Consider the following 55,947-nt stretch of genomic DNA (forward strand, 5'->3'; position numbering starts at 1 on the left):
CATGTCGTAGCCGTCCGGGGAGATCACCTTGGTGTCCCGCGCCTGGAGGGCCTCGGCCCGGGCCTGCATTTCGTTGACGGTCGGCTGGATGCCGCCGTTCATGTGCGCCAGGACGTGCACGGCGTCGTTGCCCGAGCTCAGGAACACCCCGCGCCACAGGTCCTCGACCCGGTAGTCCAGGTTCTCCTTGATGCCGACCAGGCTGCTGCCGGGGCCGATGTTCTGGATCTCCTCGTCGGCGACCCGGTGCACCGCGTTGCGGTCGAACTTGGGCAGCACGGTGTCGGCGAAGAGGATCTTCAAGGTGCTCGCCGGGGGCAGCCTGAGGTGCGGGTTGTAGGCCGCCAGCACGTCCCCCGACGTGGCGTCGGAGACTATCCAGGACTGACCGGTGAGGTCCGTCGGCAGGGCCGGCGCCCCCGCCAGCGGATCGACCTGGACCCCGGGCAGCCCCAGCCGCTCACCGCCGATCGCGGTCGGCGGGGGCGGCGCCTGCGGAGCCGCGACCGCCGCGGGCGCGGCGAGCAGGACCGGGAGGGCCGCGGTGACCGCGGCGCACAACTGCGCGAAGGTGTGACGGGGTGTGGGCACCAGCTGACCGTACCCACTGCGGAGCCGGGACGTCCGCCACACCGGACGGCTCCTCCGCAGGAGGGGCCCGCCCTACGCCGATCGGCGGCCCGCGCATACTGGGGAGGCACCCCGCAGCCACCGCACCCCCGCCGAGGACCACCCCATGAAGCTCAGCCGCCGCACCTCCTGGTTCCTGACCGCCTTCGGCGTCTGGTCGATGATCATCTGGACCACCTTCGTCAAGAACCTCTGGAAGGACTCCGGCAACCAGGCCTTCGTGAACGGCGACCACTCCCAGCCCACCGCCTTCTTCTGGGTCCACCTGCTCCTCGCCGTCACCTCCTTCCTCCTCGGCATCGCCGTCGGCACCATCGGCGTCCGCGGCCTCCGCGCCACCCGCCGCACCCCGGCCACGGACTGAAATCCCCGTTGCCGCCGCCCGACGACGACGGAGGCCCCCGTCCGATCGAAGGATCGGACGGGGGCCTCCGTGTTTGCTCAGGCGGGGGTCAGAAGCGGCGGGTGACCAGCGCCCGCTTCACTTCCTGGATCGCCTTGGTGACCTCGATGCCGCGCGGGCAGGCCTCGGAGCAGTTGAAGGTGGTGCGGCAACGCCACACGCCCTCACGGTCGTTGAGGATCTCCAGGCGCTGCTCGGCACCCTCGTCGCGCGAGTCGAAGATGAAGCGGTGCGCGTTGACGATGGCGGCCGGGCCGAAGTACTGGCCGTCGTTCCAGAACACCGGGCAGGACGACGTGCACGCGGCGCACAGGATGCACTTGGTGGTGTCGTCGAAGCGCTCGCGGTCCTCGGCGGACTGCAGGCGCTCGCGGGTCGGGTCGTTCCCCTTGGTGATGAGGAACGGCATGACGTCCTTGTACGCCTGGAAGAACGGGTCCATGTCCACGACCAGGTCCTTGAGGACCGTCAGGCCCTTGATGGCCTCGATCGTGATCGGCTTCTCCGGGTTGACGTCCTTGATCAGGGTCTTGCACGCCAGCCGGTTGCGGCCGTTGATCCGCATGGCGTCGGAGCCGCAGATGCCGTGCGCGCAGGAACGGCGGTAGGTGAGGGTGCCGTCCTGCTCCCACTTGATCTTGTTGAGCGCGTCCAGGACGCGCTCCTTCGGGTCCATGGTCAGCTGGTAGTCGACCCACACCGGGTCCGGGTGCTCCTCCGGGTTGAACCGGCGGATCCGGAAGGTGACGGTGATCAGCTGTACGCCACCGGCCTCGACCGCGTCCAGAGCGGCCGAGTGCTCCACAGTCGGAGTGCTCATCAGTACTTACGCTCCATCGGCTGGTAGCGGGTCGTGACGACCGGCTTGTAGTCGAGGCGGATGGAGGTGCTGCCGTCGGCGGCGACCTCCTGGTACGCCATGGTGTGCTGCATGAACTTCACGTCGTCACGGGTCGGGAAGTCCTCGCGGTAGTGGCCGCCGCGGGACTCCTCACGGGCCAGCGCGGAGACGGCCAGCACCTCGGCCAGGTCGAGCAGGTTGCCCAGCTCGATGGCCTCCAGGAGGTCCGTGTTGTAGCGGAAGCCCTTGTCCTGGATGGAGACGTGCTTGTAGCGCTCCCGCAGGGCGGCGATGTCCTCGACGGCCTGCTTGAGGGTGGCGCCGGTGCGGTAGACCATCGCGTTGGCGTCCATGGTCTCCTGCAGCTCCTTGCGGATCTGCGCCACGGACTCGGTGCCGGTGGACTCGCGGAGCCGGTCGACCATGCCCTGGACCAGCGCCTCCGGGTCGTCCGGGAGCGGGACGAACTCGTTCGCGTTGGCGTAGTCGGCGGCGGCGATGCCCGCGCGACGGCCGAACACGTTGATGTCCAGCAGCGAGTTGGTGCCGAGGCGGTTGGCGCCGTGCACGGACACGCAGGCGACCTCGCCGGCCGCGTACAGGCCCGGGACGACGTCGGTGTTGTTGCGCAGGACCTCACCCTCGACGTTGGTCGGGATGCCGCCCATGGCGTAGTGCGCGGTGGGCTGGATCGGGATCGGGTCCGTGTAGGGCTCGATGCCGAGGTAGGTGCGCGCGAACTCGGTGATGTCCGGGAGCTTGGCGTCCAGCTGCTCCGGCGGCAGGTGGGTCAGGTCCAGGTAGACGTGGTCGCCGTCCGGACCGCAGCCGCGGCCTTCGCGGATCTCGGTGTAGATCGCGCGGGAGCAGACGTCACGGGACGCGAGGTCCTTCATGACGGGGGCGTAGCGCTCCATGAAGCGCTCGCCGTCCTTGTTGCGCAGGATGCCGCCCTCGCCGCGGGCGCCCTCGGTGAGCAGGATGCCCATCCGCCAGATGCCCGTCGGGTGGAACTGGAAGAACTCCATGTCCTCCAGCGGGAGACCGCGGCGGTAGGCCACGGCCTGGCCGTCACCGGTGAGGGTGTGGGCGTTGGAGGAGACCTTGAAGAACTTGCCGGTGCCGCCGGAGGCGAACACGACCGACTTGGCCTGGAAGACGTGGATCTCGCCGGTGGCCAGCTCGTAGGCGACGACGCCGGCCGTCTTGCCCTCGTTGAGCAGCAGGTCGAGGACGTAGTACTCGTTGAAGAACTCGACGCCGTGCTTGACGCAGTTCTGGAACAGCGTCTGGAGGATCATGTGGCCGGTGCGGTCGGCCGCGTAGCACGAGCGGCGGACCGGGGCCTCGCCGTGGTTGCGGGAGTGGCCGCCGAAGCGGCGCTGGTCGATCCGGCCCTGCTCGGTGCGGGAGAAGGGCAGGCCCATCTTCTCCAGGTCGAGGACGGCGTCGATGGCCTCCTTGCACATGATCTCGGCGGCGTCCTGGTCGACCAGGTAGTCACCGCCCTTGACCGTGTCGAAGGTGTGCCACTCCCAGTTGTCCTCCTCGACGTTGGCCAGGGCGGCGCACATGCCGCCCTGGGCCGCGCCGGTGTGGGACCGGGTCGGGTAGAGCTTGGTCAGGACCGCGGTGCGGCTGCGCTGCGTCGACTCGATGGCCGCGCGCATGCCGGCGCCGCCGGCGCCGACGATGACGGTGTCGTACTGGTGAATCTGCATGGGGGGTTAACTCGCCTCTGGCCTCTGCCGATGGTCGATGGTGCTCGCGGCTCAGATGTTGGGGTCGAAGGTGAAGATCACCAGGGTGCCGAGCAGCACGGTGAAGACCGTGGCGGTACCCATGAGCCCCTTGAGCCAGAGCCGGGTCGAGTCCTTCTCGGCGTAGTCGTTGATGACCTGACGCATGCCGTTGGCGCCGTGCAGCATGGCGAGCCAGAGCATCAGGAGGTCCCAGCCCTGCCAGAACGGCGAGGCCCAGCGACCGGCGACGAAGGCGAACCCGATCTTGGAGACGCCACCGTCCAGGATCAGCATGATCAGCAGGTGGCCGAGGATCAGCACGACCAGGACGACACCGGACAGGCGCATGAAGAGCCAGGCCAGCATCTCGAAGTTGGTGCGGGTGCGGCGCGGGGTCTTCCCGGTCCGCTTGCGCGGCGGCTCGATGACGAAGGCGTCGGCGGGGTTGCCGGTGCCGATGCCCTTGCCGGTGTGCGCCTGCTTGGAGGGGACGACGATCGCGTCGGAGTAGTCCGTGGACATCAGTCAGCTCACTTCCCGAACCAGGAGATCAGCGTGTGCTGCAGGATGCCGTAGAAGGAGCCGGCCATCAGGACGACCCAGACCCCGACGACGGTCCACAGCATCTGCTTCTGGTACTTCGGGCCCTTGGACCAGAAGTCCACCGCGACGACGCGCAGGCCGTTGAGCGCGTGGAACAGGATGGCGGCCACCAGGCCGTACTCCATCAGGTTCACGAGCGGAGTCTTGTACGTCTGAATGACGGTGTCGTAGGACTCCGGCGACACTCGCACGAGGGCGGTGTCCAGGACGTGGGCGAACAGGAAGAAGAAGATGAGGACGCCGGTGACTCGATGAGCCACCCAGCTCCACATGCCTTCCCGGCCGCGGTACAGCGTTCCAGCCGGCACGGAAAAACCCTCCGGAAGCGATTGGGGGCTCGGCCGGCTTCGGTGTCGGTCAGCCCGGCCGGGTACGGTCCACCGGCCGCCAGCATCCTATCGACGCCGCGTCGGGAACCGCCTCCGGGGTACCCAGGTGTGATCAATCAGGCACTTCTGGCCTAGTGGGGCGGGAACCGGGGCCACTTCGGTCACACTGGGTGATTGCCCTGGGGCTCAACGGTGACGGGCGGCGATCGGATTCACCCGTGGGGATGAATCGGGTCCGGCCGCACCGCCCCGGCGCGCCGGAGTGGCGCGCCGGGGCGGTGCGGGGGCTCAGCGCGCTCCGGCCTCGGAGTGGGTGGCGACCAGGTGCTCCAGCCTGGTGAGGGCGATCCGCCGGAGTTCGTCCGCCGCGGTCAGCCGCTCCTCGTCCGGGTCGTTGGCCAGCCGGGTGCGGATGGAGGAGAGCACGGCGTCGAGCATCTCCTCCGGGTCGACGCCGTCCAGGCAGACCACGAAGACGTGGCCGAACCGGGCCTCGTAGGCGGCGTGGGCGGCCCGCAGCGCGGTGTGCGCGGCCTGGCTGCCGGGTGCGCGCATGCCGAGCAGCGGCTGCGGCATCCAGCTCTCGTCGGCCAGGGCCTCGGCGAGGTCCGCCGGGCGCAGGTCGTAGGAGGCCTCGCTGGCGGCGGCCAGCAGGGACTCTATGTCGGGGTAGGGGCGGTGGGCGGTGAGCCGCAGGGCCCAGCGGTGGCTGCCGCAGCAGGCCAGCAGGGCCTCCTCGGCGGCGCCGGCGTCCGCTTCGTTGAAGCGGTGCAGGCCGAGGAGGGTCGGGTCGCTGCTGGCGTCGGGCCGCTGTGACGGGATGTCGCTGGCCAGCGGGTCCTCCTCGGAGGGCGGGAAGCGGCTGGTGTGGGTGGTGGAGCAGGTGAAGTATGGGGCTGCGGAGGGGGCGCGCGGCGCCGTTCTGGCAGCCCCTCAAACGTAGTTGAGTGCCCATCAGTTGGGGAGGGCGCGCGCGGAATTCATCCGGACGAGCTATCAAGTTGTGACGTTGACACCTTCGTGTCAGCGCCCTCCCCGTACGGATCTGCTAGCGGCTCAGCCGCAGCGGGTGCCCTCGGCCGGCATGGTGCCGTCGGTCAGGTAGGCGGCCATGGCGAGGTCGGTGCAGGCGCTGCCCTTGCCGAAGGCGCCGTGGCCCTCGCCCACCCGGGTGAGCAGGGTGGCCTTGGCGAAGCCCTTGGCCAGCTTCTCGGCGGAGGAGTACGGGGTGGCCGGGTCCCCGGTGGTGCCGACCACCAGGATCGGGGCGGCGCCCTCGGCGCGGATGGTGTGCGGCTTCTCCTGGGTCTTGAACGGCCAGTAGGCGCAGCCGGGCTCGGCGTAGTCGTCCACCGTGACGCCCTTGGAGAGCAGCGGCGCCTCGGTCCGCAGCCGTTCGACGGCCTGCCGGGCGTGCTCGGGGGTCGGCGCGGGGCGGGCCGCGTCGGCGCAGCTGATCGCGCTGTTGGCCTCGTCCATCGGGCTGTAGTGGCCGTCCTGGTCGCGGCCGTTGTAGTCGTCGGCGAAGGCCATCAGGTAGTCGCCCTTGTCGCGCTTCATCGCCCAGCCGAGGCTGGCCCGCAGGTACTGCCAGGAGGTCTTCTCGTCGCCGTACAGCAGGGAGATGACGCCGGTCCAGGCCATGTCACGGCCGAGCTTGCGGCCGTCCTTGGTGGTCAGCGGATGGTCGTGGAGGCCGTCCAGGAAGTCGGCGGCCTTCTTGGCGGCCTTGGTCCGGTCCGTGCCGAGCGGGCACTCGTCGGGGTGGTTGTCCACGCAGTCGGCGGCGAAGCGCTCGAAGGACTTCTCGAAGCCGACCTGCTGGTCGACGCCGTGGTCCAGGTTGTCCTGGGCCGGGTCGACGGCGCCGTCCAGGACCAGCCGGCCGGTGTTCTGCGGGAACTCCTCGGCGTAGAGGGCGCCGAGGTAGGTGCCGTAGGAGATGCCGAGGTAGTTGAGCCGCTGGTCGCCGACGGCGGCGCGCAGCACGTCCAGGTCGCGCGCGGTGTTGCGGGTGCCGACGAAGGGCAGCAGCCTGCCGGACTTGGCCTGGCAGGCGGCGGCGTGGTCGGTGGACTGCTTGACGTGGGCGGCCTTGCGCTCGGCGGGGTCGTCCGGCGCGTCCTCCTGGTTGGCGGCGTCGAGCTGCTTGTCGTCGTAGCAGACCACGGGGGAGCTGTCGCCGGTGCCGCGCGGGTCGAAGCCGATCACGTCGAAGCGGTCGTGCAGGGTGCCGGCGAAGTCCTTGGCGCCGTACTTGACCATCTCGACGCCGGAGGCGCCGGGGCCGCCGGGGTTGACCATCAGCGAGCCGATCCGCTTGCCCTGGTCGGCCGCCGCGTACTTGACCAGGGCGAGGTCGATCGCGTCGGTGGCGGGGTTCGCGTAGTCGAGCGGGACGTGCAGCTTGCCGCACCGCATGCCGGAGGTGTCGATCTTCGCCTTCTCGGCCTTGGGGTCGGCCGGGCAGTCCGCCCAGGTGATCTGCTGGCCGTAGAAGGCCTTGAGCGCCGGGTCGGCCTCGCCCTTGGGCCTGGCGGTGGGCGTCGGGGTGGCCGTCGGGCTGCCGGCGGCGGGCGCGGTGGTGCCGGAGGCCTTGTCCTGAGCCGTCGTCACGGTGTCGTTGCAGGCGGCGGTGAGCAGCAGGGTGCCGGCCGCCAGGGCGGTCAGCAGCACCCGTGGGCGGGCGGCCCGGAAGATCGTCATCGCACGTGTGTACCACTCGTGTGCGACACGTGTTCGATCGGGGTGTCGTCGGGCCGCCCGCCGGGACGGGGCCGGTCAGCCGCGGTGGACCTTGTGGTTGGCGGCCTGCGCCCGCGGGCGGACCACCAGCAGGTCGATGTTCACGTGCGAGGGCCGGGTGACCGCCCAGGCCACGGTGTCCGCGATGTCCTCCGAGGTCAGCGGCTCGGCCACGCCCGCGTACACGGCGGCGGCCTTCTCCTCGTCGCCGCGGAAGCGGGTGACGGCGAAGCCCTCGGACTTCACCATCCCGGGCGCGATCTCGATCACCCGGATCGGCTCCCCGCACAGCTCCAGCCGCAGCGTCGCCGCGATGGTGTGGGCGGCGTGCTTGGCCGCGACGTACCCGCCGCCGCCCTCGTACGCGGCCAGCGCGGCGGTCGAGGAGAGCACCAGCACGGTGCCGTCACCGGTGGCGCGCAGGGCGGGCAGCAGCGCCTGGGTCACGTGCAGCACCCCGAGCACGTTCACCTCGTACATGGCCCGCCAGTCGGCCGGGTCGCCGTGCTCGACGGTCTCCGCGCCGATCGCGCCGCCCGCGTTGTTCGCCAGGACGTCCACCCGGCCGACCTCGGCCGCGAAGGCGTCCACGGCGGCCCGGTCGGTGACGTCCAGCGTGACCGCCCTGGCCGAGCCGCCCCGCTCGGCGATCTCCTTGGCCAGCGCCTCGATCCGCTCGGTCCGGCGCGCGGTCAGCACCACCTCGAAGCCCTCGGCGGCCAGCCGACGGGCGGTCGCCGCGCCGATTCCGCTGCTGGCACCGGTGACCACGGCCACCTTCTGCTCGGTCATTGCCACTCCCTGGGGCTCATCCGGTCGTTCGTCCGATCATCTCAACCGGGTGCGCGGAGCGAGCGCTCCGGTCCGGCCGTCACCCGGGCGCCGGGCGCACTGCAGGGGGGCGGCCGCCGAACGGGCCTGCTGAGCGGCCGTCAACGGGCCCGGGCGTCAAGCCGGTGGCGGCCGTGACCACCGGCCAGGGTGATCGTTGCACAGGGCAAGCAACCCGGGGAAGGCGGCTGAAACGAGATGTCATACCCACCTGTCCGGCCGGTATGCGCCCATCCGGGGACTGGTTTTCCGGAAGTCGGGCCAAATCCCCCCAACGGGCCTACTCTTGGGGAGATGAACCGTCCTGAGCCCGCTCAGCCGGGCGCCATTCTCGCCGCCGCACGCCCCGCCGCCGAACTGCGCGCCCGGGTCCGGGGGCTGGAGCCCGAGCTGATCGCCTTCCGCCGTGATCTGCACCGGCACCCGGAGCTGGGCCGCCAGGAGTTCCGCACCACCAACCTGCTGCGCGACCGGCTGGTCGCGGCGGGCCTGGCGCCGCGGGTGCTGCCAGGCGGCACCGGGCTGCTGGTCGACCTCGTCCCGGCCGGCACCGCTGCGGGCACCGAGTTCCTGGCCTTCCGCGCCGACATCGACGCGCTGCCGATCGACGACGCCAAGACCGACGTGCCGTACCGCTCGACCGTCCCCGGCCGGGCCCACGCCTGCGGCCACGACGTGCACACCTCGGTGCTGCTCGGCACCGGCCTGGTGCTGGCCGGGGCGCTGCGCTCCGGCGAGCTGCGCCGCCCCGTCCGGCTGGTGTTCCAGCCGGCCGAGGAGGTCATGCCCGGCGGGGCGCTGGACGTCATCAACGCGGGCGGGATGGACGGCGTCGGCCGGATCTACGCGGTGCACTGCGACCCCAAGGTGGAGGTGGGCCGGATCGCCCTGCGGGTCGGCGCGATCACCTCGGCCTGCGACCGCCTGGTGCTGCACCTGGACGGCCCCGGCGGGCACACCGCGCGCCCGCACCTGACCACGGACCTGGTGACCGCGATCGCCCGGATGGCCGCGGACCTGCCGGCCGCCCTGGCCCGCCGGATGGACCCGCGCTGGGGCGTCAGCCTGGTCTGGGGCCGGATCGCCTCCGGCTCCGCGGCCAACGTCATCCCGCAGCACGCCGAACTGGAGGGCACCGTCCGCTGCCTGGAGCTGGACGGCTGGCGCGAGGCGCCGGACCTGCTGCACGAGCTGATCGCCAAGCTCGCCGAGACCTACCGGGCCAAGTGGACCCTGGACTACCACCGCGGGGTGCCGCCGGTGGTCAACGAGGCGGTCTCGGTCGCGCGGCTGGAGGAGACGATGACCGCCCGGTTCGGCGGGGACGGCGCCCAGGTGGTGGAGGGCACCGAACAGAGCCTGGGCGGCGAGGACTTCTCCTGGTACCTGGAGCACGCCCCGGGCGCGCTGGCCCGGCTGGGCGTCCGGGCCCCCGGCGACACCACCGTCCGTGACCTGCACCAGGGCCGCTTCGACGTGGACGAGCGGGCGATCGGCGTGGGTGTGGAGCTGTTCTCGGCGCTGGCCCTGGAGGATGACCGGATCTGACCGTTCCGAGGGGGTTTGTGGTCGACGCGTGCGCAGGTTGTCGAGCTCCGGAGTTTCGGACCGGTTCCGTAGACTGGGCGGACCAAGTCTCGGATTCACCGTCCGCGCACGGGAAAAGGGGCTCGGGGAAGGCCGTCAGACCACGGTTTGATAACAACCCGAATGCTCCGGCAGCCCGTAACCCAACCGTGTTCTACGCGCGTTACGGTGGCGTCCGACCACGCTAATCGGGTGCGTGTGAGAAGGAGAAACTCCCTTGCGCCGTTCAATGAAGCTCGCCGCGGTTGTGCTCTCGGGTTCCCTGGGCATGGCCTCGCTCGCCGCTTGCGGCGCAAAGAGCACTGACACCAACGCCTCCTCCGGGTCTTCCGACGCTCTCAAGGTCGGCATGGCCTACGACATCGGCGGCCGTGGTGACCAGTCCTTCAACGACTCCGCCGCGCGCGGTCTCGACAAGGCCAAGGCCGACCTGGGCGTCTCCGTGACCGAGGCCGAGGCCAAGTCGGGCGAGGCCGAGGCCGACAAGGAGACCCGCCTCAAGAACCTGGTCGACGCCGGTTACAAGACCATCATCGCGGTCGGCTTCGTCTACCAGCCGGCGGTCAACAAGGTCGCCAAGGACAACCCGAACGTCAAGTTCGCGATCATCGACTCGAACGACAAGGACCAGCCGTCCAACGTCACCTCGCTGCTCTTCGCCGAGCAGGAGGGTTCGTACCTCGCCGGCGTCGCCGCCGCGAACAAGTCGAAGGCCCACCACATCGGCTTCATCGGTGGTGTCCAGTCCGAGCTGATCAAGAAGTTCGAGGCCGGTTACAAGGCGGGTGCCAAGTCCGTCGACCCGAACATCCAGGTCGAGACCACCTACCTGACCACGCCTCCGGACTTCACCGGCTTCAACTCGCCCGACAAGGGCAAGGAGGCCGCGCAGGGCCAGCTCGACAAGGGCGCGGACGTCATCTACTCCGCCGCCGGCTCCTCCGGCAACGGCTCCATCGAGGCCGTCGCCAACGCGGGCAAGTGGGCCATCGGCGTCGACTCCGACCAGGCCAACCAGCCGGCCCTGGCGAAGTTCAAGAACAGCATCCTGACCTCGATGGTCAAGAACGTCGACAACGCGGTGTACGCGTACATCGACTCGGTCAAGAAGGGCACGCCGTTCACCGGCATCAAGCTCTTCGACCTCAAGGCCAACGGTGTCTCGCTCGCCACCACCGGCGGCAAGATCGACGACATCCAGGACAAGCTCAAGGCCGCCAGCGACGCCATCACCAGCGGCGCGACCACCATCCCGACCGCGCCGACCTCCTGAGGACGGCGCGTCCCGGACGCGACCTGACGCTGCCGCCTGCCCGGTAGCGCGATGATCGACTCGATCAACGGGAGGGGCCCGGCAGGGTGCGCTCGACGCACCCCCGGGCCCCGTTCCGTCTCCACGTTTCCCCTGTCCCCCCTTGGCCCTCCGAGCGCAACGACGCGCCTCCAGACCACCAGGAGACCGCCATCACCGCATCAGACCCCGTCCCCCTGCGCAAGGACGGAACCCCCAGCGCGGGGACGGCGACCCCGGCCGTCGAACTGCGCGGCATCACCAAGCGCTTCCCCGGTGTCGTGGCCAACCACGACATCAACCTCACCGTCCGTACCGGCACGGTGCACGCCCTCATGGGCGAGAACGGCGCCGGCAAGTCGACGCTGATGAAGATCCTCTACGGCATGCAGAAGCCGGACGAGGGCACCATCGCGATCAACGGCGAGCTGTGCGAGTTCCACACCCCCGGCGACGCCATCGCGCGCGGCATCGGCATGGTGCACCAGCACTTCATGCTGGCCGACAACCTCACCGTGCTGGAGAACGTCGTCCTCGGCGGCGAGAAGCTCCACGGCATCGGCGCCAAGGCGAAGGCGAAGATCAAGGAGATCTCCGACCAGTACGGCCTGGGCGTGCGCCCGGACGCCCTGGTCGAGGACCTCGGCGTCGCCGACCGCCAGCGCGTCGAGATCCTCAAGGTGCTGTACCGCGGCGCCAAGATCCTGATCCTCGACGAGCCCACGGCCGTACTCGTCCCGCAGGAGGTCGACGCGCTGTTCGACAACCTGCGCGAGCTCAAGGCCGAGGGCGTCACCGTCATCTTCATCTCGCACAAGCTGCACGAGGTGCTCGCGGTGGCCGACGCGATCAGCGTCATCCGGCGCGGCACCACGGTCGGCGACGCCGACCCGAAGGCCGTCACCGCCCGCCAGCTGGCCGAGCTGATGGTCGGCGCCGAGCTGCCCTCCCCGGAGAGCCGCGAGTCGACCGTCACCGCCACCGAGATGCTCAAGGTCGAGGGCCTGCGGATCGCCAAGACCGACGCCGAGGGCATCGAGCGTGTCGTCCTGGACGACATCTCGCTGCGCATCCACAAGGGCGAGATCCTCGGCATCGCGGGTGTCGAGGGCAACGGCCAGGCCGAACTGGTCGAGGCCATCATGGGCATGCTGCCGCTGGACGGCGGCACCGTCACCCTGGACGGCAAGGACCTCTCCGGCACCCTCACCCGGGCCCGCCGCGAGGCCGGCATCGGCTACATCCCCGAGGACCGCCACAAGCACGGCCTGCTGCTGGAGGCCCCGCTCTGGGAGAACCGGATCCTCGGCCACGTCACCGAGGAGCCCAACTCCAGCGGGGTGCTGCTCAAGCCGGCCGCCGCCCGCGAGGACACCGCGCGGATCGTCCGGAAGTACGACGTCCGCACCCCCGGCATCGAGGTCACCGCGGCCTCGCTCTCCGGCGGCAACCAGCAGAAGCTGATCATCGGCCGCGAGATGAGCCACCAGCCCAAGCTGCTGATCGCCGCCCACCCGACCCGCGGTGTGGACGTCGGCGCGCAGGCGCAGATCTGGGAGCACATCCGGGTCGCCCAGCGGGAGGGCCTGGCCGTCCTGCTGATCTCGGCCGACCTGGACGAGCTGATCGGCCTCTCCGACACCATCCGGGTCATCTACCGCGGCCGCCTGGTCGCCGACGCCGACCCGGCCACCGTCACCGCCGAGGACCTCGGCACCGCGATGACCGGTGCCGCCGCAGGCCACATCGAGTCCGAGCCGGAGGCCGTCGCCGAGGCGCAGGCCGTCGCCGCCGAGGGCACCGAGGCCGCGGCCGAGCACCCGCACACCGACACCGCCGACGACCCGCAGGCGGGGGAGTAACCCATGACCAGTCCCAACCCCGCCGCCAAGCGCAGCCTGGCGCAGCGGATCAGCGGTGAGCGGATCGTGCTCGCACTGGCGGCGCCGGTGCTCGCGGTCGTGCTCTCCGTCGCGATCTGTTCCGTCCTGCTGGCGACCTCGGGCAAGAACCCGTTCGACGCGTGGAACGTGATGATCACGTACGCCACCAAGTCGGACGGCCAGGTGAACATCCTCAACCGGACCACCACCTACTACCTGGCCGCCGCGGCCGCCGCGTTCGGGTTCCGGATGAACCTGTTCAACATCGGCGTCGAGGGCCAGTACAAGGTCGCCGCGCTGTTCGCGGCCTTCGTCGGCGCCCAGGTCGACCTGCCGGCGATCATCCAGATCCCGCTGCTGCTGGTCACCGCGATGCTGGTCGGCGGCCTGTACGCGAGCATCGCCGGTCTGCTCAAGGTCTACCGCGGTGTCAGCGAGGTCATCTCGACCATCATGCTGAACTCGATCTCGCTCGCGATCGTCGGTCTGCTGCTCGTTCCCGGCATCTTCGCCCCGAAGGTCAGCGGCACCAGCAACTCGATCCAGACCGACCCGGTCTCGCAGTCCAGCCACTTCTTCAGCATCCCCACCGCCGGTGGGAACCTCTGGGGCTTCATCTTCGTCGCCGCCCTGGTCGGTGTGGTCTTCCAGTTCACCCTGACCCGCACCCGCTTCGGCTTCGACCTGCGCGCCACCGGCCGCTCGGAGTCCGCCGCGACCGCGTCCGGCGTGAACGTCAAGCGCATGGTGGTCATCTCGATGGTGGTCTCGGGCGCCATCGCCGGTCTGATCGGCCTGCCCGAGCTGCTGCAGAACTCGTACTACTACGGCCAGAGCTTCCAGCCCGGCCTCGGCTTCCTGGGCATCTCGATCGCCCTGCTCGGCCGGAACAGCCCGATCGGCATCGCCTTCGCGGCCCTGCTGTTCGCCTTCCTGGACGCCACCGGCTCGCAGCTGCCGCTCCAGGGCGGGTTCCCCTTCGAGATCGTCGATGTCATGAAGGGCACCATCGTCATCTGCGTCGTCGTCGCGTACGAGCTGGTGCGCCGCTACGGCTTGAAGCGCCAGCAGCAGAAGGTCGGCGCCCAGCTCGCCGCCCAGGCCGCCGCAGCTAGCAACAAGGAGGTTGCGGCATGAGCCAGAACTTTACGGCCGATTACTGGAAGAGGGTCGTCTTTCCGCTCGGAGAGCCCACGGGCAAGCCTGCGAAGAAGCGCAAGCTGTCCTGGCCCGTGGTGCTCCTGCTGATCGCGGGCGCCCTGGTCCTGTTCGCCGCCGTGGGCATGGCCACCGGCAACCACTCGCTGACCTCCTCCGGTCAGGTCGCCGCGGCGCTCGGCTCCGCCGTGCCGATCGGCATGGCCGGTCTGGGCGGTCTCTGGTCCGAGCGGGCCGGCGTGGTCAACATCGGCCTCGAAGGCATGATGGTCGCCGGCACCTTCTGCGGCGCCTGGGCGGGCTACCTGGTCAACCCGTGGGTCGGTCTGCTGGCCGGCATGCTCGGCGGTGCGCTGGGCGGTCTGCTCCACGCGGTCGTCACCGTCACCTTCGGCGTCGACCACATCGTCTCCGGCGTCGGCATCAACCTGCTGATCCCCGGCATCTGCGCGTACGTCAACCGGATCTACTACAAGGACTACATCTCGGCCGGTGCCGGGGCGAACCAGTCCCCGCCGGCGGACCCGCTGCCGTACATCACCGTCCCGGGGCTGTCCTCCGGTTTGAAGACCATCGAGAACCACCACTGGTTCCTGGTCTCCGACCTCGCCGGCGTGCTCGGCGGTCTGGTCACCAACCTCTCGGTGGTCGTGGTGCTGGCCGCCGTGCTGATCGTGGTCAGCTACTTCCTGCTCTGGCGCACGGTGTTCGGCCTGCGGCTGCGCTCCTGCGGTGAGAACCCGACGGCCGCCGAGTCGCTGGGCGTCAACGTCTACAAGTACAAGTACCTGGCGGTCATCGCCTCGGGCGCCTTCGCGGGCCTCGGCGGTGCGTACCTCTCGCTGGTCGCCGCGCACTTCTACAAGGACGGCCAGACCCTGGGCCGCGGCTTCATCGGCCTCGCGGCGATGATCTTCGGCAACTGGATGCCCGGCGGTCTCGCCATGGGCGCCGGCCTGTTCGGCTTCACCGACAGCCTCCAGCTGCGCGACCCGGAGTCGGTGCACGTGCTGATCCTGGTCGTCTCGATCGCGATGGCGCTGTTCGCCCTGTGGCAGCTGTACCGCCGCAAGTACACCGCGACCGTGGTCTCCTTCGTGGTGGCCGGCGGCCTCGGCGCCTGGTACGCGCTGACCGACGAGGTGCAGCGTCCGCTGATCGTCGCCACCCCGTACCTGATCACCCTGGTGGTGCTCTCGCTGGCCTCGCAGCGCCTGCGGATGCCCAAGGCCGACGGTCAGGTCTACCGCAAGGGCCAGGGCAAGTGACGGCCCCCGCGGTCGACTGGGAGCGGCTGCGCGAGGCGGCGCGCGAGGCCATGGGCCACGCGTACGCCCCGTACAGCAAGTTCCCGGTCGGCGCGGCGGCGCTGGTCGACGACGGTCGGCTGGTCAGCGGCTGCAACGTGGAGAACGCCTCGTACGGGCTAGGGCTGTGCGCCGAGTGCGGGCTGGTGTCCGCGCTGCACGCCTCCGGCGGCGGCCGACTGGTCGCCTTCACCTGCGTCGACGGCGCGGGCGAACTGCTGATGCCGTGCGGGCGCTGCCGCCAGCTGCTGTACGAGCACGGCGGACCGGGACTGCTGGTCGACCTGGCCTCCGGCGTGAAGCCGATGAGCGAGGTCCTGCCCGACGCGTTCGGCCCGGAGCGGCTCTAGCTTCGGCAATTGTTACGCGCGTAGAGTGTCGCGAGTGGGCCGGAACCCGGTCATCTCGCGGCACTCTTCGCATTTCCACGCATCTTCTCGACGCATCTGTACGACGCATCTGAAACCCCTCTTGGAGCACGCATGGACGCCATCTCCGTCATCAGGACCAAGCGCGACCGCGGCGAGCTGAGCGACGCTCAGATCGACTGGGTCATCGACGCCTACACCCGTGGCGAGGTCGCCGACGAGCAGATGTCCGCGCTGGCCATGGCGATCCTGCTGAACGGCATGAAGCCGCACGAGATCAGCCGCTGGACCGAGGCCATGATCCGCTCCGGCGTCCGGATGGACTTCTCCTCGCTGCCGCTGCCCACCAGCGACAAGCACTCCACCGGCGGCGTCGGCGACAAGATCACCCTCCCGCTCGCCCCGCTGGTCGCCGCCTGCGGCGCCGCCGTCCCGCAGCTGTCCGGCCGCGGCCTCGGCCACACCGGCGGCACCCTGGACAAGCTGGAGTCCATCCCCGGCTGGCGCGCCCTGCTCTCCAACGACGAGATGATGGACGTGCTGCGCGACGCCGGCGCGGTCATCTGCGCGGCCGGCGACGGCCTCGCCCCCGCCGACAAGAAGCTGTACGCGCTGCGCGACGTCACCGGCACCGTCGAGGCCATCCCGCTGATCGCCTCCTCGATCATGTCCAAGAAGATCGCCGAGGGCACCGGCGCGCTCGTGCTGGACGTCAAGGTCGGCTCCGGCGCCTTCATGAAGAACCTGGACGACGCCCGCGAGCTCGCCCGCACCATGGTCGGCCTGGGCACCACCGCGGGCGTCAACACCGTCGCCCTGCTCACCGACATGTCCACCCCGCTCGGCCTCACCGCGGGCAACGCGCTGGAGGTCCGCGAGTCCGTCGAGGTGCTGGCCGGCGGCGGCCCGGCCGACGTCGTCGAGCTGACCCTGGCGCTCGCCCGCGAGATGCTCGCCGCGGCCGGCGTGCACGGCAAGGACCCCGCCGACGCGCTGCGCGACGGCTCCGCGATGGACCACTGGCGCCGCATGATCGCCGCCCAGGGCGGCGACGTGGACGCCCCGCTCCCGGTCGCCCGCGAGCAGCACGTCATCCCCGCGCCCGCCTCCGGCGTGCTCACCGAGCTGGACGCCTACGCGATCGGCGTCTGCGCCTGGCGCCTGGGCGCCGGCCGCGCCCGCAAGGAGGACCCGGTGCAGGCCGGCGCCGGCGTCGAGATGCATGCCAAGCCCGGCGACACCGTGGTGGCCGGCCAGCCGCTGCTGACCCTGCACACCGACACCCCCGAGCGCTACGACTACGCCATCGAGGCGCTCGCGGGCGGCATCACGGTCTCCCCGGAGGGCACCGCGTTCACCCCGAACCCGATCGTGCTCGACCGCATCGCGTAGTCATACGATTACTCCATGTGCGGCAGCGTGGCTTACGCTGCCGCACATGGCAGTTGACCGCTTCACGGTCGAGATCGAGCCAGAGGTTCGGGACCGGCTCATCGCGCTTCCTCCGCGGCACTATCGCGGCCGGATCGTCCCGGAAGGAGAGCAGGAGTGAACCACTCTCAGTGGAAGACCCGCCGCACGCGCGAGCTGCTGGGCGAGCAGGTGCAGGAGAGTCCGGAGGCGGCTGCGGAGCAGTTGGAATTCCGCTACTCCTGGGCGTTCGGGCAGGCTCTCTACGACCGTCGCACCGCTCTCGGCCTGTCGCAGGCCGAGGTGGCCCGTCGCGCCAACATGACCGAGGACGAGATCGAGTGCATCGAGGGAGCGGGCATGGTGCCCACGCTCCCGCTGTTGCAGCGGCTGGCAGGCGCGCTGGAGGCCGAGCTCGACATCCACGTCACGCCCGACACCGAGGCCGCCGTCCGCTTCCACGCGCCGGCCGCCTGAGCCACCCGCGAAGGAGCCCGCACACGACGGTGCGGGCTCCTTCGCGTGCTCAGGCGTAGGTCCGCAGGACGCTGGTGTCGAGGGTCCAGGGGCCGACCGTGATCGTGTCGCCGAACTTGAACTTCTCGCGGGAGGTGTAGCCGGGGCCGTCGTGGATGATTCCGGTGCCCTTGCGGGGATCGACCAGGAGGTACAGCGGAATTCCCATGGCCGAGTAGTCGCGGACCTTGCCGTGGTAGTCGTTCTCAGGGTTGGACTTGGAGACGATCTCCACGACCAGAAGGATCTCGTGGGGGAGCAATGCCGGCTTGTCATCGTCCAGATCCGCCTCGGGGAACACCATCAGGTCGGGATTCCGGAGTCGACCGATGCCGATGTCCTCCAAGTCCGCGCCGCCATGGGCGATGTAGCCAGGATGGGTCTGGGGCAGCTGGGCGTTGAGCTGTCGGGCCAGGCGGATGACGGCAAGCTCGTGGCGCTTCACCGGCGACATCATCATGACGATTTCGCCGTCCGCGATCTCGATCTTCCCTATCCCCGGCACCTGCGGCAGCTGATCCGCGATCTCGCGCAGCCGGGCGTACACAGCAGGATCGATGCTCATGTTCCGGAGTGTATCGGCGGCGACTGTCAAGCGTCCGCGACCGCTCGCCTCGTGGCATGCGCCTGGTGGGTGGCGTAGAGGGTGACGGCGGCGGCGAGGGCCATGGCGGTGAGGCCGACGGTGGCGGCGCCGGGCCAGCCGGTGGAGTGGTAGGCGTCGGCGCCGAGGGTGCCGCCGAGGCTGTTGCCCAGGTAGTAGGCGATCAGGTAGAGGGCGGAGGCCTGGGCGCGGCCCTCGGTGGCGGTGCGGCCGACGGCGGCGGAGGCGGTGGCGTGGCCGGCGAAGAAGCCGGCGGTGATCAGTACCAGCCCGAGCAGCGCGCAGACCAGGGAGTCGGCGAGCGAGAGCAGCAGCCCGGCGGCGGTCACGCCGATGGCGACGTAGAGGGTGCCGCGGCGGCCGAGCCGGCCGGAGAGGCGGCCGGCCGCGGCGGAGGTGCCGGTGCCGACCAGGTAGACGACGAAGATCGAGGCGGCGACCGACTCCGGCAGGTGGAAGGGCGCGGCGATCAGCCGGTAGCCGACGGTGTTGTAGACCGCGCCGAACACCGCCATGAACAGCATGCCGAGCGCGTACAGCCGCACCAGCAGCGGGTTGCGCAGGTGCCGGCCGACGGTACGGGCGAGCGCGCGGGCGTCCACCGGGGCCGGGGTGAAGTGCCGGGCGGCGGGGATCAGCAGCCGGAAGGCGAGCGCGGCCAGCAGGGCGAGGGCGGCGGAGGCGGCGAGGCCCCAGCGCCAGCCGAGGGCGGCGGCGGTCCAGCCGGAGACCAGCCGGCCGCCCATGCCGCCGATGCTGTTGCCGGCCACGTACAGGCCCATCGCGGAGGCCAGCGCGCTGGGGTGGACCTCCTCGGCGAGGTAGGCCATGGCGGTGGCGGGGAGCCCGGCGAGGGCGGCGCCCTGGAGGACGCGCAGCGCGACCAGGGTGGTGAGGCCGGGCGCGAGGGGCAGGGCGACGGCGAGGGCGGAGGCCGCGAGGACGGAGGCCGTCATCACCGCGGTGCGGCCGTACCGGTCGGACAGCGCACTGGCCGGGAGCAGCCCGAGGGCGAGGCCGAGGGTGGCGGCGGAGGCCGTCCAGCTGGCCTGGCCGGGGGTGAGGTCGAGGTCGGCCGAGAGGACCGGCAGCAGGCCCTGGGTGGAGTAGAGCAGGACGAAGGTCGCGATCCCGGCGGCGAACAGGGCGAGGTTGGCGCGGCGGAAGCCGGGTCCGCCCGGGCGGTGGCGGTCGTCCCGGTCGAGGGTGTGCGCGGCGGAGGCATCCGGGGTGCCCGCGGATGCCCTGGTATCGGAGGGCTGCATGGCATCGACGCTAGGCCCGGCGCGGCTGATGCGTCCAATGCATGAAGAGTGGATGATCGATGCACTGGCGTATGGGTCGAGGTGGGACGGGGATGGCCGTGGCGGATGTGTCGGACGGAACGGAGCAGCCGTACCGGGCGGCCGAGTTGGGGCCCCGGGAGCCGGCCGTGCTGCTGGCGCCCAGGCTGGCGCGGTTCGCCGCGGTGGCCCGGCTGGAGCACGTGACCCAGGCGGCCGCGCTGCTCGGGGTGCCGCAGCCGACGCTGTCGCGCGCGGTGTCCCGGCTGGAGTCGGAGCTGGGGGTGGAGCTGCTGGCCCGTCAGGGCCGGACGGTCCGGCTGACCAGGGCGGGCCGGCTGCTGCTTGCCTCGGTGGAGCGGGCGCTGGCGGAGCTGGAGCGCGGCGCGGAGGCGGCCCGGGCGGAGGCGGACCCGGCGGCGGGGCGGGTGGCCTTCGGCTTCCTGCACACGATGGGCCCGGACGCCGTCCCGGCGCTGCTGCGCGGCTTCCGGGTGGCGCACCCGCGGGTGCGGTTCCAACTGGTGCAGGACTACGGCACGGCGATGCTGGAGCGGTTGCGGGCGGGCGAGTTGGACCTGTGCCTGGTCGCGCCGCTGCCGGACGACCCGGCCTTCACGGCCCGCCCGCTGGACGAGCAGCGGCTGCACCTGGCCGTCCCGGCGGACCACCGGCTGGCGGGACGGCGGCGGATCCGGCTGGCGGAGGTGGCCGAGGAGACGTTCGTCGGGCTGGAGCAGGGCTACGGGCTGCGCATGATCACGGACGGCTTCTGCGGGCAGGCCGGCTTCGTGCCCCGGCTGGCCTTCGAGGGGGAGGAGACCGAGACCCTGCGGGGGCTGGTGGCGGCCGGGCTGGGGGTGGCGCTGCTGCCGCCGGCGCTGGTGCCGCGGCCCGGGGTGGTGGAGCTGGAGGTGACCGCGCCGCGGACCCGGCGGGCGATCGGGCTGGCCTGGGCGGCGGGGCGGCCGCTGACACCGCCGGTGGCGGCGTTCCGGGACTTCGTGCTGTCCCGGCGGGGGCGGCTGCTGCACCACGACTGAGGTGAGGGGCTCCACGACCGCGGTGGGGGGCGCACCGCGGTGGATTTGGCGGATCCTATGGACCGGGCGGTGGAATTCCGGTCCTGCTTTGGACCATCCGGTGGTGTTCCCGGTGGTGGGTCTACGCGCGTAGGGGCTATATTTCCGCAATGGAGAAGCAGATCCCCGTCACCACCGCGGGCACGGGCCCGCGCATTCCCACCCCCGACCAGATCCGCCGCGCGCCGAAGGTCCTGCTGCACGACCACCTCGACGGCGGACTGCGCCCCGAGACCGTCGTCGAGCTCGCCGCCGCGAACGGCTACGAGGGACTCCCCACCACCGACGCCAAGGAGCTCGGCGAGTGGTTCCGCGAGGCCGCCGACTCCGGCTCGCTGGTCCGCTACCTGGAGACCTTCGCCCACACCTGCGCCGTCATGCAGACCCGCGAGGCCCTGATCAAGGTCGCCGCCGACTGCGCCGAGGACCTGGCCGCCGACGGCGTCGTGTACGCCGAGGTCCGCTACGCCCCCGAGCAGCACCTGGAGGGCGGCCTGAGCCTGGACGAGGTCGTCGAGGCCGTCCAGGAGGGCTTCCGCCTGGGCGAGGCCAACGCCCGTGCGGCCGGCCACCGGATCCGCATCGGCACCCTGATCACCGCGATGCGGCACGCCGCCCGCTCGCAGGAGATCGCCGAACTGGCCAACCGCCACCGGGACTCGGGCGTCGTCGGCTTCGACATCGCGGGCGCGGAGGCGGGCTACCCCCCCACCCGCCACCAGGCCGCCTTCGACTACCTCAAGGGCGAGAACAACCACTTCACCATCCACGCGGGCGAGGCCTTCGGCCTGCCGTCGATCTGGGAGGCCCTGCAGTGCTGCGGCGCCGACCGGCTCGGCCACGGCGTGCGGATCGTCGACGACATCACGCTGAACGAGGACGGCACCGTCGAGCTGGGCCGGCTGGCCGCGTACGTGCGCGACAAGCGCATCCCGCTGGAGATGTGCCCGACCTCCAACCTCCAGACGGCGGCGGCCGCTTCGTACGCCGAGCACCCGATCGGGCTGCTCAGCCGGCTGAAGTTCCGGGTCACCGTGAACACCGACAACCGGCTGATGAGCGGTACCAGCATGAGCCAGGAGTTCGGGCACCTGGTGGACGCCTTCGGCTACACCCTGGGCGACATGGAGTGGTTCACGGTGAACGCGATGAAGTCCGCGTTCCTGCCCTTCGACGAGCGGCTGGCGATGATCAACGACGTGATCAAGCCGGGCTACGCCGAGCTCAAGGCGGAGTGGCTGTTCAGCGTGGGCACCGCCGGCAGCTGAGCCGACGACCCGCCCCTGCGGTCGGATGAACGCGGCTTCCGGGCACGGAAGTTGGCGTTCATCCGACTACTCACTCGAGTGAGTGAACGCCCTTTGGTTCTCACGCGATCCTGTCACTACGGTGTGCCAGTCAATGCTGACAGGCCGTGGCGGCAATCGCCCGTCCGCCGCCCTGCGCGATGTCGGCCACCGACGAGGACTCAAGGGGACGAACCATGAAGCAGGCTCTCAAGGCCGCCGGTACCGCGGCGCTCGGCATCGCCATCGCAGCGGTCGGCGCCGGCACCGCCTCTGCGGCCGGCCAGGCGGCCGGCGGCCTCGGGCTGCCCACCGGCGCGGTGACGAACCCCGCGGTGACCGGTGCGGTCACCGACACCGCGGCCAAGCTGCCCGGCGGCGACAAGGTCGCCGGCACCCTCGGCACTCTGACCCCGAGCGCCGGTCAGGCCGCTCCCGCTCCCGCTCCCGCCGCCGACGCCGCTCCGCTCGCCGGCGTCACCCAGCAGCGTGGCGCCGTCCCGAGCGTCCCCGGCCTGGACAAGACTCCCGTCGGCGGGCTGACCGGCGCACTGCCGCTGCCGGGCCTGACCGGCTGACCCCGGCCGCCGTACGACGACGGGCCGCCCGCCCCCGGAGACCCCGGGAGCGGGCGGCCCGTCGTCGTGCCCGCCGGTACGGCCTCACGGCTCCTGGGGGAGCAGCACCCACAGCGCGAGGTAGACCAGGAACTGCGGGCCGGGCAGCAGGCAGGACAGCAGGAAGATCAGTCGTACGGTCCACGGGGTGAGGCCGAAGCGCTCGGCGATCCCGGCGCAGACGCCGGCGATGACGCGGTTGTGGCGGGGACGGGCGAGGCGCGCACTCATGGGAACTCCTTGGCTGGCTGCCGGTGCCGGGTGGTCCGGCGGGCGTACTTCCATACTCCGCCGCCGGCGGCCCGGAAACCTCCACCCACCAGGCGATCCTCGACCCCGGTCGGTCACCGGGAAGACGTAGACCCGGATCGGGGTCCGCCTCAGGGATGACCCGGAGATGCGGGTACGAAAACCCGTTCGCGAAGGTGTCCGGGCTGAGGGATATGATTCCGCGGTCGCTGATGGTGGGGGGAAAAACCGGCGGCGCCGTCACGGCCTCAAGAGGCCCCTCACGCCTGCGATTTCGCACTCTTCTCGGGCTGTGCCCGAATTCTCCCGTGAGGTCCCCTTGCGCAATCAGCCCCGCAGAATCCTCGCCGTGGCCGCCGCGGCCGCGCTGGCCTCCGGCGCCGCCCTGGCCTCGGCCCCGGCGGCGCTGGCGGCCCCGACAGCCGGTCCGACGGCTCCCGTCTCACCGCCGCAAGGCCTGGCCTCGCCCATCGTGATCACCACGAGCGCATTCCCGACCACGGTCGAGGCGGGCACCTCGGTCGAGTTCACCTCGACCCTCAAGAACACCGCCGACCACCAGCTGGACGTGCAGACCGACTTCGTCGTCACGACGGTCCGCGGCAGCGGCCCCCGGCAGAGCCAGCTCAGGTTGGAGTACCAGCGCCCCGGCGACACCCAGTGGCATGACGCCAAGGTGCAGGGCAACGACGCCGGCGGCGCTTGGGCGCTGGACCAGTTCGCCGCCGAGCTGCACCTGGCGGCCGGCGCCGAGTTCACCTACCGGCTGCGGCTGACCTTCGCCGCCGACGCCGCCCCCGGCCCGGCCTCCGCCGCCCTCAGCGCGGTGGCCTTGGACCCGACCCTGCCCGCCCCGGGGCAACGCCCCACCGTTGCCTGGGGCGGCACCCCGAACTTCACGGTCGTTCCGGTGGGTGGCCCGACCACCCCGGCCCCGGTCGGGCTCCCGGACGTGAAGGTCGAGGGTGTGCCCGCCTCCTTCACGGCCGGTGGCGAGGCCAAGGCGTTCAAGGTGGTCTACAGCAACCACACCGGCAAGGACCTCCAAATCGTCCCGGCGGTCGTCCTCCAGGGCGAGAACGCGTTCCTTCCCGCAGTGGTCAGGCTCGAATTCCAGACCCAGCAGGGCCAGTGGCTGGCCGGCACTCCGTCGCCGCTGGGGGACCTCCCCAGCACCCAGTTGGCTGTGGCGCTGTACACCGGCAACAAGAGCACCGACATCATTCCGCTGCCCGACGGTGAGACCCGTACGGTCAACCTGCGGCTGGCCTGGACCAAGGACGCACCGGTGGGCACCGAGTCGGTGTTCGCCAACGGTTACAGCCTGGCCGGTCCGGGCGGGACCGAGCGGGGGACCTCCAGCCCGAAGGTGGACTTCCGGATCGAGGCCGCCACGGCGGGGTCCGGCGCCCCGGCCCCCACATCCTCGGCCACTGCTGCGCCGAGCACCCGGGCCACTGCCGATCCGTCCAGCGCCGCCGTCCCGGCCGCGCAGGTCACCACCGGCGCGCCGAGCCCCGCGGCCGACACCCCGCAGGCCGCCGCTGCCGCCGCCCCGGCCCCGGCGGTCGTGGAGACCACCCGGCTCGCCTCCACCGGCGGCGGCTCCTCGGCCGCCCCGATGGCGATCACCGGCGCGACCGCGATCGCCCTCGGCATCGGAACCCTGGTCGTCGCCCGCCGCCGACAGCGCGCCGGGAACTGAGCCCCGACAGCACAAGGCCCGTCCGTCCCCGCTCGAAGGCGGGGACGGACGGGCCTTCCGGCGTTCCGGGGCTCAGCCGGCCGGCTGCTGCGGCGGCTGCGGCTGGGCGTACGGGTTGTCCGCCACCGGCTGCGCCGGAGCGCCCGGCTGGTTCGGCACGGCGCCCTGCGGCGCCACCGGCTGGCCCGACTGCCCGGCCTGCGGGGCGTTCGGGTTGAACGCGGCCTGCGGGGCGGCGGCGTTGGGGTTGTACGGCGCCTGCGGGGCGTTGGGGTTGTACGGCGCGTGCGGGGTGTACGGCGTGACCGGCTGCTGCGGCGCGTTCTTGGCGTTGCTGCGTTCGACGACCGCCTTCACCGTGGTGACGATCATGGCGATCGGCAGGATCAGCGCCTGGAAGAAGATCCGGTAGGTCCCGCCCTCGAAGACGAACGCGAGGTAGTAGGCGTAGCCCGCGAACCCGAGGCCAATCACGAGGTTGAGGATCCGCATGCCGACCTTGAGCCCGCGCAGGGGCAGGACGCCGAGGACCACCATGATGGTGCCGCTGAGCGCCAGCAGGACGACGTATCAGGAGAAGCCGGGCTCATTGGTGAAGTCGAGATTGTTCAAGGGATTTCCTGTGGGAGGAGAAAAACGACGGGAACCGTCCGGGGACGACAGCGCACAGTACTGGAGGGGGCCGACAATCGTCGTCGCCTTTTCATCACGGTGTCGTTGCGCTGAGTCGCACTGGTGCCGGAGCGGTAATTGACGAGGTGGGAAATGACTGACTATGAGGTGCTGCGGGTCTTTTGCGGGCCGGACGGGCGGCACGGCAACGCCCTCGGCGTGGTGCGGGACGGCGCCGCCGTGCCGGGGCGGGCGGCGCGGCAGGCCTTCGCCGGTGAACTCGGTTTCAGCGAGACGGTGTTCGTCGACGACCCGGAGCGCGGGGAGATCGACATCTACACCCCGAGCGTGCGGCTGCCCTTCGCCGGCCACCCGTGCGTGGGCGCCGCCTGGCTGCTCGGGGTGGACCGGCTGGTGACCGCCGCGGGGGAGGTGGCGGTGCGGCGCGAGGGTGGGCTGACCCGGATCGAGGCCCGGCCGGAGTGGGCCCCGGGGCGGACCCTGCGGCAGTACGGCTCGGCCGCCGAGGTGGAGGCGCTGGAGGTGCCGCCGCCGGGGGAGTGGGTGTACGCCTGGGCCTGGCAGGACGAGGCGGCCGGTACGGTCCGGGCACGGGCCTTCCCGGGCCGGGGCGACGGGATCGACGAGGACGAGGCGACCGGCGCGGCGGCGTTGCTGCTGGCGGCCCGGCTCGGGCGGGCGGTGACCGTCACCCAGGGCCGGGGTTCGCAGCTGCTGGCCGGTCCGCGGCCGGGCGGGCTGGTCGAGGTCGGCGGTCGGGTCGTGCGGGCGTAGCCGGGTGGTGCGGGCCTAGCCGGGTCGTGCGCGCCTAGCCGGGTGGTGCGCGCCTAGCCGGCGGGCGGGGTGGGTCCCGCGTAGGCGCGCGGACGGGCCGCGGCCGCCATGGTCACCGTCGGGGTGACGGCGGCGGCCACCGGCGGGGCGGCCAGGACGGCGGCCCGCCGGGCCCGTGCCGCCGCCCGGTGGTCCCGCAGCAGGCGGCGCAGACCGGGGACGAGGGCGAGGTGGGCGATCATCACGCCGAGCACGGCGAACAGTATGTGGTCCACGTTGAGCACGTGTCCGGGCGTCCAGGAGGAGAGGAACTCCAGGCCGGTCGCCAGCAGGGCGGACACGCCGGTGGTGCGCAGGAAGGACGGCAGCCAGGGGGCCCGGACCCGGCCGCCGGCCAGCGGCAGCAGGACGCCGAGCGGGGCGAGCAGCAGGAACTCGCCGATCACCTGCCAGGTGGTGGAGGAGCGGAGCGAGGCCAGCGGCGTCAGGTTGGCGTCGTACACCCAGGCCACCGGCAGGGGTCTGAGCACCAGCCAGAGCACCAGCGTCAGGTGGAGGGCCAGGCCCGCCAGTCCGGCGTGCCGGAGGGGACGGTGGACGCCCGCCGCCGGCCTGTTCTCGGTCCGTGCGCCGGAACGCTCGTCGCGTGTCCTGGTGCCATCTCGCTGCACGGGGGGAAGGACGTGGGCCGGTGGCGCGGCGGTTCCACACCGGGCCTGAACATTCCGGGACGCGCCCCCGTTTCCCGTCACACGGGGTCGGACGGGCGCGCCCCAGCCGGAGCAGGCCCTACCGACAGGGCGCCGCCGTCGGCACCGCGCTGAACACGTTGTCGGGCGGCGGCGAGCCCGGCGCCACCGGGGTGGGCGAGGGGCCGACGCTCGTCCTGGCCGCGCCGCGGGCCGGGGTGGCGGCCGGGGCCGGCGGGGTCGGGGTGGCCAGCGCGGTCGGTATGTGCGGGGCGCTCGGGCAGGCCGTCCGGCTGGCGGGCGCGCCGGCGTCGACCGGTACGGCCGTCGGACGGATGCCGCAGCCGGAGGCCAGCGCGAGCAGGAGCAGTACGCCGGCGGCGCGGCGCAGGGTGGAGCGGCGCAGGGAGGTACGGGTGGGGGCGGTCACGTGGCGTCCTTGAGCTCGGCGTCGCCGGCGGGGCCGCGCTCGGCCCCGCCCGCGGACGGCGGCGGTGGCGGGGTCAGCGGCAGCGTCAGGGTGAACACCGCGCCGACCTCCCCGTTCGCCGCCGTGATGGTCCCCCCGTGGATCTGGGCGTTGGCCATCGCGATGGACAGCCCCAGGCCGCTGCCCTCCGAGCGGGCCCGCCCGCGGTCGGCCTTGTAGAAGCGGTCGAAGACGTGCGGCAGCACGTCCTCGGGGATGCCGGGGCCGCTGTCGGAGACCTCGACCACGACCGAGTCCGCGGACTGCCGGACCTTGACCCGCACCGGTGAGCCGCCGTGCTTGAGCGCGTTGCCGATCAGGTTGGCGAAGACCACGTCGAGCCGGCGCGGGTCGACCACGGCCAGGATGCCGCGCGGGGCGTCCAGTTCGACCGCGTCGTACCAGGCCCGGCCGTCGATGCAGGACATGATCAGGTCGGCGACGTCGACCTCGTCGGCGACCAGCTTGGCGGTGCCGGCGTCGAAGCGGGTGACCTCCATCAGGTTCTCGACCAGGTCGGACAGCCGCCTGGTCTCGCTCACCACGAGTCGGACGGCGGGCTCGATCATCGGGTCCAGCGACTCGGCCTCGTCCTCCAGGATGTCGGTCACCGCGGTCATCGCGGTCAGCGGGGTGCGCAGTTCGTGCGACATGTCGGCGACGAACCGTCGGCTCTGCGCCTCGCGCGCGCTCAGCTCCTCGACCTGCTCGTGCAGCGACTCCGCGGCCCGGTTGAAGGTCCGGGCCAGGTCGGCGAGTTCGTCGGAGCCCTCGACCTCCAGCCGGGTGTCCAGGTGGCCCTCGCCGAGCCGCTTGGCGGCCTCCCCGAGCCGCTTGACCGGCCGCAGCACGGTCGAGGAGGCGGCCTGGGCGAGCAGGGCCGAACCGATCAGCGCGAGCAGGGTCGCGATCGCCAGCGACCAGCCCAGGGTGTTGAGGTCGGCCCGTTCGTTCTCCAGCGACTTGAACATGTACGCCGTCGGACCGTTCGGCAGCACCTTGGTGCCGCCGATCACGAACGGGCGGCCCTCCAGGTTCTGCCGCTGCCAGTACAGGTGGTACGGGTACGGGTTGCTCTCGGTGACCTCGCGCGGCTTGGCGACGGTGGACTGCAGCGCTGCCGGGACGTCGGCCAGGGTGAAGTGCGTCGGGGCCGAGGAGGCCGGGCACTCGGGGTGCGCCGGGTCGACCACGACCACGTCGTAGGACAGGCCGGAGCTCGCCACGTTGGCGGCCAGCGTGGCGAGCTCCGGGCAACTGGCGTTCAGCGGAAGGTCGGAGACGTTGCGGCTGAGCGAGACCCGGAAGTCGTTCAGCGCGGTGTCCTGGGCGCGCTTGAGCACCGCGTCGCGGTTCAGCCAGTACGCGATGCCGGAGGCCGAGACGGCGGCGAGCAGCGCGACGGCCGCGAACACCGCGATCAGCCGCACCCGCAGGGAGCGCAGCCGTCGCCACGGACCGGACGAGAACCGCCGGGCAGTCTGCTGATGGTCAGTCACAAGAGCCTGTCGTCGTACGGGAGTTCAGGAAGGTGGGCGGGGGCTCAGGCAGGCGGGTCCAGCCGGTAGCCGACCCCGCGCACGGTGCGGATCAGCGTCGGCGCGGACGGCACGTCCTCGACCTTGGCCCGCAGCCGTTGCACGCAGGCGTCCACCAGGCGGGAGTCGCCGAGGTAGTCGTGCTCCCAGACCAGCCGCAGCAGCTGCTGACGGGAGAGCGCCTGGCCGGGCCGGCGGCTGAGCTCCAGCAGCAGCCGCAGCTCGGTCGGGGTGAGCTGGAGGTCCTGACCGTCCTTGGTGACGGTCATCGCGGCCCGGTCGATCACCACGCTGCCGTAGGCGGAGGAGTCCGAGCTCTCCCGCTCGCCGCGCCGCAGCACGGCGCGGATCCTGGCGTCCAGCACACGCGGCTGGACCGGTTTCACCACGTAGTCGTCCGCGCCGGACTCCAGGCCGACCACCACGTCGATGTCGTCCGAGCGGGCGGTGAGCAGGATGATCGGCAGCTGGTCGGTACGGCGGATCCGACGGCACACCTCGAAGCCGTCGATTCCGGGCAGCATGACGTCCAGCACGATCAGGTCGGGCCGCTGCTCCTTGAAGAGCCTCAGACCGTCCTCGCCGGAGGCGGCGGTGGCCACACGGTGGCCCTGGCGGGTGAGGGCGAGTTCGAGGCCGGTCCGGATGGCGTCGTCGTCCTCGATCAGTAGGAGGAAAGGCACGGCCCCATTTTGGCCCACCGGGAACGCCGAATCACCCCCAGGACCGGTCACCGCCCGTACGGGAACCGGAAGGACGCCCACCGGCGTCCGGAACGGCGGGAGGAGGCACGGGTCGAAAGGCCCGGCCCTGTGACACCCCTGTGACAGTCGGCGGACAGCGCCATCACAACCGGCGGGCAGGATTTTCCATGTCGCCGCAGGACAGCGGGCCGCAAGGGCCGGCTGGAGGGCGGCAACAGGAACCGCTCGTACCGAACCAAGGGGGCGCACGATGAACGCCATGCTTCAGACCCGGACCAACCCGGCTGTCCGCACCGCGCGTTCCTCAGCGACCACCCACCGGACCCGGTACGAGATCAGGACCGACGAGAACTCCGGTGCCGTGACCGTACGGGGGTGCGCACACAGCACCGGTGGAAACCCTGTCGCCCGCCGGGTGAGCGGCGGCGGCAGGACGGGGGAGCTGTACGGGATCGGCCGACTGGGGAGTGCGGTCGACTCCGGCAACACCCTCGCGCTGCGGGGGATCCTCCCCGTCCGCGTCGAGGGCACGGACGCCCGGGGGGGCGACCAGAGGAAGAACGGTCTGCGCACGGTCGGCTCGGGGGAGCCGGCCGGTCGCGGGGCCGCCGGTGCGACGCTGCTGCGGCTGAACCCCGCGCCGGCCCGCACCACCGAGGCGGGACAGGGAGACGCGCAGGGGGAGCACCCGGCCGTCGCGGAGGACCACATCACGGAGTTCACCGCGTACGTGCGCGAGCGCCGCGCCTCCCTGTACGCCACGGCGTACCACCTCACCGGTGACCGCTACGAGGCCGAGGACCTGCTGCAGAGCGCGCTCTTCAGCACCTACCGGGCCTGGGGCCGGATCACCGACAAGGCCGCGGTCGGGGGCTACCTCCGCCGCACCATGACCAACCTGCACATCTCCGCCTGGCGGCGCCGCAAGGTCAACGAGTACCCGACCGAGGAGCTGCCGGAGACGGCCGGCGACACCGACGCGATGGGCGGCACCGAGCTGCGCACCGTGCTCTGGCAGGCGCTGGCGAAGCTGCCGGAGAACCAGCGGACCATGCTGGTGCTGCGGTACTACGAGGGCAAGACCGACCCGGAGATCGCCGACGTGCTGGGGATCAGCGTCGGCACGGTCAAGAGCAGCATCTGGCGCGCGCTGCGCCGGCTGCGCGACGACGAGCACCTGAACAAGTCGGGCGACACCGTCCGGGCGTTCGGCGAGCTGGTCGCCTGACGGCGGTCGGCAAGGAGCAGGGGAGCAGGGGAGCAGGGGACAGGACTCCCGTCGGGGGACGGGTAGCGGACGGTTGCGGTTCGGGGGCACCGGCTCGGGGGAGCGGTGCTCGTGGGGAGCCGAAGCCGTTCGGCGGGGCGACGGGCCCGGTGCGGGGGAGACGCACCGGGCCCGTCGTCGTGTTCGTCCGCGGGTGGAGCGGATCGACCCAGACCGCGGACCGGCTCAGACCGCGGACAGCTCCCGCCGCCCGGCGGCGGCGCGGATCCGCCGCTCGGCCTCCGGCCCGGCACACGGGTACGAGCCCAGCTCGACCTGCCGTCCGACGATGGCCCGCTCGGCCCGCATCAGCCGCAAGCCCCGGCGCAGCAGCACCGGAAGCGACTTGCGGCCCTCCCGGACGTCCCGGCGCAGTCGGCGCCAGGCCGTGGTGAGCGCGCCGTTGCGCAGGCACAGGGCGTCGCCGAGCAGGCCCTCGGCGGTGCACTCGGTGACGATCTCGGCGGCGAAGATGCCCTCGGCGATGAACGCGGTGGCGCCGCCCAGGTCCAGGGCGCGGGTGGAGATCCGGCCGTTGTCCGGGATCGAGTACACCGGCACCTCGGTGCGCCCGTGCTCGTACAGCGCGCGGATCGCGGCGACGGCCTGGTCGCGGTGCCAGGCGAGCGGGGAGTCCCAGTCCACGGCGCCGTCGGGCAGCCGGGGGAGGGTGGGGTCGTCCCCGTCCTTGTAGAAGTCGTCCAGCTGGAGCACCGGGAGGCCGCTGCGTTCGGCCAGCGAGGACTTCCCCGATCCGGAGGGCCCGGAGAGCAGGATCACCCGGGCGTGGGCCGTCGGCACGGGGTTCATGGGGGAGTCACTCACGGGACACCAGTCTGACGCATCCCGGCCGGTTGCCGAAACCGTTGTGCATCACACCTTCCGGTCACGCCTGCCGGTCACGCCTGCCGGAAGTCGGGGCCGGCGAGGGCGAGGTGGACCGCCGGCAGGTAGCGGCTGTCGACCTGGAGGTACACCTGGCGCCCGCCGCCGGGCGGCCGGTAGCCGGTGGCGGCCCAGTCCTGGGAGTGCCAGGTGTCGGGCTCGGGCTCGTGGAAGGTGCCCCCGGTGGGCAGTTCGAGCGGGCCGGCCCCGCGGGCGCGGAAGGTGACCGCGGCGGCACCCGGGGTGATGTCCAACCTGCCGTTGGCGTAGTGGCGTTGCCAGCCCGGCCGGTCGGACCGGGCGGAGCAGGGCACTCGGACGGCCTTCCCGGCGGCCAGTCGGCGGCCGACCCGGGCGACGTGCCAGCGGCGGACGAAGCCGTCCGTGAGCAGTGGCATCAGCTCGGCGATCAACTCTCCCACGGCGCCTCCTCGGTGGTGTCGGTACCGGGGATTCTGGTCCGGACGCACACGCACGGCGAGCGCCGAAAGTCGGCGCGGGCGGTGACGAAAGTCGACGGACCCGCACCAGGGGGGGAGAGGTGCGGGTCCGTCCAATGACCGTCCGGGCCCTGGGGGGGAGAGGGCACGGGGGACGGCCAGTCTGTGGAGTTGTGACGCGATACCGACGGAGGGTCAGATACCCATCGGGTGCCAGACCGTCTTGGTCTCCAGGAAGGAGAGTAGCCGGTTGGTACCGGGCGCATCCGTCCAGTCCTGGGCGAACGGGTCCAGCCCCGGACGGACCACCCGCTTCAGGGTATCGGCGGCGGCGGCCTCCAGGGCGGTCGCCGCGCCGGGGCCGTCGGCGGCGATGGCGCCGGTGAGGTCCAGCGCGTTGACGTCCTGGTGCGAGGCCAGGGTGGGGGCGATGTCCGCGGTCCGGCCCGAGATGATGTTGACCACGCCGCCCGGGAGGTCCGAGGTGGCCAGCACCTCGCCCAGGGACAGCGCGGGCAGCGGGGCGTCCGCGGCGGCCGCGACCACGACCGTGTTGCCGGTGGCGATCGCCGGGGCGATCACCGAGACCAGGCCGAGCAGCGAGTGCCCGTACCCGGCCTGCGGGGCGACGATCCCGACCACGCCGGTCGGCTCCGGGGTGGAGAGGTTGAAGTACGGCCCGGCGACCGGGTTGGCGCCGCCCGCGATCTGGGCGATCTTGTCCGTCCAGCCCGCGTACCAGACCCAGCGGTCGATCGCGGCGTCCACCAGCGCGGCGGCCTTCTTCGGGCCGATGCCCTCGGAGAGCGCCACCTCGGCGGCGAACTGCTCGCGCCGGCCCTGCAGCATCTCGGCGACCCGGTAGAGCACCTGGCCGCGGTTGTACGCGGTGGTGCCGGCCCAGCCCTTGACCGCCGCGCGGGCGGCCAGGACGGCGTCCCGGGTGTCCTTGCGGGTGCCCAGCGGGGCGTTGGCGAGCCACTCGCCCTTTGAGTCGGTCACCTCGTACACCCGCCCGCTCTCGGAGCGCGGGAACTTCCCGCCGACGTACAGCTTGTAGGTCTTGAGGACGTCAAGACGCTGGATGGTCGTGTCAGACATCTCGGGCCTCGACATTCAGGTAGGGCTCCAGACCGTGGCGGCCACCCTCGCGGCCGTAACCCGACTCCTTGAAACCGCCGAACGGCGAGGTCGGGTCGAACTTGTTGAAGGTGTTGGCCCAGACCACACCCGCCTTGAGCCGGTTGGCCGTCCAGAGGATGCGCGAGCCCTTCTCCGTCCAGATGCCGGCGGAGAGGCCGTACGGGGTGTTGTTGGCCTTCTGGACCGCCTCTTCGGGGGTGCGGAAGGTCAGCACCGACAGGACCGGGCCGAAGATCTCCTCCTGGGCGATCCGGTGGGCCTGGCTGACGCCGGTGAACAGGGTCGGCCTGAACCAGAAGCCGGTGCCCGGGAGTTCGCACTCCGGCGACCAGCGCTCGGCGCCCTCGGCCTCGCCGGCCGCGGTCAGCTCGGTGATCCGGGCCAGCTGGGCGGCCGAGTTGATCGCGCCGATGTCGGTGTTCTTGTCCAGCGGGTCGCCGACCCGCAGGGTGCCCATCCGGCGCTTGAGGGCGTCCAGCAGCTCGTCCTGGATCGACTCCTGGACCAGCAGGCGGGAGCCCGCGCAGCAGACGTGGCCCTGGTTGAAGAAGATGCCGTTGACGATGCCCTCGACCGCCTGGTCGATCGGCGCGTCGTCGAAGACGATGTTGGCGGCCTTGCCGCCCAGCTCCAGCGACAGCTTCTTGCGGCTGCCGGCCAGCTGCTTGGCGATCGCCCGGCCGACCGGGGTGGAGCCGGTGAAGGCGACCTTGTTGACGTCCGGGTGCGCGGTGAGCGCGGCGCCGGTGCGGCCGTCGCCGGTGACGATGTTGACGACGCCCTTCGGCAGACCGGCCTGGCGGCAGATCTCGGCGAAGCGCAGCGCGGTCAGCGGGGTGGTCTCGGCCGGCTTGAGGACGACGGTGTTGCCGGTCGCCAGCGCGGGCGCGATCTTCCACGCCAGCATCATCAGCGGGAAGTTCCACGGGATGATCTGGCCGGCCACGCCCAGCGGGCGCGGGTTGGCGCCGAAGCCGGCGTAGTCCAGCTTGTCCGCCCAGCCCGCGTAGTAGAAGAACCAGGCGGCGACGGTCGGGATGTCGAAGTCGCGGGTCTCGCGGATCGGCTTGCCGTTGTCCATCGACTCCAGCACGGCCAGCTCGCGGGCGCGCTCCTGGATGATCCGGGCGATCCGGAACAGGTACTTGGCGCGCTCGCTGCCCGGCAGCGCCGACCAGTCGGCGAAGGCCTTGCGGGCGGCGGCGACGGCGCGGTCCACGTCCTCGTCGGTGCCCTGGGCGAACTCGGCGAGCACCTGCTCGGTGGCCGGGTTGACCGTCTTGAGGGCCTCGCTGCCGGAGGAGTCGACGAACTCGCCGCCGATGAAGTGGCCGTACGAGGTCGCGAGGTCGCCCGCGGCGGCGGGGGACTCCGGGGCCGGGGCGTAGGTGAAGAGGCCTCCGGCCGGCTGGGCCGCGGGCTCCTCGGTGTTCTTCTTCTTGGCCATGGTGATCAGTCCACCGTCACGTAGTCGGGGCCGGAGTAGCGGCCGGTGGCGAGCTTCTGGCGCTGCATCAGCAGGTCGTTGAGCAGGCTGGAGGCGCCGAAGCGGAACCAGTGCGGGGTCAGCCAGTCGTCGCCGAGCGTCTCGTTGACCATCACCAGGTACTTCATGGCGTCCTTGGTGGTCTTGATGCCACCGGCCGGCTTCACGCCGACCTGGACGCCGGTGGCGGCGCGGAAGTCGCGGACCGCCTCCAGCATCAGCAGGGTGACCGGCGGGGTCGCGTTGACGGTGACCTTGCCGGTGGAGGTCTTGATGAAGTCGGCGCCGGCCAGCATCGCCAGCCAGGAGACCCGGCGGACGTTGTCGTAGGTCTGCAGCTCGCCGGTCTCGAAGATCACCTTGAGGTGGGCGTAGCTGCCGTCGGCGCGCTTGCACGCCTCCTTGACGGCGACGATCTCGTTGAAGACGTCGAAGTAGCGGCCGGAGAGGAAGGCGCCCCGGTCGATCACCATGTCGATCTCGTCGGCGCCCGCGGCCACCGCGTCGGCGGTGTCGGCGAGCTTGACCGGGAGGGCGGCGCGGCCGGCCGGGAAGGCGGTGGCCACCGAGGCGACCTGGATGTCGGTGCCCCGGAGGGCGTCCTTCGCGGTGGCGACCATGTCCGGGTAGACACAGATGGCGGCGACGCGCGGGGTGGTCGGGTCGGTCGGGTCGGGGGTCCTGCCCTTGGCGCACAGTGCGCGCACCTTGCCGACCGTGTCCGCGCCCTCCAGCGTGGTCAGGTCGATCATGGAGATCGCCAGGTCGATGGCGCGGGCCTTCGCCGTGGTCTTGATCGAGCGGGTCCCGAGGGACGCGGCGCGGGCTTCGAGGCCGACCTGGTCGACGCCGGGCAGGCCGTGCAGGAAGCGGCGGAGCGAGGCCTCGGACGCCGCAACGTCCGCGAGGCCGCTGCCCGCAACGCCGGGGGCATTGGCTGCAACAGTGGACATAGTCACCAGACCAGCATATCTACGCGCGTAGCCGACCGCTAGAGCGGCCACCTTTCCGGCCGCCTTTCGTGGCCGGACCGAGACCTCGGCCGAGCGGGGCCGCCCGGCGGGGGCCCGGACGAGGGCGGGGTGCCGGCCGGGGTGCTGGCGGGGCGCCGGCCGGGGGGCCATTCGTGGCCGGACCGAGACCCGCCGGCGAGGGGTGCATGGGGCAGAATCGACGCCATGACCGAATCCGACGGCAAGCCCCACCAGGGCCCGGCCGCCCCCGACGGGGAACCCGAGTACGCGGACCGCGTGTACCGCTCCGTCCCCGGCGTGATCTCCGGAGTGTTCCTGCTCGCCGTCGCCGCCTGGCTGATCGGCGACGCGGCGGTGACCGGCACCGGCAAGACCCCGTACGTCGCGCTCGCGGCGCTGCCGGTGTTCGCCTTCCCGGTGATCGCCTACACGCTGCGCCCGGCGGTGTTCGCCGGCAGCCGGCGCCTGGTCGTCCGCAACCCCTGGCGCACCATCACCGTCCCCTGGGCCTCGGTCGACGCGCTGCGGGCCGGGTACTCGGTCGAGCTGCTGTCCGGCGAGAAGAAGTACCAGGTGTGGGCCGTCCCGGTGTCGCTGCGCCAGCGCAAGCGGGCCAACCGGGCGCTGAGCCGCGGCAACGCCGAGCACGCCTCCCGGACGGGCCTGGGGCTGGGCCTCGCCGCCCGGACCAACCCGGTCGTCCAGGGGTCCTCGGACCCCACCCGGGCCTGGTCCGACCAGGTGACCGACGTCCTCCAGGGAATGGCCGAGCGCAACGGCCGCCGACCCGACGCCACCGGCCCGGTGGTCGTCCGCTGGTGCTGGTGGGTGATCGCCCCGACGCTGCTCGGCCTGGTCGCGCTGATCACGGTGATCGCGGTCTGACGACGACCGCACCACGCAGGAGCCCGCCGGAAACGGCGGGCTCCTTCGCGTTGGGGGAGGTGCGTTGGGGGAGGCGCGGCTCGGGGCGGTGCGGCGGGGGCGGCCCGTCCCTCGACATAGGTTTTGTACGGTCGTAAAACCTGTCCGGTCCATCCGCCTTTGGTCACTTGTCGGTCCAAGATCACATAAATAGGCTGGCGCGGGTGTTGTGAAGCTTCCGAAAAGGCACATTCGTGATGACCGTCGCTTGGTGCGTCCAGAAGTGACGCCCGTTGACAGTGGGGGAAATGTGGCCAGTGGGGAAAGTCTGACAGCCGGCGTGGACCGGGTCGTCGTCATCGGCGCCGGGCACATGGGCGCCGCGATCATTTCCGGACTCCTGAGGAAATCTCCGGACCTCCCGCTCGAAATCGTGGAGACGGCCGAATCCCGGGCGCGCCTGGTGCGCACGGAATTCGGCCTGGAACCCGTCGTCCGGTACCGCCCGCAGCCCGGGGACGCCGTGATCCTGGCCATCCAGCCGCAGGCCTTCGAGGGCTTCGCGGCCGAGCAGGAACCGGGCGCGTTCGAGGGGGCCCTGGTCATCTCCGTGATGGCCGGGGTGAGCATCGCGGCCATGGCGGCGCTGCTGCACACCGACCGCGTCGTCCGGGCGATTCCCAACACGCCGTCCGAGGTCGCGCAGGGCATGACCGTGCTGTGCCCCGGCGCCACCGTGCCGGCCGCCGACGTGCGGACCGCCGAACGGCTGCTGTCGTCGATCGGCCGGGCCCTCACCGTGCGCGACGAGGCCCTCATCGACGACGCCACCGCGCTCTGCGGCGGCGGGCCGGCCTTCGTCGCGCACATTGCCGGGGCGTTCATCGACTTCGCCGTCACCGCCGGGTTCGACCGCGCGCAGGCCCGGTCGATGACCACCCAGGTACTGCGCGGCACCGCGGAACTCCTGGATTCGACCGAGCACTCCCCCGAGGAACTCTGCCGGCAGGTCATGACCCCGGGGGGAACGACCGAACAGGGAATCTTCCATTTCCAGGAGCTGGGGCTCCAGGAGGTGCTGGTGGGGGGTTTGACCCGGTCCGCCGACCGGTCGCGTGAACTGGGCGGCATCGGCAGGTGAATGCGCGTGCCACGGCGGCCGCCACCCCGGTGAATGCGGTGCGGCCGGGGAACCGGCCGAGAACTCGACCGAAAATTCCATTAGAGGGGGAATCATGCTGGGCGTGATCCGGCAGCACAATCCCGGTGACAGAACCGCGGCGGTGCATTCCGAGGACTTCTACGAGGTCTACTTCGGGCTCGGGCACAGCCTCCGACTGCAGGACCGCCCGGGCGTGTTCAAGGTCAGCCCCGCCGGGCTGAGCCTCGGCGACGTCCTGGTGCGCACCCTCGACCGGTCCGTCCTGGAGGGTTCGGTCCTCGACATGGGCACCGGCAGCGGGGCCCTGGCCCTGCTGATGCGGAGCCTGGGCGCCCGCGACATCGTGGCGACGGACGTGTCGATCCCCGCGTTGAAGACCGCCGCGGAGAACGAGCAGCTCAACTTCGGCGACCAGATCGTCCGGTTCGACTCGGGCAGCCTGTTCCAGAGCCCGGCCGCGGACCGCAGGTTCGACCTCGTCGTCTTCAACCCGCCCGGCTGGCGCACCCCGTCCGCGGACTGCCGGCGCGAACTGCGGCAGCAGGGGCTGGCCGACCTCGAACTGTCGGCCATGTTCTCCGGCGAGGAGGTCCTGCTCGGCTTCCTGCGCGACCTCCCGGACCACCTGACCGACACCGGGCGCGCCGTCGTCGGCCTCAACTCCATGACGGGCATCCAGGACGTGCTCCGCCGACTCGGCGGGCCGGCGGGCAGCGCCGGCCCCCTGGAGTTCCGGCTGATCGAACGGCACAGCTTCCCGCTGTTCCTGTACACCAGGGAGTGGCACGCCTCCAGACAGGTCCTCACCCGGGAGTTCCACCACTGGAAGGAGCACCACGGCGCGGCCTTCAGCATCGCCGGCGACGGGACCCTCTACTGGTCGTACGAGATCGTCGAATGCCGCCTGGCCCGCCAGGGGGAGAGGCGGGCGGATGGGTAGCGTGCGCGGCCGGGGCGCTCCGGCGGGCCTGGCCGCGATCGCGGTCGCCAACGTCATCCTCGGCTCGTCCTCGCTGTTCTGGCGGGCCCTGGCGCACGTACCGCCGGTGACGCTGCTCGGCTACCGCATCCTGGTGTCGCTGGCGACGCTGTGCGCCGCGCTCGCGCTGCTGGGGCGGTTCCGGGCCGCGGCCCGCACGGCCGCCACCCCGAGGCTGGTGCTGGTGCACCTGACCGCGGCGCTGCTGGTCTGCGTCAACTGGCTCACGTTCATCTGGGGTTCGATCCACGGGCGGGTCATCGAGACCGGCCTCGGCTACCTCATCGCCCCGGCGGTGACCGTCGTCCTCGGGACGCTGGTGATGCGCGAACCGCTCGGACGGCTGCGCCGGGCCGCGCTCGGGCTGTGCCTGCTGGGCGTCGTGCTGCTCGTCGTGCGCAGCACCGAACTCGACTGGTGGGTGTACGTCACGATCGGCCTGACCTGGGGGGTGTACACCTTCCTGAAGAAGCTCACCACCGCCGACCCGGTCACCGGGCTGACCCTGGAGACGGCCCTGCTGGCGCTCGGCATCGGGATCGCCGTCCTCACCACGGGCTACTCGCTCGACCCGGGGCCGGCCGCCGGGCACACGGACTTCGTGCTGCTCGCGGTCTGCGGCCTGGTCTCCGTCACGCCGCTGTGGCTGATCGCCTTCGGCGCGAAGAAGGTCAGCCTGACCGCGACGGGGTTCATGCAGTACGTGCTGCCGACCACGCAGCTCGTCGTCGCGCTGGTCTGGTACCACCAGCGGCCGTCCGCCAACACGCTGATCTGTTTCGCCGTGGTCTGGCTGTCGCTGGTCTCCATCGTCATCGAATCGGCGCTGCGCGTCCGCAGGGCGCGTCCGCAGTCCGGGCCGGTCGCGGCACCGGTCGAGAAGGGGGTACGGCTGTGAGAACGGGCGACGTACTGGTCATCGGCCTCGGGGTGTTCGGCGCGGCGGCGGCACAGGCGCTGGCCGAACGGGGCGCGCGGGTGCTCGCCGTCGACGCCCACGGCCCGACGCACCGGTTCGGCTCCTCCCACGGCGAGACCCGGATCTTCCGCCGGGCCTACTGGGAGGGGACCGACTACCTCCCGCTGCTGGAGCGCGCCCACGAGCGGTGGACGGACCTGGAGGCCGCGTACGGGGACACCCTGCTGATGCGCACCGGCGGGGTCTTCGTCGGGGCCGAGTCCAGCGGCGTGGTGGACCTCAGCCGGCGGACCGCGGAGGCCGGCGGCATCGCGCACGAGGTCTGGAACGCCGAGCAGCTCAACGGGCGCTTCCCGTGGTTCGGCGTCGGGGCCGACATGAAGGCGCTGTACGAGCCCGGTGCCTACACCGTCCTGGCCAACCGCGCCCGGCTGGCGATGGTCGACGAGGCGGTCCGCCGGGGGGCCTCGATCCGCTTCGGCGAGGAGGTGGTGGACCTGCGGTCCGACGCCGGTGGCGTGACCGTACGGCTGCGCTCCGGCGGGACGCTCTCCTGCGACGCCGTCGTGGTCGCGACCGGTCCCTGGATGAAGGGGCCGCTCACGCCGTCCCCGGCGCGGCACCTGAGCCCGATGCGGGTCCCGGTCTACTGGTTCCGGGCGGACCCGAAGCTGGGCACCGAGGGCTTCCCCGCCTTCCTGTACGAGAGCGCCGACGGGCAGGTCGTCTACGGCGTGCCCGAATGGGGTGAGGGCGGCCGCGAGGTCAAGATCGGCTTCCACAACCGCCAGCAGGTGCCCGGGGACCCGACGGACCTGGCACGCCGCGAGGTCTCGACGGCGGAGCGGGAGGAGATGGCCCGGATGGTGGCCCGGATCTTCACCGGCGTCCGGCCGGAGGCACCCCGGGCGCGCTACTGCTACTACACCCTGACCCCGGACGGCAGCTTCATCATCGACCGCTCGCCGGCGGACCCGCGGATCGTCCACACCTCGGCCTGCTCGGGGCACGGGTTCAAGTTCGCCCCCGCGGTGGGCGACTGCGCGGCCGCCCTGGCGCTGGGCGAACCCGTCGGCATCGATCTGGCGCCCTTCGCGGGCGACCGGTTCGGCGCGGGAGCGGCCGACGACCGCTGACGGACGACCGCTGACGTCCACCCCGGACGCGCCCGTGCCTCCCCGCCCCCGAGGGGGTGGGGAGGCACGCGTGCGGTGGGGTCAGGCGGAGATGCCGGCGGCCGCGCCGAGGTCCCGCTTGATGTCGGCGAGCAGCCCGGCGGCCCGCTCCCGGGCGGCGGCCAGGTCGGCCGCGCTGCCGACCGGGAGGACGACCTCCAGGTAGCACTTGAGCTTGGGCTCGGTGCCCGACGGGCGGACCACGATCCGGGCCGAGCGCACGGTCTCGCCGGCCAGGTAGTAGCGCAGGCCGTCGGTGGGCGGCAGCTCGGCCGAGCCCGCCGAGAGGTCGTCGGCGCGGGTGACGGTCAGCCCGGCCAGGACGGTCGGCGGCTGCTCGCGCAGCCGGCGCATGGCGTCGGCGATCAGCGAGAGGTCCTGCACCCGGACGGACAGCTGGTCGGTGGCGTGCAGGCCGTGCTCCAGCGCCAGGTCGTCCAGCAGGTCGGTCAGCGTGCGGCCGGACTTCTTGAGCGTCGCGGCCAGCTCGGCGACCAGCAGGGCGGCGGTGATGCCGTCCTTGTCCCGGACGCCCTCCGGGTCGACGCAGTAGCCGAGCGCCTCCTCGTAGCCGTAGCGCAGGCCCTCGGCGCGGGAGATCCACTTGAAGCCGGTCAGCGTCTCGGCGTAGCCCAGGCCGGCGGCCTCGGCGATCCGGCCGAGCAGGGTGGCGGAGACGATGGTGGTGGCGAAGGTGCCCTCGGCCTTCTTCGCGACCAGCGCGGAGCCCAGCAGCGCGCCGACCTCGTCGCCGCGCAGCATCCGCCAGCCGGAGGTGCCGTTGCCGCTGCCCACGGCGTTGCCGTTGACCGGGACGGCCACCGCGCAGCGGTCGGCGTCCGGGTCGTTGGCGATCACGATGTCCGGGCCGACCGCGGCGGCGGTGCGGAAGGCGAGGTCCATCGCCCCCGGCTCCTCCGGGTTGGGGAAGGCCACGGTCGGGAAGTCCGGGTCGGGCTCGGCCTGCTCGGCGACCACGGTCGGCGCGGGGAAGCCGGCCCGGCGGAAGGCGGCGACCAGGGTGTCGCGGCCGACGCCGTGCATCGGGGTGTAGACCACGTCCAGCTCGCGCGGGCTGTGCTCGTCGACGATCGAGACGGCCCGGGTCAGGTAGGCCTCGACGACGTCCTCGCCGAGCACCTCCCAGCCCTCCTCGGCGCGCGGGACGTCGTCCAGCGAGCCGATCGCGTCGATCTCGGCGGCGATCCCGGCGTCGGCCGGCGGAACGATCTGCGAGCCGTCGCCGAGGTAGACCTTGTAGCCGTTGTCCTGCGGCGGGTTGTGGCTGGCGGTGACGGTCACACCGGCGGCCGCGCCCAGGTGGCGGACGGCGAAGGCGAGCACCGGGGTCGGCAGCGGGCGCGGCAGCAGCGCGGCGCGCAGACCGGCGGCGACCACCACGGCGGCGGTGTCCCGGGCGAAGTCGTACGACTTGTACCGGGCGTCGTAGCCGATCACCACGAGGTCGCCGAGGCCCTGCTGCTTCACGTACGCGACCAGGCCGGCGGCGGCCCGGATCACCACGGCGCGGTTCATCCGCATCGGGCCGGCGCCGAGCTCGCCGCGCAGGCCGGCGGTGCCGAACTGGAGGCGGTCGGAGAAGCGCTCGGCGAGCTCGGCCCAGGCGCGGGTGTTGTCCTCCTGGGCCTCCGCGCCCTCGGCCCGGGCGAGCAGGGCGGCGAGCTCCTCGCGGGTCTGCGGGTCGGGGTCCTCGGCCAGCCAGGTGCGGGCCCGGGCGAGGAGATCGGGGTTGAGTGCCTGCGTCATGTTCTTGCCTGCTCCATCGGGAAGTGCGTCGGGTGACGGCCGGAGGGTTCCACGCAAAGGGGAGAAGAGGTGTGCACATGCGGACGGGGCCCCCGGGATGGCGTGATCAGCGGATCACGCCGCCCGTGGGCCCCGTCGTTCATGATTCTGCGCCCGGCAGGCGTCAGATCCGCTCCAGGACCTTCGCCAGCAGCTCGCCCATGCGCTCGGCCGAGGCCTTGCCGGCCTCCAGGACCTCTTCGTGGTTGAGCGGCTCGCCGGTGATGCCGGCGGCCAGGTTGGTGACCAGGGAGATGCCGAGGACCTCGGAGCCGGCCTCGCGGGCGGCGATGGCCTCCAGGGTGGTGGACATGCCGACCAGCTCGCCGCCGATCACCCGGGCCATGTTGACCTCGGCCGGGGTCTCGTAGTGCGGGCCGCGGAACTGGACGTAGACGGCCTCGTCCAGGCTCGGGTCGACCTCGCGGCACAGCGCGCGCAGGCGCTTGGAGTACAGGTCGGTGAGGTCGACGAAGTTGGCGCCGACGATCGGGGAGTCCGCGGTGAGGTTGATGTGGTCGCTGATCAGGACCGGCTGACCCGGGGTCCAGCCCTGGCGCAGACCGCCACAGCCGTTGGTCAGGACGATGATCCCGCAGCCGGCCGCGGCGGCGGTGCGCACGCCGTGGACGACGGTGGCGACGCCGTGGCCCTCGTAGTAGTGGTTGCGGCCCAGGAAGATCAGGGCGCGCTTGTCGCCGATCTTCACCGAGCGGATCTTGCCGGCGTGGCCGGCCACGGCGGGGGCGGGGAAGCCCGGGAGCTCGGTGACCGGGAACTCGGCCACGGTCTCGCCCAGGGCGTCGGCGGCCGGCACCCAGCCGGAGCCCATCACCAGGGCGACGTCGTGCCGCTCGGCACCGGTCAGCTCGCGCAGGCGCTCGGCGGCGGCCTGGGCGGCGGCGTAGGGGTCGGCGGAGACGACCGACTGAGGAGAAGCGTTCACGGGTCCGAGGATAGACGGCTTTCGGCTACGCGCGTAGAAAATCCGCTCCGGCATGTCGGATCGTTACCCGGTTGACCCGAAGGCACAGCTCGGTGGCGCTTCCGGGCGACCGGGTTCGTCGATTCGTACGGAAAGCGGACCGGCGGTCAGCACGGCCGCCGGCGCAGCTCCATCACGTAGTCGTGCGGGGCCCCCGCGCTCTCCGCGGCGTCGGCGATCAGGCCGAGGTAGCGGGCCGCGGGCAGGCCGCCCTCGTAGTCGTTGAGCACGTACGTCCAGACCGGGATGTCGCCGTCCAGGGTCTGCGCCCGCAGCTTGATCTTGCGGTAGATGCCGAGCTGGACGCCCTCCCAGCGGTCCAGGCCCTCCTCGTCCATCGGCGCGATGTCGTAGAGGGAGACGAAGACCTGGTCCTTCTCGTCCTCCACGACGGTGGCCAGCGAGCCCTCCCAGCCGAGCTGCTCGCCGCCGAAGGTCAGCCGCCAGCCGTCCAGCCACCCCGTGCCGCGGAGCGGGGAGTGCGGGGCTCGGCGGGTCATCTGCCGGGCATCGAGGTTGGTGGCATACGCGGCGTAAAGGGGCATGGGTGCAGCGTAGCCCGGTCGGCCCACGGGGCGGGGCGAGTGGACGAGGAGATCGAGCCCGGACCCAGTTGTGGCGCCGCTCCCGGCGTGCGGGACAATGGGGTACGTGACTCGGATCGTGATCATCGGTGGCGGACCCGGCGGCTACGAGGCGGCCCTGGTGGCCTCTCAGCTCGGCGCGGAGGTGACCGTCGTCGACCGCGACGGTCTGGGCGGATCGGCGGTGCTCACGGACTGCGTGCCGTCGAAGACGCTGATCGCGACCGCGGAGGTGATGACCACCTTCGACAGCTCGTACGAGGAACTGGGCATCACCGTCGACCAGGGCGCCGCCGAGGAGCGGGAGTCCAAGGTCATCGGCGTGGACCTGGGCAAGGTCAACCGCCGGGTGAAGCGCCTGGCGATCGCGCAGTCCCACGACATCACCCAGTCCGTCACCCGCGCCGGGGTCACCGTGCTGCGCGGGCGCGGCCGGCTCGGCGCCGGCGGGCAGGCCGTGGACGGCTCCCGCGAGGTGCTGGTGGACACCCCCGACGGCAGCGTGCAGTCGCTGCGCGCCGACGCGGTGCTGATCGCCACCGGCGCCCACCCGCGCGAGCTGCCGGACGCCCAGCCGGACGGCGAGCGGATCCTCACCTGGACCCAGGTGTACGACCTGGAGGAGCTGCCCCGCGAGCTGATCGTGGTCGGTTCCGGTGTGACCGGTGCCGAGTTCGCCGGCGCGTACCAGGCGCTCGGCTCCAAGGTCACCCTGGTCTCCAGCCGCGACCGGGTGCTGCCGGGCGAGGACCCGGACGCCGCCGAGGTGCTGGAGGACGTCTTCCGCCGCCGCGGCATGAACGTGATGGGCCGTTCGCGGGCCGAGAGCGCCAAGAGGATCGGCGACCGGGTCGAGGTCACCCTCGCCGACGGCCGGGTGATCGAGGGCACCCACTGCCTGATGGCGGTCGGCTCGATCCCCAACACCGCGGAGATGGGCCTGGAGGAGGCCGGGGTCAAGCTCAACGACTGGGGCCAGATCCAGGTCGACCGGGTCTCCCGCACCAGCGCCCCGGGCGTGTACGCGGCCGGTGACTGCACCGGCGTCTTCATGCTCGCCTCGGTGGCGGCCATGCAGGGCCGGATCGCGATGTACCACGCGCTGGGCGACGCGGTGCAGCCGCTGAACCTCAAGACCGTGGCCTCCAACGTCTTCACCGACCCGGAGATCGCCACCGTCGGCTACACCGCCGCCGACGTGGAGTGCGGCAAGATGGACGCCGTCGTGGTCAAGCTGCCGCTGCGCGGCAACCCGCGGGCGAAGATGCAGGGCATCCGGGACGGCTTCGTGAAGCTGTTCTGCCGCCCGGGCACCGGCATCGTGGTCGGCGGCGTGGTGGTCGCCCCGCGGGCCAGCGAACTGATCCACCCGATCGCGCTCGCGGTGGACGCCAATCTGACGGTCGAACAGGTGGCCAGCGCCTTCACCGTCTACCCGTCGGTCTCCGGCTCGACCGCCGAGGCCGCCCGGCAGCTGCACGTCCGGAAGCGGGCCGGCGGCGAATCCTGAGCTCAAGGCGCACAGTTGGGGCGGCTGCCGGTCGGCGGCCGCCCTTCGCGCGGGCATGATCGTCACCCGGACGGCGGGCGCAGTTCCGGGGTGTTGACGGCGCGTATTGTACGGTCACGCGCCGCTCTTGCGTGAGCAATTCCCGCTACCAGCTGCAAACGCCTGAAAGCAGACGGTCACGCAGGTTACCGTCGGTTCTGTGTTTGCAGCAGAACGTCGCCAGTTGATCCTCGAAATGGTGCGCGCCAACGGAGCGGTCTCGCTCCGGGAGTTGGCCCGCGTCGTCCAGACCTCCGAAGTGACCGTGCGTCGTGACGTGCGGGCGCTGGAGGCAGAAGGGCTCCTCGACCGCCGGCACGGCGGCGCGGTGCTCCCCGGCGGCTTCAGCCGCGAACCCGGCTACCCGCAGAAGACCCATCTGTCCGCGGCGGAGAAGAGCGCCATCGCGGACGCCGCCGCCGGACTGGTGGAGGAGGGCGACGCGGTGGTGGTCGGTGCCGGCACCACCACCCAGGAGCTGGCCCGCCGGCTGGCCCGGGTGCCCGGGCTGACGGTGGTCACCAACTCGCTGCTGGTCGCCCAGGCGCTGGCGCACGCCAACCGGGTCGAGGTGGTGATGACCGGCGGTACCCTCCGCGGCTCCAACTACGCCCTGGTGGGCAGCGGCGCCGAGCAGTCGTTGCAGGGGCTGAGGGTCACCAAGGCCTTCATCTCCGGCAGCGGGCTGACCGCCGAGCGGGGGCTGTCGACCGCGAACATGCTGTCCGCGAGCGTGGACCGGGCCATGGTGCTGGCGGCCGCCGAGGTCATCGTCCTCGCCGACCACACCAAGCTCGGCGCGGCCGGCATGTTCCAGACCGTCGCCACCGAGACCATCACCCGGCTGGTCACCGACGAGCAGGCCACCGCGGACGACGCCTGCGCCCGCGAACTGGACGCGCTCGCCGACTGCGGGGTGCAGATCGACCTGGCGCCGCTCGGGGCCGCGCCGAGCGGCGACGCCCCGGTGCACGGCACCGGCAGCGGCCCGGTGCACCAGACCCAGCCGGGCCCGCTGGGCCGCCGTCCCGGCCCGCCCGGCGGCGCCCCGCTGCCCGGCCAGCGCCGCCCCGGGGCGCACGGCGGCGGCCCGGTCGGCCCCGGCGGGATGCCGGTCCGGCTGGCCGAGATGGGCCTGCCGCGCGGGCGCTGAGCCCGGCTCACGGCGGCGCGGCAAACGCGACCGGTCCGCACCCCCCGAAGGGAGTACGGACCGGTCGAAGATTGACGAACCCGTCGTCAGTCCTTGATCTCGCAGAGCGCGGCGCCGCTGCTGACGCTCGCGCCGACCTCGGCCTTGAGGCCGACCACGGTGCCCGCCTTGTGGGCGTTCAGCGGCTGCTCCATCTTCATCGCCTCCAGGACCACGATCAGCTCGCCCTCGGCGACGACCTGGCCCTCCTCGACGGCGACCTTGACGATGGTGCCCTGCATCGGCGAGGCCAGGGTGTCACCGCTGACGGCCGAGCCGGCCTTCTTGGCGCCCACCCGGCGCTTGGCCTTGGCGGCACCGGTCGCACCGGCGGCCGGGGCCGCCGCGACGCCCAGCGAGGACGGCAGCGAGACCTCGATCCGCTTGCCGCCGACCTCGACGACCACGGTCTCCCGGGTCTCCGCCTCCTCGCCCTCGCCGGCACCGCCGGTGAAGGCCGGGATGGTGTTCTCGAACTCGGTCTCGATCCAGCGGGTGTAGATCGTGAACGGGCCCTCGCCGCCGTGCACCTCCGGCGCGAACGCCGGGTCGGTGACGACCGCCTGGTGGAACGGGATGGCGGTGGCCATGCCCTCGACCCTGAACTCGCTCAGCGCGCGCCGGGCCCGCTCCAGGGCCTGCTTGCGGTCGCGGCCGGAGACGATCAGCTTGGCCAGCAGCGAGTCCCAGGCCGGGCCGATGACCGAGCCGGACTCCACGCCGGAGTCCAGGCGCACGCCCGGGCCGGACGGCGGGGCGAACAGCGTCACGGTGCCGGGCGCGGGCAGGAAGTTGCGGCCCGGGTCCTCGCCGTTGATGCGGAACTCGAAGGAGTGGCCGCGCACCTCCGGGTCGCCGTAGCCGAGCTCCTCGCCGTCGGCGATCCGGAACATCTCGCGGACCAGGTCGATCCCGGTGACCTCCTCGGTGACCGGGTGCTCCACCTGCAGACGGGTGTTGACCTCCAGGAAGGAGATCGTGCCGTCCAGCGCGACCAGGAACTCGCAGGTCCCGGCGCCCTCGTAGCCGGCCTCCTTGAGGATGGCCTTGGAGGCGCGGTACAGCTCGGCGTTCTGGGCCTCGGTCAGGAACGGCGCGGGCGCCTCCTCGACCAGCTTCTGGTGCCGGCGCTGCAGCGAGCAGTCACGGGTGGAGACGACCACCACGTTGCCGTGCTTGTCCGCGAGGCACTGGGTCTCCACGTGCCGCGGGTTGTCCAGGTAGCGCTCCACGAAGCACTCGCCGCGACCGAAGGCGGCGACCGCCTCGCGCACCGCGGACTCGTACAGCTCCGGGATCTCCTCCAGGGTGCGGGCGACCTTGAGGCCGCGGCCGCCGCCGCCGAAGGCCGCCTTGATGGCGACCGGCAGGCCGTGCTCCCGGGCGAAGTCGACGACCTCGTCGGCGCCCGAGACCGGGTCCGGGGTGCCGGCCACCAGCGGGGCGCCGGCGCGCTGGGCGACGTGACGGGCGGTGACCTTGTCACCGAGGTCGCGGATGGCCTGCGGCGGCGGGCCGATCCAGGTCAGGCCCGCGTCGATGACGGCCTGGGCGAAGTCGGCGTTCTCCGACAGGAACCCGTAGCCGGGGTGGACGGCGTCCGCGCCGGAGTCCTCGGCGGCCTTGAGGACCTTGGCGATGTCCAGGTAACTGGTGCCGGGGGTGTCACCGCCCAGCGCGTAAGCCTCGTCGGCCGCGCGGACGTGCAGCGCATCCCGGTCCGGCTCGGCGTAGACGGCGACGCTGGCGATACCGGCGTCCGAGCAGGCCCTGGCGACGCGGACGGCGATTTCCCCGCGGTTGGCGATGAGCACCTTGCGCACTGTGGCTCCCTTCTTGAACCTCGATGAGTTTATGGATTCCTGGGCGGTACCGGCGAGTAGCCCCGGGTTGTGAACTATCCCACACGCTCGGTGATGGGATTCCCCGCCGCCGGGACGGGGTTGGGAACGACTGCGCAGGTCGTGGCCGGTGCGCTCGGGCGGGGGTGGTCGACGGTGGGTGACCGTGGGGCGGCGTGGCGGGTCGGTGGGATGGGACACACCTTCCGCGCCCCGCTCATGCCGCGGTGCTTCCGGCCGGTGCCGCGGCGGTCGGGCGGCGCACCGCCTCGGCCGTCACGTCGGCGACCGGCTCGACCATGTCCGGCCCGTACGCCTCCGGGTTGACCACCCGCAGGACGAGGGCGAAGGTGCCGTTCCGGCCGTGCTCGCGGGCCAGTTCGCGGTGGTGCGCGACCAGGTAGCGCACGCCCGCCTGGTTGGCCGTGCCGGTCTGGCCGGAGATCAGGAACACCGGGCGGCCGCCCTCCGGGGTGGCGATCCGGGCCAGCAGGACGTGGGTCCGGTCGGGCTCGACGGTGAACTCCCGGTCGCCGACCGTGATCACGTTGCTGCCCGGGCCCGGGCCGGAGGTGACCAGCACGCCCGGCAGGCCCCAGGCCAGGTGGGCGGCCATCCGCTCGTTGCTGACCGGACCGCCCAGGCACAGCTCGGTCTTGGCGCCCAGGCCGCGGTGCGCGGCGTCGTGGGCGACCAGTTCGGGCCGGGCGCCGCACTCCTCGACCAGCCCGGCCAGCCACATCAGGGCGTAGGCGTCCCGGCGGGTCACGGTGGTGGCGTGCGAGCCCGTCCCGATGCTGCGGGGCACCACGATCAGGCACTCGCTGCCGGCCGGGAGCCCGAAGAACTCCCGTACCCGCTCGACCTTCCGGCGCCGCCGCAGGGTCTGGGCCAGCCAGCCGATCCCGGCGCTGATGGCGCTGGCCACCAGGCCGAGCACCACGTTGAGCACGTTGTCGTTCATCGCCCGCGTTCCCTCCCCGTTCGAACGCCGGTCAGCTTAGAGGTACGGAGGTACAACCGGACGGAGCGGCTGGTCAGTTGGTCCACAGATCGGTGATGCGGACGTCCAGGTCGGCGAGCAGCCGGCGCAGCAGCGGCAGGGACAGGCCGATGACGTTGCCCGGGTCGCCGTCGATGCCGTCGACGAACGGCGCGGAGCGGCCGTCCAGGGTGAACGCCCCGGCCACGTGCAGCGGTTCGCCGGAGGCGACGTAGGCGGCCACCTCGGCGTCGTCCGGGGTGCCGAAGCGGACGGTGGTGGAGGCGGTCGCCGAGGACTGCCGGCCGGTCGCGGTGTCGATCACGCAGTGCCCGGTGCGCAGCACCCCGGCGCGGCCGCGCATGGACTGCCAGCGGGCCAGCGCCTCGGTGGCGTCGGCCGGCTTGCCGAGGGCCAGGCCGTCCAGTTCCAGGACGGAGTCGCAGCCGATCACCAGCTCGCCGTCGGTCAGTTCGGCGGCGACGGCCTTCGCCTTGGCCTCGGCCAGGACGAGGGCGAGCTCGCCGGGGGTGGCGGCGGTGATCGCGTCCTCGTCGACGCCGCTGACCACCACGCGCGGGTCGAGCCCCGCCTGGCGCAGCAGCCCGAGGCGGGCGGGGGAGGCGGAAGCGAGGACGAGGGAGCGCTGGTCGGTCATGCCCACCAGGGTAGGGGGTGGGTGGTTGAGCCGTTCCGGTGAACGACTCAGGTGAAGTACCGGCTGACCATGATCAGTACGGCACCCACCAGCACGATCGCGGCGAGCACCTTGCCGGCCCGCTGCATCCGCTCCTGCATGCGACGGGCCTCGGGCGAGGGCTCGTCCTCGGGGTCTGACCAGAGCACCCGTCCAGAGTGCGGTGCGGGTGGGCCCGGCCGCCTGAGTATCCGTACTCAGGTTTCGGGCGGAGCGGGCGGCCGGGCGGGCCGTGGAGCGGGAAGCCGGGCCGACCGGCCTCCCGCTCCGAGCGGTCGGCTCAGTGCGCCCAGCCCGAGGTCCGCCAGGCGTTGACGCCCGGGCGGACGGCGGGGCGGAGCAGCCGGGAGCGGTCGTTCCAGGGGGAGGCCGGGCCGACACCGGCCAGGCGCGCCGCCTCGGCGGCGGCCTGCGCGGCGGCGGCCCGGGCCTGGACCACCGCCAGGACGGTGGCGAGCTCCTCGGGGGTCGGCTGCCCGTGCAGCACGTGGATCGGGGACATGGCTGGTTCTCTCCCGAGAGGGGTGGTGCCTACAGGGGGATGTTGCCGTGCTTCTTGGGCGGCAGCACCTCGCGCTTGCCGCGCAGCGCCCGCAGGCCCCGGACGATGTGCCGGCGGGTCTCGCTCGGGGCGATCACCGCGTCGACGTAGCCGCGCTCGGCGGCCAGGTACGGGTTCAGCAGGGTGTCCTCGTACGAGGCGATCAGCTCGGCCCGCTTCTCCTCGACGGTGCCGGCCGCCTCGGCCTCGGCGATCTCCCGGCGGTGCAGGATGTTGACCGCGCCCTGGGCGCCCATCACCGCGATCTGTGCGGTCGGCCAGGCCAGGTTGAGGTCGGCGCCCAGGTGCTTGGAGCCCATGACGTCGTACGCGCCGCCGAAGGCCTTGCGGGTGATCACGGTGATCAGCGGGACGGTCGCCTCGGCGTAGGCGTAGATCAGCTTGGCGCCGCGGCGGATGATGCCGTCCCACTCCTGCTCGGTGCCGGGCAGGAAGCCGGGCACGTCCACGAAGGTCAGCACCGGGATGTTGAAGGAGTCGCAGGTGCGGATGAACCGCGCGGCCTTCTCGCTGGCGTTGATGTCCAGGCAGCCGGCCAGGTCCATCGGCTGGTTGCCGACGATGCCGACCGGGTGGCCCTCGACCCGGCCGAAGCCGGTGATGATGTTGCCCGCGTACAGCGGCTGGGTCTCCAGGAACTCGCCGTCGTCGACGACGTGCTCGATCACCTTGTGCATGTCGTACGGCTGGTTCGCCGAGTCCGGGACGATGGCGTCGAGTTCGAGGTCCTCGTCGGTGACCGAGAGGTCGGCCTGCTCCGGGTAGGACGGCGGGTCGCTCAGGTTGTTGGAGGGCAGGTACGACAGCAGGTTCTTGACGTACTCGATCGCCTCCTTCTCGTCCGAGGCCAGGTAGTGGGCGTTGCCGGACTTGGTGTTGTGGGTGCGGGCGCCGCCCAGCTCCTCCATGCCGACGTCCTCGCCGGTCACCGTCTTGATCACGTCCGGGCCGGTGATGAACATGTGCGAGGTCCGGTCCGCCATCACCACGAAGTCGGTGATCGCGGGGGAGTAGACCGCGCCGCCCGCGCAGGGGCCCATGATCAGCGAGATCTGCGGGATGACCCCGGAGGCGTGCACGTTGCGGCGGAAGATCTCGCCGTACAGGCCGAGCGAGACCACGCCCTCCTGGATCCGGGCGCCGCCGGAGTCGTTGATGCCGATGACCGGGCAGCCGGTCTTCAGCGCGAAGTCCATCACCTTGACGATCTTCTCACCGAAGACCTCGCCGAGCGAACCGCCGAAGACGGTGAAGTCCTGGGCGAAGACGGCGACCTGGCGGCCGTCGACGGTGCCGTAGCCGGTCACCACGCCGTCGCCGTACGGGCGGTTCTTCTCCTGGCCGAAGTTGGTCGAGCGGTGCCGGGCGAACTCGTCGAACTCGACGAAGGAGTCCTCGTCGAGCAGCTCCAACACCCGCTCCCGGGCCGTCTGCTTGCCCTTGGCGTGCTGCTTCTCCACGGCCTTGGACGAGCCGGAGTGCACCGCCTCGTCCAGCCTGCGCCGCAGGTCGGCCAGCTTCCCGGCGGTGGTGTGGGGGTCGTACGGCGCCTCGGTCATCCGGTGGCTCTCCCTGATCATGGGCCGCGACCTGTTCGATCGCGCGGGCCGGGATCGGGGGCTCGCGCACGAGGGCAGGGCGGCGCTGCGAACTACCGCTGCGTAGCGTAACCAGCGCGCAGGGCGATGCGGCACGTCCTGGCGTTATGGCCATCGACACAGTGTGTCAACGGGTGTTCTGCGGGACGATGGGGCGGACTGCGCCTCTGTGGCCGGTCCTACCGCGGGCGGGAGCTTGAGGACGGGCCCTAGGGTGGCCACCATGACCGCACCAGAGACCCCCCGCCGCAGCGGACTGCGCGGCTTCGGCCGCACCGGACCGTCCCCCTGGACCGACCTGGACCGGCCGCCGCTGGACCAGGAGGCGCTGCGCCGCGACCTGGTCGTCCCGGGCGGGCTCTGGACCTCGCTGGACGTCGTCACCGAGACCGGCTCGACCAACAGCGACCTCGCCGAGCGGGCCCGCGCCGGCGCCCCGCAGGGCGCGGTGCTGGTCGCCGAGGCGCAGAGCGCCGCGCGCGGGCGGCTGGACCGGCAGTGGACCGCCCCGGCCCGCTCCGGACTGTTCCTGTCCTTCCTGCTGCGCCCGGAGGAGGTGCCGGTCGAGCGGTACGGCTGGCTGCCGATCCTGGTCGGGGTGGCCGCCGCCAGCACCCTCGACCGGGTGGCCGGGATCGAGGTCGGGCTGAAGTGGCCCAACGACCTCCAGGTGGAGATCGACGGCGCGGAGCGCAAGCTCGGCGGCATCCTCACCGAGCTGAGCGGCGGCGCGGTGGTGGTCGGGATCGGCCTCAACGTCTCGCTGCGCACCGCCGAACTGCCCGTCCCCACCGCCGCCTCGCTCGCGCTGGCCGGGGCCTCGACCACCGACCGGTCCGTCCTGCTGCGCGCCCTGCTGCGCGAGTTCGCCGGGCTCTACCGGGAGTGGACGGCCGCCGCGGGGGACCCGCACGCCAGCGACCTGCTGCGTGCGTACGCGGACCGCTGCAGCACCCTCGGCCGGTCGGTCAAGGTGCACCTGCCGGGCGACCGCGAGCTGGTCGGCGAGGCGGTCGCGATCGACGGCGACGGCCGCCTGGTGGTCCGCACCGCGGACGGCGCACGCCGGGCGGTCGGCGCGGGGGACGTGGTCCACGTCCGCCCCGAGCCGCGCTGAACGGCAGTCTTCACCTCTCCTTGACCCGGGCGGATGCCCCGGATCACGCGATTCCGTGCGAACATTCCACCTGGCAGCGGTGTGAGGCGCGCCACTGCCCGCCCGGGTGGCGGGCGGTGCGCCCGGACAGGTAGGACACGAGGCAAGTGCGGCGACCGCACGGGGACGGACCGGTGGCAGAGGACGGCAACGGCGGGACGGCGGGCAGTCACGACCCCACGGTCGCGCTCGAACTGGAACGCCTGATCCTGGACGCACCACGCCGCTACACCCCGTACCAGGCCGCGCGTGCCGCCGACGTCCCGATGGAGCTGGCCACCCGCTTCTGGCGGGCCATGGGCTTCCCCGACATCGGCCAGTCCCGGGCGCTCACCGACGGTGACGTGATCGCGCTGCGGCGGCTGGCCGGACTGGTCGAGTCCGGGCTGCTCAGCGAGTCGATGGCGATCCAGGTGGCCCGCTCCACCGGCCAGACCACGGCCCGGCTGGCCGGCTGGCAGATGGACACCTTCCTGGAGAACCTCACCCAGGCCGTCGAGCCCGGACTCACCCGCGCCGACGTCGCGTACCCGCTGGTCGAACTGCTGCTGCCGGAGCTGGAGCAGTTCCTGGTGTACGTCTGGCGGCGCCAGCTGGCCGCCGTCACCGGCCGGGTCGTCCAGGCCGCCGAGGACCACGAGATCACCAGCGGCCGGCTCGCGGTGGGCTTCGCGGACCTGGTCGGCTTCACCCGGCTGTCCCGGCGGCTGGAGGAGGAGGAACTCGGCGAGCTGGTCGAGACCTTCGAGAACACCTGCTCCGACCTGATCGCCGGGCAGGGCGGCCGGGTGATCAAGACCCTGGGCGACGAGATCCTCTACGTCTCCGAGGACCCGGCCACCGCCGCCGAGATCGCGCTCAGCCTGATCGACGCCCTCGCCGAGGACGAGACCATCCCGGCGCTACGGGTCGGCATGGCCTTCGGGACGGTCACCCAGCGGATGGGAGACGTCTTCGGCACCACCGTGAACCTGGCCAGCCGGCTCACCTCGATCGCCCCCAAGGACGCGGTGCTGATCGACGGCGAGTTCGCCGCCGCCCTGGAGCAGAACGGCAGCGTCGCCGCCGCCGACTCGGAGGGGCCGGGCCTGGCCGAGGCGCTGTCGGTGGCGGCCGGGATGCCCGCCTCGGGGCTGCCGGTGCCGGGGCCGGACACGGGGGCGCGGTTCCACCTCCAGCCGATGTGGCGGCGGCCGGTGCGGGGGCTGGGGCTGGTGGAGCCTTGGCTGCTGTCGCGGCGGATGAAGGCGGAGTAGGCGGAGTAGGCGGAGTAGCCGGAGCGGTCGGAACGGCTGGACTGGTCCGACTGGTGGGAGCGGGCTGGTCGGGGCGGGTGGTGGGGCCTGCTGGGGGTGATCCGGGTGGCCGAACGGTTGAAGGTCGTACGGTCCGCTGCGGGTTCATCCGGGCAAACGGGGCATAACCGAACGAAATCGCCATAGTCTTGGTGCAAGCGGCCAAGGGGTGCGGCCGACCGGTGGGGGTCCGGTAGGACCGAGCACAGGGAGCGAGGCGAGCCGGTGAGCGGTGAGGCGACCATGACGGACCGCGGCTGCGAGGGCCCGCACCGCGCCGACCCGCTGCCCGACCTGCGGCTCCAGTCGGTGGTCGAACTCGCCCAGGACATGGCCGGGGCGCTCACCCCGCTGGAGGCCGTCCGGGCCGCCGCCGCCCGGGCCACCGAGGCGCTCGGCGCCACCATGGCCGCCGTCTCGGTCTGGGACCGCGAGTCCGGCCGCCTCCGGGTGCTGGTCAACCACGGCGAGCTCGCCCCCGGTGAGGAGGAGCTGCCGCAGGACGAGTCCTACCCGGTCGCGGACTTCCCGGAGATCGTCACCTACCTGGAGGAACGCTGGACCACCGGGCGGCTGCCCCGCGCCTGGCTGCAGACCGCCGAGAACGACGCGCCGCACGCCGGGCACGCCCACCCGACCGCCGGCGCGTACTGCCAGGAGCGCGCCGCCGCGCTGCGCCGGCGCGGCCGGGCCTGCTGCGTGGTCGCGCCGATCGTGCTGCACGGGCAGGCCTGGGGCGAGCTCTACCTCGCCCGGTCCGTCGGCCTGCCGGTCTTCACCGAAGCCGACGCCGACTACGCGACCCTGCTCGCCGCCCAGATCTCGGCCGGCCTCGCCCAGACCGAACGCCTCGCCGACCTGCGCAGACTCGCCTTCTCCGACCCGCTCACCGGCCTCGCCAACCGGCGGGCCGTCGACGCCCGGCTGGAGAGCGCGCTGGAGGCCCACAACCGGGACAACACCGTGGTCTCGCTGGTGGTCTGCGACGTCAACGGGCTCAAGCGGGTCAACGACCAGCTCGGCCACGAGATGGGCGACCGGCTGCTGGAACGCTTCGCCCACCAGCTCTCGCTGGCCGCCGCCAAACTGCCCGGCAGCCTGGCCGCCCGGCTCGGCGGGGACGAGTTCT

The 55,947-nt window shown here is 72.2% G+C and carries 54 protein-coding genes and 1 pseudogene (2 of these 55 running past the window's edge); 25 read left to right on the forward strand and 30 right to left on the reverse strand.

The features are described 5' to 3' along the window. Positions 1-591, reverse strand: the beginning of a protein-coding gene (locus ACIQWA_RS34275; protein WP_402489310.1) for a D-alanyl-D-alanine carboxypeptidase family protein. It extends 612 nt beyond the left edge of the window; the window shows 591 of its 1,203 coding nt (coding positions 1-591); the start codon lies at positions 589-591; the stop codon falls past the left edge of the window. Positions 592-736: 145 nt separating this feature from the next. Here ACIQWA_RS34275 and ACIQWA_RS34280 point away from each other — a divergent pair, with 145 nt between their 5' ends. Continuing rightward, positions 737-994 carry an SCO4848 family membrane protein gene (locus ACIQWA_RS34280; protein ID WP_360238091.1) on the forward strand — a complete coding sequence of 86 codons (258 nt, stop codon included), beginning with the start codon at positions 737-739 and terminating at the stop codon, positions 992-994. Positions 995-1,082: 88 nt separating this feature from the next. Here ACIQWA_RS34280 and ACIQWA_RS34285 read toward each other — a convergent pair whose 3' ends face one another. From ACIQWA_RS34285 to ACIQWA_RS34315, 7 genes are all read right to left on the reverse strand, one after another. Continuing rightward, entirely contained in the window at positions 1,083-1,853 is a 771-nt protein-coding gene (locus ACIQWA_RS34285; RefSeq protein ID WP_360238089.1) for a succinate dehydrogenase iron-sulfur subunit, read from the reverse strand. Next, positions 1,853-3,595 (reverse strand): succinate dehydrogenase flavoprotein subunit, encoded by a 1,743-nt coding sequence (gene sdhA, locus ACIQWA_RS34290; protein WP_360238087.1) that lies wholly within the window; start codon positions 3,593-3,595, stop codon positions 1,853-1,855. Before sdhA ends, ACIQWA_RS34285 begins: the two co-directional genes overlap by 1 nt. A gap of 51 nt (positions 3,596-3,646) precedes the next feature. Next, positions 3,647-4,138: a succinate dehydrogenase, hydrophobic membrane anchor protein gene (sdhD, locus tag ACIQWA_RS34295; protein WP_360238085.1), complete on the reverse strand. Its 492-nt coding sequence runs from the start codon at positions 4,136-4,138 to the stop codon at positions 3,647-3,649. A gap of 8 nt (positions 4,139-4,146) precedes the next feature. Beyond that, a complete protein-coding gene (sdhC, locus tag ACIQWA_RS34300) occupies positions 4,147-4,527 on the reverse strand; it encodes a succinate dehydrogenase, cytochrome b556 subunit (RefSeq protein WP_033332398.1) in 381 nt (126 codons plus the stop codon). 309 nt (positions 4,528-4,836) lie between these two features. Beyond that, a complete protein-coding gene (locus ACIQWA_RS34305; protein ID WP_402489392.1) occupies positions 4,837-5,382 on the reverse strand; it encodes a 2-oxo-4-hydroxy-4-carboxy-5-ureidoimidazoline decarboxylase in 546 nt (181 codons plus the stop codon). 222 nt (positions 5,383-5,604) lie between these two features. Continuing rightward, positions 5,605-7,254 (reverse strand): alpha/beta hydrolase, encoded by a 1,650-nt coding sequence (locus ACIQWA_RS34310; RefSeq protein WP_402489315.1) that lies wholly within the window; start codon positions 7,252-7,254, stop codon positions 5,605-5,607. A gap of 75 nt (positions 7,255-7,329) precedes the next feature. Further along, a complete protein-coding gene (locus tag ACIQWA_RS34315) occupies positions 7,330-8,085 on the reverse strand; it encodes an SDR family oxidoreductase (RefSeq protein WP_402489317.1) in 756 nt (251 codons plus the stop codon). 333 nt (positions 8,086-8,418) lie between these two features. Between ACIQWA_RS34315 and ACIQWA_RS34320 the strand changes: the two genes are divergently transcribed. From ACIQWA_RS34320 to ACIQWA_RS34355, 8 genes are all read left to right on the forward strand, one after another. Continuing rightward, entirely contained in the window at positions 8,419-9,672 is a 1,254-nt protein-coding gene (locus tag ACIQWA_RS34320; protein ID WP_402489320.1) for an amidohydrolase, read from the forward strand. Positions 9,673-9,928: 256 nt separating this feature from the next. After that, positions 9,929-10,984 (forward strand): BMP family ABC transporter substrate-binding protein, encoded by a 1,056-nt coding sequence (locus ACIQWA_RS34325; RefSeq protein WP_360238077.1) that lies wholly within the window; start codon positions 9,929-9,931, stop codon positions 10,982-10,984. Positions 10,985-11,337: 353 nt separating this feature from the next. Then, the gene (locus ACIQWA_RS34330; RefSeq protein WP_402489395.1) at positions 11,338-12,864 is read left to right on the forward strand and encodes an ABC transporter ATP-binding protein; all 1,527 of its coding nucleotides are present in this window, start codon (positions 11,338-11,340) and stop codon (positions 12,862-12,864) included. Positions 12,865-12,867: 3 nt separating this feature from the next. Continuing rightward, positions 12,868-14,022: an ABC transporter permease gene (locus ACIQWA_RS34335; RefSeq protein WP_360238075.1), complete on the forward strand. Its 1,155-nt coding sequence runs from the start codon at positions 12,868-12,870 to the stop codon at positions 14,020-14,022. Further along, on the forward strand, positions 14,019-15,311 hold the full coding sequence (locus ACIQWA_RS34340) for an ABC transporter permease (RefSeq protein WP_360238073.1): 1,293 nt from the start codon (positions 14,019-14,021) through the stop codon (positions 15,309-15,311). Before ACIQWA_RS34335 ends, ACIQWA_RS34340 begins: the two co-directional genes overlap by 4 nt. Further along, positions 15,308-15,700, forward strand: a complete 393-nt coding sequence (locus tag ACIQWA_RS34345) for a cytidine deaminase (RefSeq protein WP_360238071.1) — start codon at positions 15,308-15,310, stop codon at positions 15,698-15,700. The genes ACIQWA_RS34340 and ACIQWA_RS34345 overlap by 4 nt, the downstream gene beginning before the upstream one ends. A 132-nt stretch (positions 15,701-15,832) precedes the next feature. After that, positions 15,833-17,110, forward strand: coding sequence for a thymidine phosphorylase (locus ACIQWA_RS34350; protein ID WP_402489324.1), 1,278 nt, complete (start codon positions 15,833-15,835; stop codon positions 17,108-17,110). Positions 17,111-17,266: 156 nt separating this feature from the next. Then, positions 17,267-17,605, forward strand: coding sequence for a helix-turn-helix domain-containing protein (locus tag ACIQWA_RS34355; RefSeq protein WP_402489327.1), 339 nt, complete (start codon positions 17,267-17,269; stop codon positions 17,603-17,605). A 49-nt stretch (positions 17,606-17,654) separates the two neighbouring features. Here the strand turns inward: ACIQWA_RS34355 and ACIQWA_RS34360 are convergent, their stop codons facing one another. Together ACIQWA_RS34360 and ACIQWA_RS34365 are read right to left on the reverse strand one after the other, a co-directional pair. Continuing rightward, a complete protein-coding gene (locus ACIQWA_RS34360; RefSeq protein ID WP_402489329.1) occupies positions 17,655-18,209 on the reverse strand; it encodes a Uma2 family endonuclease in 555 nt (184 codons plus the stop codon). 26 nt (positions 18,210-18,235) lie between these two features. Beyond that, positions 18,236-19,513, reverse strand: a complete 1,278-nt coding sequence (locus tag ACIQWA_RS34365) for an MFS transporter (protein WP_402489331.1) — start codon at positions 19,511-19,513, stop codon at positions 18,236-18,238. Between the two features lie 92 nt (positions 19,514-19,605). Between ACIQWA_RS34365 and ACIQWA_RS34370 the strand changes: the two genes are divergently transcribed. From ACIQWA_RS34370 to ACIQWA_RS34380, 3 genes are all read left to right on the forward strand, one after another. Next, entirely contained in the window at positions 19,606-20,574 is a 969-nt protein-coding gene (locus ACIQWA_RS34370; RefSeq protein WP_402489334.1) for a LysR family transcriptional regulator, read from the forward strand. A 149-nt stretch (positions 20,575-20,723) separates the two neighbouring features. Further along, positions 20,724-21,881: an adenosine deaminase gene (locus ACIQWA_RS34375; protein ID WP_360238059.1), complete on the forward strand. Its 1,158-nt coding sequence runs from the start codon at positions 20,724-20,726 to the stop codon at positions 21,879-21,881. A gap of 215 nt (positions 21,882-22,096) precedes the next feature. Further along, positions 22,097-22,477: an ATP-binding protein gene (locus tag ACIQWA_RS34380; protein WP_402489336.1), complete on the forward strand. Its 381-nt coding sequence runs from the start codon at positions 22,097-22,099 to the stop codon at positions 22,475-22,477. Positions 22,478-22,561: 84 nt separating this feature from the next. Here ACIQWA_RS34380 and ACIQWA_RS34385 read toward each other — a convergent pair whose 3' ends face one another. Beyond that, positions 22,562-22,747 carry a PspC domain-containing protein gene (locus ACIQWA_RS34385; protein WP_188308551.1) on the reverse strand — a complete coding sequence of 62 codons (186 nt, stop codon included), beginning with the start codon at positions 22,745-22,747 and terminating at the stop codon, positions 22,562-22,564. 367 nt (positions 22,748-23,114) lie between these two features. Between ACIQWA_RS34385 and ACIQWA_RS34390 the strand changes: the two genes are divergently transcribed. Next, positions 23,115-24,470, forward strand: coding sequence for a hypothetical protein (locus ACIQWA_RS34390; protein ID WP_402489339.1), 1,356 nt, complete (start codon positions 23,115-23,117; stop codon positions 24,468-24,470). A gap of 72 nt (positions 24,471-24,542) precedes the next feature. Here the strand turns inward: ACIQWA_RS34390 and ACIQWA_RS34395 are convergent, their stop codons facing one another. Next, positions 24,543-25,007, reverse strand: a complete 465-nt coding sequence (locus ACIQWA_RS34395; protein WP_402489342.1) for a hypothetical protein — start codon at positions 25,005-25,007, stop codon at positions 24,543-24,545. 228 nt (positions 25,008-25,235) lie between these two features. Between ACIQWA_RS34395 and ACIQWA_RS34400 the strand changes: the two genes are divergently transcribed. Further along, positions 25,236-25,877 carry a PhzF family phenazine biosynthesis protein gene (locus tag ACIQWA_RS34400; RefSeq protein ID WP_402489345.1) on the forward strand — a complete coding sequence of 214 codons (642 nt, stop codon included), beginning with the start codon at positions 25,236-25,238 and terminating at the stop codon, positions 25,875-25,877. Positions 25,878-25,930: 53 nt separating this feature from the next. Here the strand turns inward: ACIQWA_RS34400 and ACIQWA_RS34405 are convergent, their stop codons facing one another. The 4 genes from ACIQWA_RS34405 to ACIQWA_RS34420 all read right to left on the reverse strand — a co-directional run bounded on the left by ACIQWA_RS34405 (position 25,931) and on the right by ACIQWA_RS34420 (position 29,256). After that, entirely contained in the window at positions 25,931-26,548 is a 618-nt protein-coding gene (locus ACIQWA_RS34405) for a VanZ family protein (RefSeq protein WP_360238048.1), read from the reverse strand. 118 nt (positions 26,549-26,666) lie between these two features. Further along, positions 26,667-26,996 (reverse strand): hypothetical protein, encoded by a 330-nt coding sequence (locus tag ACIQWA_RS34410; protein ID WP_402489349.1) that lies wholly within the window; start codon positions 26,994-26,996, stop codon positions 26,667-26,669. Continuing rightward, complete coding sequence (locus tag ACIQWA_RS34415; RefSeq protein ID WP_360238044.1) at positions 26,993-28,534, reverse strand: HAMP domain-containing sensor histidine kinase; 1,542 nt, start codon at positions 28,532-28,534, stop codon at positions 26,993-26,995. Before ACIQWA_RS34415 ends, ACIQWA_RS34410 begins: the two co-directional genes overlap by 4 nt. A gap of 44 nt (positions 28,535-28,578) precedes the next feature. Then, complete coding sequence (locus tag ACIQWA_RS34420) at positions 28,579-29,256, reverse strand: response regulator transcription factor (protein ID WP_030257458.1); 678 nt, start codon at positions 29,254-29,256, stop codon at positions 28,579-28,581. Positions 29,257-29,842: 586 nt separating this feature from the next. Here ACIQWA_RS34420 and ACIQWA_RS34425 point away from each other — a divergent pair. Further along, positions 29,843-30,505 (forward strand): SigE family RNA polymerase sigma factor, encoded by a 663-nt coding sequence (locus ACIQWA_RS34425; RefSeq protein ID WP_375894809.1) that lies wholly within the window; start codon positions 29,843-29,845, stop codon positions 30,503-30,505. A 225-nt stretch (positions 30,506-30,730) separates the two neighbouring features. On the opposite strand, the gene ACIQWA_RS34430 is transcribed toward ACIQWA_RS34425, so the two are convergent. The 5 genes from ACIQWA_RS34430 to deoC form a co-directional block, all read right to left on the reverse strand. After that, complete coding sequence (locus ACIQWA_RS34430; protein ID WP_402489398.1) at positions 30,731-31,354, reverse strand: ATP-binding protein; 624 nt, start codon at positions 31,352-31,354, stop codon at positions 30,731-30,733. A gap of 89 nt (positions 31,355-31,443) precedes the next feature. After that, entirely contained in the window at positions 31,444-31,851 is a 408-nt protein-coding gene (locus tag ACIQWA_RS34435) for a hypothetical protein (RefSeq protein WP_402489352.1), read from the reverse strand. A 213-nt stretch (positions 31,852-32,064) separates the two neighbouring features. Further along, positions 32,065-32,970, reverse strand: coding sequence for an aldehyde dehydrogenase family protein (locus tag ACIQWA_RS34440; RefSeq protein WP_360238040.1), 906 nt, complete (start codon positions 32,968-32,970; stop codon positions 32,065-32,067). Further along, positions 32,963-34,459 carry an aldehyde dehydrogenase family protein gene (locus tag ACIQWA_RS34445; RefSeq protein WP_402489355.1) on the reverse strand — a complete coding sequence of 499 codons (1,497 nt, stop codon included), beginning with the start codon at positions 34,457-34,459 and terminating at the stop codon, positions 32,963-32,965. Before ACIQWA_RS34445 ends, ACIQWA_RS34440 begins: the two co-directional genes overlap by 8 nt. 5 nt (positions 34,460-34,464) lie before the next feature. Beyond that, positions 34,465-35,451, reverse strand: a complete 987-nt coding sequence (gene deoC / locus ACIQWA_RS34450; RefSeq protein ID WP_360238036.1) for a deoxyribose-phosphate aldolase — start codon at positions 35,449-35,451, stop codon at positions 34,465-34,467. A gap of 225 nt (positions 35,452-35,676) precedes the next feature. Here deoC and ACIQWA_RS34455 point away from each other — a divergent pair, with 225 nt between their 5' ends. The 5 genes from ACIQWA_RS34455 to solA all read left to right on the forward strand — a co-directional run bounded on the left by ACIQWA_RS34455 (position 35,677) and on the right by solA (position 40,532). Then, positions 35,677-36,357, forward strand: a complete 681-nt coding sequence (locus ACIQWA_RS34455; protein ID WP_402489358.1) for a PH domain-containing protein — start codon at positions 35,677-35,679, stop codon at positions 36,355-36,357. 208 nt (positions 36,358-36,565) lie between these two features. Beyond that, the gene (gene proC / locus ACIQWA_RS34460) at positions 36,566-37,477 is read left to right on the forward strand and encodes a pyrroline-5-carboxylate reductase (protein ID WP_402489361.1); all 912 of its coding nucleotides are present in this window, start codon (positions 36,566-36,568) and stop codon (positions 37,475-37,477) included. A 94-nt stretch (positions 37,478-37,571) separates the two neighbouring features. Beyond that, positions 37,572-38,438 carry a methyltransferase gene (locus tag ACIQWA_RS34465; RefSeq protein ID WP_402489364.1) on the forward strand — a complete coding sequence of 289 codons (867 nt, stop codon included), beginning with the start codon at positions 37,572-37,574 and terminating at the stop codon, positions 38,436-38,438. Then, complete coding sequence (locus tag ACIQWA_RS34470; protein ID WP_360238025.1) at positions 38,431-39,375, forward strand: EamA family transporter; 945 nt, start codon at positions 38,431-38,433, stop codon at positions 39,373-39,375. Before ACIQWA_RS34465 ends, ACIQWA_RS34470 begins: the two co-directional genes overlap by 8 nt. Next, positions 39,372-40,532 (forward strand): N-methyl-L-tryptophan oxidase, encoded by a 1,161-nt coding sequence (solA, locus tag ACIQWA_RS34475; protein WP_360238023.1) that lies wholly within the window; start codon positions 39,372-39,374, stop codon positions 40,530-40,532. Before ACIQWA_RS34470 ends, solA begins: the two co-directional genes overlap by 4 nt. A gap of 81 nt (positions 40,533-40,613) precedes the next feature. Here the strand turns inward: solA and ACIQWA_RS34480 are convergent, their stop codons facing one another. The 3 genes from ACIQWA_RS34480 to ACIQWA_RS34490 form a co-directional block, all read right to left on the reverse strand. Further along, the gene (locus ACIQWA_RS34480) at positions 40,614-42,338 is read right to left on the reverse strand and encodes a phospho-sugar mutase (protein ID WP_402489368.1); all 1,725 of its coding nucleotides are present in this window, start codon (positions 42,336-42,338) and stop codon (positions 40,614-40,616) included. 163 nt (positions 42,339-42,501) lie between these two features. Next, positions 42,502-43,323 (reverse strand): purine-nucleoside phosphorylase, encoded by an 822-nt coding sequence (locus ACIQWA_RS34485; protein WP_360238019.1) that lies wholly within the window; start codon positions 43,321-43,323, stop codon positions 42,502-42,504. A gap of 146 nt (positions 43,324-43,469) precedes the next feature. Further along, positions 43,470-43,907: a gamma-glutamylcyclotransferase gene (locus tag ACIQWA_RS34490; protein WP_350503464.1), complete on the reverse strand. Its 438-nt coding sequence runs from the start codon at positions 43,905-43,907 to the stop codon at positions 43,470-43,472. A 97-nt stretch (positions 43,908-44,004) separates the two neighbouring features. On the opposite strand from ACIQWA_RS34490, the gene ACIQWA_RS34495 reads away from it, so the two are divergent. Together ACIQWA_RS34495 and ACIQWA_RS34500 are read left to right on the forward strand one after the other, a co-directional pair. Next, positions 44,005-45,456: an NAD(P)H-quinone dehydrogenase gene (locus ACIQWA_RS34495; RefSeq protein WP_402489371.1), complete on the forward strand. Its 1,452-nt coding sequence runs from the start codon at positions 44,005-44,007 to the stop codon at positions 45,454-45,456. A 199-nt stretch (positions 45,457-45,655) separates the two neighbouring features. After that, positions 45,656-46,648 carry a DeoR/GlpR family DNA-binding transcription regulator gene (locus ACIQWA_RS34500; RefSeq protein ID WP_360238014.1) on the forward strand — a complete coding sequence of 331 codons (993 nt, stop codon included), beginning with the start codon at positions 45,656-45,658 and terminating at the stop codon, positions 46,646-46,648. 86 nt (positions 46,649-46,734) lie between these two features. On the opposite strand, the gene ACIQWA_RS34505 is transcribed toward ACIQWA_RS34500, so the two are convergent. From ACIQWA_RS34505 to ACIQWA_RS34530, 6 genes are all read right to left on the reverse strand, one after another. After that, positions 46,735-48,510: an acetyl/propionyl/methylcrotonyl-CoA carboxylase subunit alpha gene (locus ACIQWA_RS34505; RefSeq protein ID WP_402489374.1), complete on the reverse strand. Its 1,776-nt coding sequence runs from the start codon at positions 48,508-48,510 to the stop codon at positions 46,735-46,737. A gap of 235 nt (positions 48,511-48,745) precedes the next feature. Further along, positions 48,746-49,492 (reverse strand): hypothetical protein, encoded by a 747-nt coding sequence (locus ACIQWA_RS34510; protein WP_402489376.1) that lies wholly within the window; start codon positions 49,490-49,492, stop codon positions 48,746-48,748. Positions 49,493-49,565: 73 nt separating this feature from the next. Next, positions 49,566-50,168, reverse strand: coding sequence for a nucleoside triphosphate pyrophosphatase (locus ACIQWA_RS34515; protein ID WP_360238008.1), 603 nt, complete (start codon positions 50,166-50,168; stop codon positions 49,566-49,568). A gap of 47 nt (positions 50,169-50,215) precedes the next feature. Next, a complete protein-coding gene (mmpB, locus tag ACIQWA_RS34520) occupies positions 50,216-50,356 on the reverse strand; it encodes a morphogenic membrane protein MmpB (protein ID WP_360238006.1) in 141 nt (46 codons plus the stop codon). 131 nt (positions 50,357-50,487) lie between these two features. Continuing rightward, positions 50,488-50,709 (reverse strand): acyl-CoA carboxylase epsilon subunit, encoded by a 222-nt coding sequence (locus ACIQWA_RS34525; RefSeq protein WP_360238004.1) that lies wholly within the window; start codon positions 50,707-50,709, stop codon positions 50,488-50,490. A 29-nt stretch (positions 50,710-50,738) separates the two neighbouring features. Then, positions 50,739-52,349 (reverse strand): acyl-CoA carboxylase subunit beta, encoded by a 1,611-nt coding sequence (locus ACIQWA_RS34530; protein WP_402489381.1) that lies wholly within the window; start codon positions 52,347-52,349, stop codon positions 50,739-50,741. Between the two features lie 241 nt (positions 52,350-52,590). On the opposite strand from ACIQWA_RS34530, the gene ACIQWA_RS34535 reads away from it, so the two are divergent. From ACIQWA_RS34535 to ACIQWA_RS34545, 3 genes and pseudogenes are all read left to right on the forward strand, one after another. Further along, on the forward strand, positions 52,591-53,484 hold the full coding sequence (locus ACIQWA_RS34535; RefSeq protein WP_402489383.1) for a biotin--[acetyl-CoA-carboxylase] ligase: 894 nt from the start codon (positions 52,591-52,593) through the stop codon (positions 53,482-53,484). A 173-nt stretch (positions 53,485-53,657) separates the two neighbouring features. Further along, positions 53,658-54,779: an adenylate/guanylate cyclase domain-containing protein gene (locus ACIQWA_RS34540; RefSeq protein WP_360238000.1), complete on the forward strand. Its 1,122-nt coding sequence runs from the start codon at positions 53,658-53,660 to the stop codon at positions 54,777-54,779. A gap of 282 nt (positions 54,780-55,061) precedes the next feature. After that, a pseudogene (locus ACIQWA_RS34545) lies at positions 55,062-55,947 on the forward strand (diguanylate cyclase domain-containing protein) (its annotated part continues 332 nt past the right edge of the window); the annotation flags it as partial.

It is taken from the genome of Kitasatospora sp. NPDC098652 (genome assembly GCF_044760155.1).
Classification (GTDB): domain Bacteria; phylum Actinomycetota; class Actinomycetes; order Streptomycetales; family Streptomycetaceae; genus Kitasatospora.

Excerpts from the sequence above, each read along its gene's own strand:
- ACIQWA_RS34280 (WP_360238091.1), top strand. The coding sequence starts at position 737 with ATGAAGCTCAGCCGCCGCACCTCCTGGTTCCTGACCGCCTTCGGCGTC.
- ACIQWA_RS34285 (WP_360238089.1), bottom strand. The coding sequence starts at position 1,853 with ATGAGCACTCCGACTGTGGAGCACTCGGCCGCTCTGGACGCGGTCGAG.
- sdhA (WP_360238087.1), bottom strand. The coding sequence starts at position 3,595 with ATGCAGATTCACCAGTACGACACCGTCATCGTCGGCGCCGGCGGCGCC.
- sdhD (WP_360238085.1), bottom strand. The coding sequence starts at position 4,138 with ATGTCCACGGACTACTCCGACGCGATCGTCGTCCCCTCCAAGCAGGCG.
- ACIQWA_RS34310 (WP_402489315.1), bottom strand. The coding sequence starts at position 7,254 with ATGACGATCTTCCGGGCCGCCCGCCCACGGGTGCTGCTGACCGCCCTG.
- ACIQWA_RS34315 (WP_402489317.1), bottom strand. The coding sequence starts at position 8,085 with ATGACCGAGCAGAAGGTGGCCGTGGTCACCGGTGCCAGCAGCGGAATC.
- ACIQWA_RS34320 (WP_402489320.1), top strand. The coding sequence starts at position 8,419 with ATGAACCGTCCTGAGCCCGCTCAGCCGGGCGCCATTCTCGCCGCCGCA.
- ACIQWA_RS34330 (WP_402489395.1), top strand. The coding sequence starts at position 11,338 with ATGGGCGAGAACGGCGCCGGCAAGTCGACGCTGATGAAGATCCTCTAC.
- ACIQWA_RS34335 (WP_360238075.1), top strand. The coding sequence starts at position 12,868 with ATGACCAGTCCCAACCCCGCCGCCAAGCGCAGCCTGGCGCAGCGGATC.
- ACIQWA_RS34340 (WP_360238073.1), top strand. The coding sequence starts at position 14,019 with ATGAGCCAGAACTTTACGGCCGATTACTGGAAGAGGGTCGTCTTTCCG.
- ACIQWA_RS34350 (WP_402489324.1), top strand. The coding sequence starts at position 15,833 with ATGGACGCCATCTCCGTCATCAGGACCAAGCGCGACCGCGGCGAGCTG.
- ACIQWA_RS34360 (WP_402489329.1), bottom strand. The coding sequence starts at position 18,209 with ATGAGCATCGATCCTGCTGTGTACGCCCGGCTGCGCGAGATCGCGGAT.
- ACIQWA_RS34365 (WP_402489331.1), bottom strand. The coding sequence starts at position 19,513 with ATGCAGCCCTCCGATACCAGGGCATCCGCGGGCACCCCGGATGCCTCC.
- ACIQWA_RS34370 (WP_402489334.1), top strand. The coding sequence starts at position 19,606 with ATGGCCGTGGCGGATGTGTCGGACGGAACGGAGCAGCCGTACCGGGCG.
- ACIQWA_RS34375 (WP_360238059.1), top strand. The coding sequence starts at position 20,724 with ATGGAGAAGCAGATCCCCGTCACCACCGCGGGCACGGGCCCGCGCATT.
- ACIQWA_RS34380 (WP_402489336.1), top strand. The coding sequence starts at position 22,097 with ATGAAGCAGGCTCTCAAGGCCGCCGGTACCGCGGCGCTCGGCATCGCC.
- ACIQWA_RS34385 (WP_188308551.1), bottom strand. The coding sequence starts at position 22,747 with ATGAGTGCGCGCCTCGCCCGTCCCCGCCACAACCGCGTCATCGCCGGC.
- ACIQWA_RS34395 (WP_402489342.1), bottom strand. The coding sequence starts at position 25,007 with ATGGTGGTCCTCGGCGTCCTGCCCCTGCGCGGGCTCAAGGTCGGCATG.
- ACIQWA_RS34400 (WP_402489345.1), top strand. The coding sequence starts at position 25,236 with ATGACTGACTATGAGGTGCTGCGGGTCTTTTGCGGGCCGGACGGGCGG.
- ACIQWA_RS34430 (WP_402489398.1), bottom strand. The coding sequence starts at position 31,354 with ATGAACCCCGTGCCGACGGCCCACGCCCGGGTGATCCTGCTCTCCGGG.
- ACIQWA_RS34440 (WP_360238040.1), bottom strand. The coding sequence starts at position 32,970 with ATGTCTGACACGACCATCCAGCGTCTTGACGTCCTCAAGACCTACAAG.
- ACIQWA_RS34445 (WP_402489355.1), bottom strand. The coding sequence starts at position 34,459 with ATGGCCAAGAAGAAGAACACCGAGGAGCCCGCGGCCCAGCCGGCCGGA.
- deoC (WP_360238036.1), bottom strand. The coding sequence starts at position 35,451 with ATGTCCACTGTTGCAGCCAATGCCCCCGGCGTTGCGGGCAGCGGCCTC.
- ACIQWA_RS34455 (WP_402489358.1), top strand. The coding sequence starts at position 35,677 with ATGACCGAATCCGACGGCAAGCCCCACCAGGGCCCGGCCGCCCCCGAC.
- ACIQWA_RS34465 (WP_402489364.1), top strand. The coding sequence starts at position 37,572 with ATGCTGGGCGTGATCCGGCAGCACAATCCCGGTGACAGAACCGCGGCG.
- ACIQWA_RS34470 (WP_360238025.1), top strand. The coding sequence starts at position 38,431 with ATGGGTAGCGTGCGCGGCCGGGGCGCTCCGGCGGGCCTGGCCGCGATC.
- ACIQWA_RS34480 (WP_402489368.1), bottom strand. The coding sequence starts at position 42,338 with ATGACGCAGGCACTCAACCCCGATCTCCTCGCCCGGGCCCGCACCTGG.
- ACIQWA_RS34490 (WP_350503464.1), bottom strand. The coding sequence starts at position 43,907 with ATGCCCCTTTACGCCGCGTATGCCACCAACCTCGATGCCCGGCAGATG.
- ACIQWA_RS34495 (WP_402489371.1), top strand. The coding sequence starts at position 44,005 with ATGGGGTACGTGACTCGGATCGTGATCATCGGTGGCGGACCCGGCGGC.
- ACIQWA_RS34510 (WP_402489376.1), bottom strand. The coding sequence starts at position 49,492 with ATGAACGACAACGTGCTCAACGTGGTGCTCGGCCTGGTGGCCAGCGCC.
- ACIQWA_RS34515 (WP_360238008.1), bottom strand. The coding sequence starts at position 50,168 with ATGACCGACCAGCGCTCCCTCGTCCTCGCTTCCGCCTCCCCCGCCCGC.
- ACIQWA_RS34525 (WP_360238004.1), bottom strand. The coding sequence starts at position 50,709 with ATGTCCCCGATCCACGTGCTGCACGGGCAGCCGACCCCCGAGGAGCTC.
- ACIQWA_RS34530 (WP_402489381.1), bottom strand. The coding sequence starts at position 52,349 with ATGATCAGGGAGAGCCACCGGATGACCGAGGCGCCGTACGACCCCCAC.
- ACIQWA_RS34535 (WP_402489383.1), top strand. The coding sequence starts at position 52,591 with ATGACCGCACCAGAGACCCCCCGCCGCAGCGGACTGCGCGGCTTCGGC.